Origin of the sequence: Streptomyces rhizoryzae (assembly GCF_023155275.1) — a bacterium.
Classification (GTDB): domain Bacteria; phylum Actinomycetota; class Actinomycetes; order Streptomycetales; family Streptomycetaceae; genus Streptomyces; species Streptomyces rhizoryzae.
On record NZ_JALMUV010000003.1, the window covers coordinates 112,378 to 169,167 of the forward strand.

General features: G+C 74.5%; 46 protein-coding genes and 5 pseudogenes (2 of these 51 cut by a window edge). 25 read left to right on the top strand and 26 right to left on the bottom strand.

What is annotated here, in order from left to right; genetic code table 11:
• Positions 1–1,032 carry the 5' portion of a beta-ketoacyl-[acyl-carrier-protein] synthase family protein gene (locus tag MUU72_RS03895; RefSeq protein WP_248011683.1) on the bottom strand. Its footprint begins 183 nt before the window's first position, so 1,032 of the gene's 1,215 nt are visible here — the first part of the coding sequence; it begins with the start codon at positions 1,030–1,032; the stop codon falls past the left edge of the window.
• A gap of 293 nt (positions 1,033–1,325) precedes the next feature.
• Here MUU72_RS03895 and MUU72_RS03900 point away from each other — a divergent pair, with 293 nt between their 5' ends.
• Together MUU72_RS03900 and MUU72_RS03905 are read left to right on the top strand one after the other, a co-directional pair.
• A complete protein-coding gene (locus tag MUU72_RS03900) occupies positions 1,326–1,919 on the top strand; it encodes a TetR/AcrR family transcriptional regulator (protein ID WP_248011684.1) in 594 nt (197 codons plus the stop codon).
• A complete protein-coding gene (locus MUU72_RS03905; RefSeq protein ID WP_248011685.1) occupies positions 1,916–2,752 on the top strand; it encodes an alpha/beta fold hydrolase in 837 nt (278 codons plus the stop codon). The genes MUU72_RS03900 and MUU72_RS03905 overlap by 4 nt, the downstream gene beginning before the upstream one ends.
• A 21-nt stretch (positions 2,753–2,773) precedes the next feature.
• On the opposite strand, the pseudogene MUU72_RS35830 reads toward MUU72_RS03905, so the two are convergent.
• Together MUU72_RS35830 and MUU72_RS03910 are read right to left on the bottom strand one after the other, a co-directional pair.
• Positions 2,774–2,869 (bottom strand): annotated as a pseudogene (locus tag MUU72_RS35830) (respiratory nitrate reductase subunit gamma); the annotation flags it as partial.
• Between the two features lie 13 nt (positions 2,870–2,882).
• A pseudogene (locus MUU72_RS03910) lies at positions 2,883–5,538 on the bottom strand (molybdopterin-dependent oxidoreductase); the annotation flags it as partial.
• Positions 5,539–5,857: 319 nt separating this feature from the next.
• On the opposite strand from MUU72_RS03910, the gene MUU72_RS03915 reads away from it, so the two are divergent.
• From MUU72_RS03915 to MUU72_RS03930, 4 genes and pseudogenes are all read left to right on the top strand, one after another.
• Entirely contained in the window at positions 5,858–6,400 is a 543-nt protein-coding gene (locus MUU72_RS03915) for a DUF488 domain-containing protein (RefSeq protein WP_248011686.1), read from the top strand.
• Between the two features lie 285 nt (positions 6,401–6,685).
• Complete coding sequence (locus tag MUU72_RS03920; RefSeq protein WP_248011687.1) at positions 6,686–7,015, top strand: chaplin; 330 nt, start codon at positions 6,686–6,688, stop codon at positions 7,013–7,015.
• Positions 7,016–7,133: 118 nt separating this feature from the next.
• Positions 7,134–7,211: pseudogene (locus MUU72_RS03925) on the top strand (FAD-dependent monooxygenase); the annotation flags it as partial.
• 13 nt (positions 7,212–7,224) lie between these two features.
• The gene (locus MUU72_RS03930) at positions 7,225–7,365 is read left to right on the top strand and encodes a hypothetical protein (protein ID WP_248011868.1); all 141 of its coding nucleotides are present in this window, start codon (positions 7,225–7,227) and stop codon (positions 7,363–7,365) included.
• A 35-nt stretch (positions 7,366–7,400) separates the two neighbouring features.
• Here the strand turns inward: MUU72_RS03930 and MUU72_RS03935 are convergent, their stop codons facing one another.
• From MUU72_RS03935 to MUU72_RS03950, 3 genes are all read right to left on the bottom strand, one after another.
• The gene (locus tag MUU72_RS03935) at positions 7,401–7,751 is read right to left on the bottom strand and encodes a hypothetical protein (protein ID WP_248011869.1); all 351 of its coding nucleotides are present in this window, start codon (positions 7,749–7,751) and stop codon (positions 7,401–7,403) included.
• On the bottom strand, positions 7,738–8,001 hold the full coding sequence (locus MUU72_RS03940; protein WP_248011688.1) for a hypothetical protein: 264 nt from the start codon (positions 7,999–8,001) through the stop codon (positions 7,738–7,740). The genes MUU72_RS03935 and MUU72_RS03940 overlap by 14 nt, the downstream gene beginning before the upstream one ends.
• A 656-nt stretch (positions 8,002–8,657) precedes the next feature.
• Entirely contained in the window at positions 8,658–10,712 is a 2,055-nt protein-coding gene (locus tag MUU72_RS03950) for a sugar-binding protein (protein WP_248011689.1), read from the bottom strand.
• 315 nt (positions 10,713–11,027) lie between these two features.
• Here MUU72_RS03950 and MUU72_RS03955 point away from each other — a divergent pair, with 315 nt between their 5' ends.
• On the top strand, positions 11,028–11,741 hold the full coding sequence (locus tag MUU72_RS03955) for an O-methyltransferase (protein ID WP_248011690.1): 714 nt from the start codon (positions 11,028–11,030) through the stop codon (positions 11,739–11,741).
• A gap of 24 nt (positions 11,742–11,765) precedes the next feature.
• Here the strand turns inward: MUU72_RS03955 and MUU72_RS03960 are convergent, their stop codons facing one another.
• Positions 11,766–12,431 (bottom strand): TetR/AcrR family transcriptional regulator, encoded by a 666-nt coding sequence (locus MUU72_RS03960; RefSeq protein WP_248011854.1) that lies wholly within the window; start codon positions 12,429–12,431, stop codon positions 11,766–11,768.
• A gap of 119 nt (positions 12,432–12,550) precedes the next feature.
• Between MUU72_RS03960 and MUU72_RS03965 the strand changes: the two genes are divergently transcribed.
• From MUU72_RS03965 to MUU72_RS03975, 3 genes are all read left to right on the top strand, one after another.
• On the top strand, positions 12,551–13,771 hold the full coding sequence (locus MUU72_RS03965; protein WP_248011691.1) for a cytochrome P450: 1,221 nt from the start codon (positions 12,551–12,553) through the stop codon (positions 13,769–13,771).
• Between the two features lie 255 nt (positions 13,772–14,026).
• The gene (locus tag MUU72_RS03970; RefSeq protein ID WP_248011855.1) at positions 14,027–14,227 is read left to right on the top strand and encodes a ferredoxin; all 201 of its coding nucleotides are present in this window, start codon (positions 14,027–14,029) and stop codon (positions 14,225–14,227) included.
• Positions 14,228–14,532: 305 nt separating this feature from the next.
• Complete coding sequence (locus MUU72_RS03975) at positions 14,533–16,602, top strand: DUF2264 domain-containing protein (protein ID WP_248011692.1); 2,070 nt, start codon at positions 14,533–14,535, stop codon at positions 16,600–16,602.
• Positions 16,603–16,757: 155 nt separating this feature from the next.
• Here the strand turns inward: MUU72_RS03975 and MUU72_RS03980 are convergent, their stop codons facing one another.
• A complete protein-coding gene (locus MUU72_RS03980; protein ID WP_248011693.1) occupies positions 16,758–17,714 on the bottom strand; it encodes an alcohol dehydrogenase catalytic domain-containing protein in 957 nt (318 codons plus the stop codon).
• 67 nt (positions 17,715–17,781) lie between these two features.
• The gene (locus tag MUU72_RS03985; RefSeq protein ID WP_248011694.1) at positions 17,782–18,318 is read right to left on the bottom strand and encodes a PadR family transcriptional regulator; all 537 of its coding nucleotides are present in this window, start codon (positions 18,316–18,318) and stop codon (positions 17,782–17,784) included.
• A gap of 93 nt (positions 18,319–18,411) precedes the next feature.
• Between MUU72_RS03985 and MUU72_RS03990 the strand changes: the two genes are divergently transcribed.
• Complete coding sequence (locus MUU72_RS03990) at positions 18,412–19,185, top strand: alpha/beta fold hydrolase (RefSeq protein ID WP_248011695.1); 774 nt, start codon at positions 18,412–18,414, stop codon at positions 19,183–19,185.
• A 41-nt stretch (positions 19,186–19,226) separates the two neighbouring features.
• Here MUU72_RS03990 and MUU72_RS03995 read toward each other — a convergent pair whose 3' ends face one another.
• Together MUU72_RS03995 and MUU72_RS04000 are read right to left on the bottom strand one after the other, a co-directional pair.
• Positions 19,227–20,300, bottom strand: coding sequence for a UbiA family prenyltransferase (locus tag MUU72_RS03995; protein ID WP_248011696.1), 1,074 nt, complete (start codon positions 20,298–20,300; stop codon positions 19,227–19,229).
• On the bottom strand, positions 20,297–20,461 hold the full coding sequence (locus MUU72_RS04000; protein WP_248011697.1) for a hypothetical protein: 165 nt from the start codon (positions 20,459–20,461) through the stop codon (positions 20,297–20,299). The genes MUU72_RS03995 and MUU72_RS04000 overlap by 4 nt, the downstream gene beginning before the upstream one ends.
• A 766-nt stretch (positions 20,462–21,227) precedes the next feature.
• Here MUU72_RS04000 and MUU72_RS04005 point away from each other — a divergent pair.
• The 3 genes from MUU72_RS04005 (at position 21,228) to MUU72_RS04015 (ending at position 23,227) form a co-directional block, all read left to right on the top strand.
• A complete protein-coding gene (locus MUU72_RS04005; protein WP_248011856.1) occupies positions 21,228–22,136 on the top strand; it encodes a hypothetical protein in 909 nt (302 codons plus the stop codon).
• A 139-nt stretch (positions 22,137–22,275) separates the two neighbouring features.
• Complete coding sequence (locus tag MUU72_RS04010) at positions 22,276–22,716, top strand: hypothetical protein (RefSeq protein WP_248011698.1); 441 nt, start codon at positions 22,276–22,278, stop codon at positions 22,714–22,716.
• Between the two features lie 109 nt (positions 22,717–22,825).
• Positions 22,826–23,227 (top strand): hypothetical protein, encoded by a 402-nt coding sequence (locus MUU72_RS04015; protein WP_248011699.1) that lies wholly within the window; start codon positions 22,826–22,828, stop codon positions 23,225–23,227.
• A 14-nt stretch (positions 23,228–23,241) separates the two neighbouring features.
• On the opposite strand, the gene MUU72_RS04020 is transcribed toward MUU72_RS04015, so the two are convergent.
• The 6 genes from MUU72_RS04020 to MUU72_RS04045 form a co-directional block, all read right to left on the bottom strand.
• Entirely contained in the window at positions 23,242–27,993 is a 4,752-nt protein-coding gene (locus tag MUU72_RS04020) for a peptidoglycan-binding domain-containing protein (protein WP_248011700.1), read from the bottom strand.
• Positions 27,983–31,225, bottom strand: coding sequence for a hypothetical protein (locus MUU72_RS04025; protein ID WP_248011701.1), 3,243 nt, complete (start codon positions 31,223–31,225; stop codon positions 27,983–27,985). Before MUU72_RS04025 ends, MUU72_RS04020 begins: the two co-directional genes overlap by 11 nt.
• Positions 31,226–31,241: 16 nt before the next feature.
• Positions 31,242–32,336, bottom strand: a complete 1,095-nt coding sequence (locus tag MUU72_RS04030; RefSeq protein WP_248011702.1) for a hypothetical protein — start codon at positions 32,334–32,336, stop codon at positions 31,242–31,244.
• Positions 32,337–32,366: 30 nt separating this feature from the next.
• On the bottom strand, positions 32,367–33,704 hold the full coding sequence (locus MUU72_RS04035; protein ID WP_248011703.1) for an alkaline phosphatase family protein: 1,338 nt from the start codon (positions 33,702–33,704) through the stop codon (positions 32,367–32,369).
• A gap of 76 nt (positions 33,705–33,780) precedes the next feature.
• A complete protein-coding gene (locus tag MUU72_RS04040) occupies positions 33,781–35,802 on the bottom strand; it encodes a S8 family serine peptidase (RefSeq protein WP_248011704.1) in 2,022 nt (673 codons plus the stop codon).
• Between the two features lie 203 nt (positions 35,803–36,005).
• A complete protein-coding gene (locus MUU72_RS04045) occupies positions 36,006–36,440 on the bottom strand; it encodes a DUF2000 domain-containing protein (RefSeq protein WP_248011705.1) in 435 nt (144 codons plus the stop codon).
• A gap of 49 nt (positions 36,441–36,489) precedes the next feature.
• Here MUU72_RS04045 and MUU72_RS04050 point away from each other — a divergent pair, with 49 nt between their 5' ends.
• On the top strand, positions 36,490–37,311 hold the full coding sequence (locus tag MUU72_RS04050) for a helix-turn-helix transcriptional regulator (protein ID WP_248011706.1): 822 nt from the start codon (positions 36,490–36,492) through the stop codon (positions 37,309–37,311).
• Between the two features lie 70 nt (positions 37,312–37,381).
• Here the strand turns inward: MUU72_RS04050 and MUU72_RS04055 are convergent, their stop codons facing one another.
• The 7 genes and pseudogenes from MUU72_RS04055 to MUU72_RS04085 form a co-directional block, all read right to left on the bottom strand.
• Complete coding sequence (locus tag MUU72_RS04055) at positions 37,382–38,119, bottom strand: trehalose-6-phosphate synthase (RefSeq protein ID WP_248011707.1); 738 nt, start codon at positions 38,117–38,119, stop codon at positions 37,382–37,384.
• A gap of 175 nt (positions 38,120–38,294) precedes the next feature.
• Positions 38,295–39,656, bottom strand: a pseudogene (locus MUU72_RS04060) (HAD family hydrolase); the annotation flags it as partial.
• A gap of 599 nt (positions 39,657–40,255) precedes the next feature.
• Complete coding sequence (locus MUU72_RS04065) at positions 40,256–40,624, bottom strand: VOC family protein (RefSeq protein ID WP_248011708.1); 369 nt, start codon at positions 40,622–40,624, stop codon at positions 40,256–40,258.
• 33 nt (positions 40,625–40,657) lie between these two features.
• A complete protein-coding gene (locus tag MUU72_RS04070) occupies positions 40,658–40,816 on the bottom strand; it encodes a hypothetical protein (RefSeq protein ID WP_248011709.1) in 159 nt (52 codons plus the stop codon).
• A gap of 199 nt (positions 40,817–41,015) precedes the next feature.
• The gene (locus MUU72_RS04075) at positions 41,016–42,209 is read right to left on the bottom strand and encodes an acyltransferase family protein (protein ID WP_248011710.1); all 1,194 of its coding nucleotides are present in this window, start codon (positions 42,207–42,209) and stop codon (positions 41,016–41,018) included.
• Between the two features lie 53 nt (positions 42,210–42,262).
• Entirely contained in the window at positions 42,263–42,991 is a 729-nt protein-coding gene (locus tag MUU72_RS04080; RefSeq protein WP_248011711.1) for a TetR/AcrR family transcriptional regulator, read from the bottom strand.
• Positions 42,992–43,228: 237 nt separating this feature from the next.
• A complete protein-coding gene (locus MUU72_RS04085; protein WP_372502975.1) occupies positions 43,229–44,086 on the bottom strand; it encodes a MerR family transcriptional regulator in 858 nt (285 codons plus the stop codon).
• A gap of 165 nt (positions 44,087–44,251) precedes the next feature.
• Between MUU72_RS04085 and MUU72_RS04090 the strand changes: the two genes are divergently transcribed.
• Positions 44,252–44,611 (top strand): helix-turn-helix domain-containing protein, encoded by a 360-nt coding sequence (locus tag MUU72_RS04090; RefSeq protein ID WP_282503658.1) that lies wholly within the window; start codon positions 44,252–44,254, stop codon positions 44,609–44,611.
• A 93-nt stretch (positions 44,612–44,704) separates the two neighbouring features.
• Positions 44,705–45,115: a VOC family protein gene (locus tag MUU72_RS04095; RefSeq protein ID WP_248011713.1), complete on the top strand. Its 411-nt coding sequence runs from the start codon at positions 44,705–44,707 to the stop codon at positions 45,113–45,115.
• A 63-nt stretch (positions 45,116–45,178) separates the two neighbouring features.
• Here the strand turns inward: MUU72_RS04095 and MUU72_RS04100 are convergent, their stop codons facing one another.
• Both MUU72_RS04100 and MUU72_RS04105 read right to left on the bottom strand, forming a co-directional pair.
• Complete coding sequence (locus tag MUU72_RS04100; RefSeq protein ID WP_248011714.1) at positions 45,179–45,604, bottom strand: NUDIX domain-containing protein; 426 nt, start codon at positions 45,602–45,604, stop codon at positions 45,179–45,181.
• 375 nt (positions 45,605–45,979) lie between these two features.
• Positions 45,980–47,530, bottom strand: coding sequence for an FAD-dependent monooxygenase (locus tag MUU72_RS04105; RefSeq protein ID WP_248011715.1), 1,551 nt, complete (start codon positions 47,528–47,530; stop codon positions 45,980–45,982).
• A 103-nt stretch (positions 47,531–47,633) separates the two neighbouring features.
• On the opposite strand from MUU72_RS04105, the gene MUU72_RS04110 reads away from it, so the two are divergent.
• From MUU72_RS04110 to MUU72_RS04145, 8 genes and pseudogenes are all read left to right on the top strand, one after another.
• Positions 47,634–48,413: a TetR/AcrR family transcriptional regulator gene (locus MUU72_RS04110; RefSeq protein WP_248011716.1), complete on the top strand. Its 780-nt coding sequence runs from the start codon at positions 47,634–47,636 to the stop codon at positions 48,411–48,413.
• A 263-nt stretch (positions 48,414–48,676) separates the two neighbouring features.
• Positions 48,677–50,254: an adenosine deaminase family protein gene (locus tag MUU72_RS04115; protein WP_248011858.1), complete on the top strand. Its 1,578-nt coding sequence runs from the start codon at positions 48,677–48,679 to the stop codon at positions 50,252–50,254.
• A 178-nt stretch (positions 50,255–50,432) separates the two neighbouring features.
• Positions 50,433–50,888: a winged helix-turn-helix domain-containing protein gene (locus MUU72_RS35835; RefSeq protein ID WP_372502976.1), complete on the top strand. Its 456-nt coding sequence runs from the start codon at positions 50,433–50,435 to the stop codon at positions 50,886–50,888.
• A 168-nt stretch (positions 50,889–51,056) separates the two neighbouring features.
• A pseudogene (locus tag MUU72_RS04125) lies at positions 51,057–51,551 on the top strand (hypothetical protein); the annotation flags it as partial.
• Complete coding sequence (locus MUU72_RS04130) at positions 51,525–53,054, top strand: hypothetical protein (protein ID WP_372502984.1); 1,530 nt, start codon at positions 51,525–51,527, stop codon at positions 53,052–53,054. The pseudogene MUU72_RS04125 and the gene MUU72_RS04130, both read left to right, overlap by 27 nt.
• Positions 53,051–54,496 carry a vWA domain-containing protein gene (locus tag MUU72_RS04135; RefSeq protein ID WP_248011717.1) on the top strand — a complete coding sequence of 482 codons (1,446 nt, stop codon included), beginning with the start codon at positions 53,051–53,053 and terminating at the stop codon, positions 54,494–54,496. Before MUU72_RS04130 ends, MUU72_RS04135 begins: the two co-directional genes overlap by 4 nt.
• 92 nt (positions 54,497–54,588) lie before the next feature.
• Positions 54,589–55,701, top strand: a complete 1,113-nt coding sequence (locus tag MUU72_RS04140; protein WP_248011718.1) for an ATP-binding protein — start codon at positions 54,589–54,591, stop codon at positions 55,699–55,701.
• Positions 55,698–56,790 carry the start of a DUF5682 family protein gene (locus MUU72_RS04145; protein ID WP_248011719.1) on the top strand. The gene runs 1,727 nt beyond the window's last position, so only the first 1,093 of its 2,820 coding nucleotides appear in the window; the start codon lies at positions 55,698–55,700; its stop codon lies beyond the right edge, outside the window. The genes MUU72_RS04140 and MUU72_RS04145 overlap by 4 nt, the downstream gene beginning before the upstream one ends.

Sequence of the window (56,790 nt, forward strand, 5' to 3'; positions counted from 1 at the left end):
CGCACCGACCGCCCCCGAGGCGCCGAGCATGTGGCCGGTCATGGACTTGGTCGCGGTGACCGGGGCGTGGTCGCCGACCGCCCGCGCGATGGCCTGCGCCTCGGCCAGGTCTCCCGATGCGGTGGACGTGGCGTGGGCGTGGACGTGGCCGATGTCGCGCGGGCCCAGCCCGGCGTCCCGCAGCGCGGCGCCGATCGCGCGGACCTGGCCGTCGACGTCGGAGGCGGTGATGTGGTCGGCGCTGGAGCTGATCCCGGCCCCGGCCAGGGCACCGTACGTCCGGGCGCCGCGGGCCCGGGCGAACTCGGCGCGCTCCAGCACCAGTACGCAGCCGCCCTCGCCCATCACGAAGCCGCTGCGGTCCACATCGAAGGGCCGGGACACCGCCCCGGGATCCGCCGACCGCGGCGAGAGGGCCTTCATCTGGGCGAACGCGGCCAGGGTGAAGGGGTGCAGGCTCGCCTCGACCCCGCCGGCCACCACCACGTCCACGCGTCCGGCGCGGAGCAGGTCCAGGCCCATCGCCAGCGCCTCGGCGCCCGAGGCGCACGCGCTCACCGGGGTGCGGGCGCCGCCCTTGGCCCCCAGGTCCATGCTCACCCAGGCGGCCGGCCCGTTGGCCATCAGCATGGGGACCGCGAACGGCGAGAGCCGCCGGGGCCCGGACGCCTCGAATATGTCGTCCTGCCCGAGCGTGGTGAGGATCCCGCCCGTTCCGGTCCCGATGACGACGGCGAACCGCACGGGGTCCACCTCCGGGGCCCCGGCGTCCCGCCACGCCTCGCGGGAGGCGGTCAGTGCGATCTGCTCGACCCGGTCCAGTTTGCGCGCCTCGGTCCGGGGCAGGCCGGCGGCCGGATCCCCGGCCAGCGCGGCCGCGACGTGCACCGGCAGCCCGTCGGCCCACTCCGCGTCCAGGGCGCGCACCCCGGAGTCGCCCGCCAGCAGGCCCGCCCACGTTGACGCCGCGTCAGCGCCGAGCGGGGTCATCGCCCCGGCGCCGGTCACCAGCACCGCACCGTTCTGTGCCATCCCGTCTCCTCCACACACTTGAGGCCCGCATCCCCGTGGGACGCCGTGCTGTGGGGTCCACACAAGGAATTTCTTGATCTTCCTGGATCATGCCAGCGATCATCTGGCGTATCAGGGTTGCCGTCCACCGATCCGGCGCCGCCGGATTGTGGGAAGTCCATAACGTGACGGCGGGTCAGGCGCGCTGGAATGCGCCTCGGCCCCGGCCTGCTGCGGGATTCCCTGTTGCTTTCCTAGGGCCCCTAGGGTGAAACTAGGGGCCCTAGGCAGAGGCCAGGATCCAGGGAGGGCGCATGGCACGGGCCGGGTTGACGGCGGAGCGGGTGACGGTGGCGGCGGCCGAGCTGGCCGACGAGACCGGGCTCGACCAGGTGACCATGGCGCAGGTCGCGCGGCGGCTGGGCGTGAAGGACGCCAGCCTCTACACGCACGTCCGCGGACTGGAAGACCTGCGGGGCCGGATCGCGCTGCTGGCGGCGGACGAGAAGACCCTCCGCATCGCCGAGGCGATGGCCGGGCGGGCGGGCAAGGACGCATTGGTCGCCTACGCGGACGCCTGGCGGGAGTACGCCCACGCACACCCCGGCCGCTACGCCGCGACGCAGGTCCGGATCCGGATCGACCCCGAACTGGCCGCCCGGGCCCCCGGGCCGCGGCGCGCGGTGCAGCTGACCTACGGCCTGCTGCGCGGTTACGGACTGGCCGAGCCCGACCTGACCGACGCGGTCCGGCTGCTGCGCAGCACGTTCCACGGGTTCGTCGCCCTGGAGGCCGCGGGCGGGTTCGCGCACGAGCGCGCGCCGCAGCGGTCCTGGCGGCGCGCCCTCGACGCCCTGCACACCCTCCTGGAGCACTGGCCCACCACCCGAGAAGGAGACTCCGCATGACCACCCCGACCACCGGCAGCCTGCGGGTACCCGGCGCGACCCTGCACTACGACGTGCGCGGCCGGGGACCGCTGCTCCTGCTGATACCCGGCGGCACGGGCGGCGCCGCCGCCTTCGACGGCCTGGTCGGCGACCTCGCCGCCGAGTACACCGTGGCGACCTACGACCCGCGCGGCATGGCGCGCAGCACCCTCGACGACCCCGGGGCCGAGCAGCGCGTGGCCGAGCACGCCGATGACGCGTTCCGGCTGCTGGAGGCGCTGTCGCCGGGCGAGCCCGCCCGGGTGTTCGGCAGCAGCTCGGGCGCCGTCGCCGCCCTCCACCTGCTCACCGCCCACCCCGAGCGCCTGACCCGGGTCGTGGCCCACGAGCCGCCGGTGGTGGAGGTGCTGCCGGACGCCGACCGGCACCGCGCGCTGCTCGCGCGGGTGCGGGAGGTGTTCCGCACCGAGGGGGTGTGGCCGGCGATGGCCGTGTTCGCCGCCGGGCTGCGCGGGGACGGGGCGGCCGCCGCGCCGGAGCCGGAGCTGAGGCTCCCGCCGCAGGCCGCGGCGCGGGCCGAGCAGACGATGGCCGGCCTGCCGTACTTCGTCGGGCGCATCGTGCCGGCCTTCATGTCCTACACCCCGGACACGGACCGGCTGGCCGCGCTCGCGGACCGGCTGGTGCTCGCCTGCGGCCAGGACTCGCGGGGTGAACTGCCCTCCCGCCCGGCCGCGTTCCTGGCCGAGCGCCTCGGTACGGAGCTGGTGCACTTCCCCGGCGGGCACACCGGGACCACCACGCACCCCGCCGCGTTCGCCGCCCGCCTCGCCGCGGTCCTCCGCGCCTGAGGAGCATCATCACGCCCCGCGTCAGGCCCCCGCGCCGCGGGCCCGGGAGCGGTAGACGAGGTAGGGGCGGAAGAGGTAGCCGACGGGGGCGGCGAAGGTGTGCACGAGGCGGCTGAACGGCCGGAGGGCGGAGGCCGGCCGGGTCCTCGCCGTCGTGGCCGCTGCGGGTCAGCGCGGCCACGACGGGGGAGAGCGGCGGCACGTACCAGACCATCGGGAGGGTGCGGTACTCCGGGTGCAGCGGCAGCGCGACCCGGTAGCGGGTGATCAGGTCGCGGACGGGGGAGCGGCGGGCGGCGGTGCTCCAGTCGTGCGGGATGCCCGACTCCTCGGCGGCGCGTGCGACGTCGGGGTCGTGCGGGTCGAGGAAGCTGTCGAGCTGGGCCTCGTAGAGGTCCTTCTCGTCGGGCACGGCCGCGGCCTCGCCGGCCCGGTCGGCGTCGTAGAGCATGACGCCGAGGTAGCGCAGCCGGCCGACGCAGGTCTCCGAGCACACGGTGGGCTCGCCCGCCTCGATGCGCGGGCAGCACGGGGTGCACTTCTCGGCCTTGCCGGTGGTGTGGTTGAAGTACACCTTCTTGTACGGGCAGCCGCTGACGCACATCCGCCAGCCGCGGCAGCGGCCCTGGCCGACCAGGACGATGCCGTCCTCGATGCGCTTGTAGAGGGCGCCGGAGGGGCAGACCGCGACGCAGGTCGGGTTCAGGCAGTGCTCGAACATGAACACCGTGCCCGGCGGCATCCGGTGCGAGACCACGGCCCGGGCGGTGACCACGCCGTTGGGGTTGACCGCCGCACCCCAGTCGTTGTCCGCCGCGCCGATGGCCTCGGCGTCGGCCACGCTCATCCAGATGACCGGCCCGCCGCGGGCCGGCGTCTGCATCAGCAGGTTCTCCTGGTACGCGGAGTGGATCGACCACTTGGAGTGCGGGGTGAGGTAGCGGACGGCCACCGAGCGCGCGCCGCCCCCGCCCGGGGCCGCTCCCGCCCCCGGGTCCCCGGGCCCGCCGAGGAATTCCGGGCTCAACGGCGGTCCGGTATACCGGTAGTTGCTCGCCCAGCTCGACCATCCAGTCGTGGTCGAGGTAGCAGTGCTGACGCCCGGTCAGGGTGTGCCAGGGCTTGCGGTGCTCGGTGTTGAGGGTGAACGGGGCGTAGCGCCGGTCCGGGGCCTCCTTGCCGGACCACTCGAAGCTGCTGCCGACCTGGACCGGCCGGGCCTGGGTGTCGGAGAACACCACCCGGCGCTCCCGGACCGCCTCGGCCAGCCCGGCGAAGCCGCTGCCCGGACCGCACCGCTCGGCGAGCTGCTCGAAGCCCTCGGCCGCCAGCCGCCCGTTGGTCGTCCTGGACAGCGCGAGGATCGCCTCGCACAGTTTGACGTCGGTGTCCAGCAGCGGACGGCCGCGGGCGGGGCCGGACGGGGCGGTACCGCACCGGTCGGCCAGCCGGCGCACCCGCGCGTTGTCGCTCGCCCCCAGCAGGTGGCGCAGGAAGAACTCGTTGCCCTTGGCCGAGGAGCCGGTCAGATGGGCCCGCCACACGGTGAGCACCCGCGGCCAGTTGGCGGCCGATGCCGCCCTTGGACCAGCGGTCCCCGAGTGTGCCGTTGGGGACGACCGGCCGGCCGGACACCGCGTCCACCAGCACCGGCTTCCAGCGCGCGGCCGCCCCCGCGTCGGCGTCCAGTCCCAGGTCGGCCGCGGTCAGGAACTTCCCCGGCGTCAGCCCGTCCGCGCCCTGCTCCAGTTCGACCAGGAACGGCAGGTCGGTGAACTGCCGGACGTACTCGGTGAAGTACGGCACCTGCCGCCGCACGAAGCACTCGGTGAGGATCACGTGCCCCATGGCCATCGCCAGCGCCCCGTCGGTACCGGGGTGCGGATGCAGCCACACGTCGGCGAACTTGGTCGCGTCCGCGTAGTCGGGGGAGACCACCACCACCTTCTGGCCCCGGTAGCGGGCCTCGGCCATCCAGTGGGCGTCCGGTGTGCGGGGCACCGGCACGTTGGAGCCCCACAGCATCAGATAGGCCGCGTCCCACCAGTCCCCGGACTCGGGGACGTCGGTCTGGTCGCCGAAGACCTGCGGTGAGGCGATGGGCAGGTCCGCGTACCAGTCGTAGAAGGAGATCATCGGCGCGCCGATCAGCGCCATGAAGCGCGCCCCCACCGCGTGCGAGGCCATCGACATGGCGGGGATCGGGGAGAACCCGGCGACCCGGTCCGGGCCGTACGCCCCGATGGTGTGCACGTGCGCGGCGGCGGCGATCTCCAGCGCCTCGTCCCAGCCGATCCGCACCAGACCGCCCTTGCCGCGCGCCGCCTGGTACCGGCGCCGCTTCTCCGGGTCGCCGGTGACCTCGGCCCAGGCCGCCACCGGATCGCCCAGCCGCTCCCGCGCCTCGCGGTACAGCTCCAGGAGCACCCCGCGGACGTGCGGGTGGCGCACCCGGGTCGGCGAGTACGTGTACCAGGGGAACGAGGCGCCCGGGGGCACCCGCGCGGCTCGTACTCGGGCCGGTCCGGGCCCACCGAGGGGTAGTCCGTCTCCTGGGTCTCCCAGGTGATCACGCCGTCCTTGACGTACACCTTCCACGAGCACGGGCCGGTGCAGTTCACCCCGTGCGTGGACCGCACGACCCGGTCGTGCGCCCATCGCTCGCGGTACGGCGCGTCGTTGACGCGCTGATCGGGCCGGTAGACGGCCCGGAGGTCCGGGCCGGCGGGGGTCCGCCGCAGCGTCGTCCCCACCTTCAGCAACTGCTCGGCGGCCAGCGCCGCCATGCGCTCGGCTTCCTTGCGGGCACCGCGTCGTACCACCACCGTCGCTCCTTTCACGGCACGCGGGCGGCACCGGCCACCCAAGTCCCCCGCACCGGACCGGTCGTGTTCCGCTCGCGGACCAGCTTCACGACGTGGCGCCCTCATCGGGGCGTCATCCCCGCAGAGTTGAGGAGAGTTATACGGAGTTTTTCTTGCGCTTCGCAATATTTGCCAACGGCATGCACTTGGGGCCGATGGCGGAGTTTGCGCTGTGCAATGCTTGGCTGCGGGGGGTGTCCCGGCGCGGGCCGGGACGACCGCCCTGTCGCGAGGAGCTCGCATGATGAGCGGTGAGGAACTGTCCGAGGGCGGGGCCCGGGCCGCGGGGGAGACCGCGCTCCGGGTGTGGACGGAATCGGTCTACGCGGTCGCGCGCCCCTGGCCCGGTACGCGGGTCCTGGTCGACCGGCGCCTGCCGCTCGGCCGCCTGCCGAAGAGCGCGGCACCGGACGTCTGGCTCGCCGCGGTCGCCCCGTCGGCCGCACTGTGGCGCTGGTACGGCACGCGCGAGGACCGGTACGAGGCGTTCGCCCGGCGCTACGAGCAGGAGCTGCGGGACGCGGTCCGGGCCGCCGGGCTGAGCCGGCTGCGGGCGCTGGCGGGCCAGGGCCCGGTGGTGCTCCGGACCGCCGTCGCACCGCTCCACCTCAGCCACGCCCGGGTCCTGACGCGGTGCCTGCTCACCGGCCGGGCGGCCGGCCGCCCGGCCGAGGGCGGTGACGCGGCCTGCTGGCTCGGCGCGGTGTGCTCCGCCTGCGGCCGGCCGGTGACGCCCGAGGGCGCGGCCCGCTGTCCCTCCTGCCACGCGTCAACCGCGCGCTGACCGCCGGGGCGGCGGCGCCCGGCGCAGGTTTAGCCGGCCCCCGGGGAGCGCGGAGCCGCTGCGCCGGACGGCGGTAAGGACGGCATCCCTGGTCATGGCACGGGCCCGGCGCCGCCACCGGCCCGGGGCGGCGGGCCCGGAGCGTCAACCTGCGTCCGGTCGGCGGTGTCCGGAGCGACGCGAAAGAGGGAATTGCGGGCCATTGCCCTCATGGTGACGGTGCGTATGCCGAAGGGAAGAGCAGAGAGCGGCGTTGGGTCGCTTGGATTGATCGAAAGGTTCGGAATGTCACGGATCACACGGATTACCGCTATGGCTGCTCTGGCGGCCGGGACCGCTCTGGGTGGAAGTTCGGCCGCTTTCGCCGACAGCGGTGCGGGCGGTGGCGCCGTCGGGTCGCCCGGCGTGCTGTCGGGCAACGTCATCCAGATCCCGGTGCACGTTCCGCTCAATGTGTGTGGCAACACCATCGACATCATCGGGCTGCTGAACCCGGCCTTCGGGAACACCTGCGCCAACGCCCACTTCGAGCGGCACGTGATCGTGCGCCACCACCACACGCACCACCACCACCATCACCACAAGGGCCACCACCACAAGGGCGGCCGCCGCTGAGCGCCTGACGGCGCGGCACCATCACACCGGCCCCGCCCCGTTCCTGCGTCCGTCACCTCGGGCAGGAACGGGGCGGGGCCCTTTGTGCGCGGCGGTGCCGCCCCGAAGGAGTACCGCCATGCGTACCAGTGTTGCCGTCATCGGAGCCGGACCGGCCGGGCTGCTGCTCGCCCACCTCCTGCACCGGCACGGCATCGACTCCGCCGTCCATGACCACCCTGCTGCACCCCGCCCCGGGCGAGGCGGCCTTCGGCCGCCGGCTGCGCCTGTCGCACCTGCGCTACCTGGTGGCCTCGCGGGCCGCCGCGGCCTCACTGGCGGAGAACTACGTGGGGCTGCCGGTGGTCTGACGGCCGGGCCCGGTGGCAGGGGCGCGCCGCGCACGTCACTCCACGTGGCCGCAGGCCGCGCACACGAACTGGCTCTCGCCCGTGGGGTTCCCCTCGTCGTCGGTCTCCACCGTCCGGTACATGGTGCCGCCGCATCTGCCGCAGCCCCGGGTCTGAATGAGCTGGCCCATCCGCAGGTCCTCCCTCGGGGTACGCCGGCGGCACCCGCCGCGCAGCGCCATCGCGTAGTCGAGCAGGACGAACGCCTCTTGCCGGATCCGCTCCCGGATGGTGATGTCGTCCGCGGTCTCACCCGTCGCCGCGACGCGCCCGCACCGGTAGCAGCAGTGCCGGTTACTCTGCGGGCCCGGCTCCAGCATCGGCAAGCCGCAGTCAGGACAGTCCACCGTCGGCCTCCTTGACGAAACCGCACCGGGCGCAGACGGAGATGGGGCGGCCGTCGCGGTCGCGCTGGCCCCACATGGTGTTCCGGCACTGCGGGCAGCCGCTGGTGTGGATGCCGCGCGGCCCGAGCGGCGGCGGCTCGGGCGTGGCCTCGACATAGGCGATGATCAGCGCCCGGTCCCGCTCGCTGTTCCCGGCCATCCGCAGCAGATTCGCCAGCCGCGAGCGCGCTTCGTCGGCGAAGGTCCCCATGGCGCGGAGGGTAGCGGGCGCGCGGTCCGCGGACGACGACCTCCTCCGGACTGCACCCGATCAGTTGAGGCGGCCGGTGCGGGGACCCGTCGCGCGCGCCGGGCGCGCCGGCGCCACCGGCCGTAACCACCGGTCCTCTTGGTGGTGCTGCGGCCGCGCGCAGGAGGCGCCGAGCGGACGGTCGGGTGCTGCTGGGTGGTGGACGCCACCGGGCGGGGCGCCGCGCTCGCGGTCCGGGCCGGCGCCCGCCGCGCCGCTGCCCTCCGGACAGCGCCTGGTCGCCTACTTCACCGACCCCGACCTGCCCCTCGCCCCCGACCGCGGCACCGAGGGGTTCCGCGCACGGCTGCTGGCCACCCGGCACGTCTCCCGCCGAGCCCGCCCGCACGGGCTCATCACCCGCACGCGCCCGCGCCGCGCCCCCGCGCACACCGCCCACCTGGACCGGGTGCACGGGGACGGCTGGCTGGACGGCCGCCGGAGACGCGGCCGCCGCCTTCGACCCGCTCAGCTCCCAGGGCATCCTTCCTCGTCGGCCGCCAGGGCTGGTGGAACCACACCAGCCTCGACAACTGACCGGGAGCGGCCGCCGCCGGTGAGCGGCGCGCACACGGTGCGGGGCGCCCCACCGACGGGTGCGGCGCCCCGCCTCGCCCTCAGTGCCGGTAGCGGGGCCCGACGGCCGGCGGGACACCGGTGCGGCGGGCCTGGGCACGCGCCGCGGGGGAGTCCTGGCTGCGGGCGGCCTCCAGCGGGATCCGGGGCGGGCTCACCGGCCGCACGACCGGGGTGTGGCCGGGCAGCCGCACCGCGCCCCACCCGTACGGGTCGGCCTGGGCGCTGCCGAACGGCGACCACGCCAGGCGGCTCTTGCCGGTCCTGTCCCGGGTGTCGGAGTCGTAGACCAGGATGTTGGCGGTGAGCCGGTCCGGATCGACGGCGGCCGGCAGCGCGGCGAACGGGATCTTCGCCTCGACCGTGTAGCCGGTGTACGGCCGGGTCACCACCGAGGCGACCCGCATACCGGGAGCGGTGGTCGCCGCCGGGCCCTGGCGGTTGTCGCCGTCCCGGCCCGCGCACGCACCCGCGCCGCGCGCCGTGAACGGCAGGATGCCCGCCTTGAACGTCGTGGAGGTGTCGTCGGAGGCGCCGCGCGGATCGAGGTCGATCTCGACGGAGTCGGTGCGCCAGTGGCGTTTGCAGTCGCCCTTCGCGTCCAGGGCCGCGCCCATGAGGTCGTCCCGGACCTGGACCAGGACGTACAGCGCCGAGGCGTGGCGGGAGATCCGGGCGGTCGCGGAGCAGTCCGCCGGGGCGCAGCGCTTGCCCTCCCAGTGCCGCAGGGTCAGCGCCGGGCCGGGATACTCACCGGGGCCGGCCCGGCCGTCCACGACGGGCGCCCGTTCCACCGCGGGCACCTTGGCCGAGGGGCTGGCGGGAGAGGCGGGCTGGGCGTCGTTCGCCAGCCACGGCAGACCGGTGCGGCGCGCCCAGGCACGGAACTCGGCGTACAGCGGGCGCAGTCGGGACCGGTCGCGCACCGGGGCCGGGACCGGATTGCCGTTGCGGGACAGTACCGTGAACCACTCGCACGGCAGCCTGCGGCGCGGGGTGGTGACCTTCCTGGGCAGCGAGCCGAACCCCTGGGTGACGTAGGTGCGCGCGGCGTTCCGCTCGACCTGCGCCCAGGTCTGTCCCGTGGGGGACCGCACCCCGGTCCAGAAGCCCTCGACCGGCAGCCCGGTGTGCGGGTCGGTGGCCCGGGTCCGGGCGCACCGGGGACCGACCGGGCCCGTGAACCCCCAGCTCTGGGTGCGCAGTTCGGACGCCTGCCAGGGCCGGTACCGCTCCCGGGTGAGCTGCCCGGGGAAGGCGGTGGGGTCCGCCGCCAGCCGGAACGCCTCGATCGCCAGGCGCGCGGACTCCTGGTGCGCACCGTGCTGGTTGAAGGGCCGCGGCTCCATCGTCACCACGGTCCTCGGGGTGGTCGCCCGGATCAGCCGGACGAGGCGCTCCAGGGTGTCGGTGGGCGGCTGCGGGCGGCGGTTCCAGACGCGTGCGGTCAGGGGAGCCGAGAGGGTGTACCAGAAGTCGGGCTTGTCGAGGTGGTAGACGTTGCGGATCCCCGCGAAGCCGACCGCCGTGCGCTCCTCGCGCTCGCGGATCAGGCCGAGCGCGGCCCCTTCCTGCGGCCCGCCGGCGTTGCCGCCGCCCTCGCCGCGGGTGACCGTGGCGACCCCGGTGGTCAGCCCCCGGCGCTGCCGCCACTGCCCGAAGGCCGCCAGCGACGGGAACTCGTCGTCCGGGTGCGCGCCGATGAACAGCACGCCGGCGCCCGCCTCCAGGTACCGGTGCGCGTCGGCGATCTCCGGCAGCCGGAAGGGCCGGTCCACGACCGGCCGGAACGCCTCCGTCCGCAGCCCCGAGGCGACGTACGCCGCGCCGCCCACCGCATCCAGTCCGTCGGGGCGGGGCACCACCGCGGCCGCGGGCACCAGCGCCCGTTCGGCGTAGACGCCGTGGTCGTTCGTCGAGAAGGCGGGCAGCACGCTGACCGGATGGCCCGGCGCGAAGCCCGTCACCCGCCGCCCGGCGGCCTCGACCACGCCCGCGGCCTCGGTGCCGAGCCGCGCCGGGAACTGCCGGGCCGCCTCGGTGTACCGGCCGCTGCGGAACAGCACCTCGGCGCGGTTGAGGCCGATCGCGTCCACCGGATCGCGAGTTCGCCGGGGCGGGGGGCGCCCACCGGCACCTCCTCCGGTTGCAGGACCTCCGCCCCGCCGTGCGCGTTAAACCGCACCGTTCCGGCCATCTCACGTCCCCCTTGCCGACTGTGGGGCGGGCATGGGGTCGGCCGGCCGGAGGGGGAATGCGCATCCCCTGGGCCGCGTTGGGTGGTTGGATGGGGCGGAGGGGCAGAGGTTGCCCGGTGGGGTGCGCGACCTCGCGCCCGCGGCCGCGCCCGGCCTCGCGGACGAGGGGCGCGCGGCCGTTGCCGGACACCGTCAAGGGGAGGACGAAACCGTATGAGTACGCCGCAGGCTCCGCAGGAGAGTCCGCAATCCGGGCCGCGGTCCAGCCGTCAGCGCTGGGCCGACGTGGACGGGTATCTCGCCGAGCTGTTCGCCCTGGAGGACGACGCGTTGGCGCAGGCCCGGCAGGCCAGTGACGCGGCGGGCCTGCCGCAGATCGCCGTCAGCGCCGCGCAGGGCAAGCTGCTGCACCTGCTCGCCCGGCTGCGGGGCGCCCGCCGCATCCTGGAGATCGGCACCCTCGGCGGCTACAGCACCATCTGGCTGGCCCGCGCACTGCCCCCGGAGGGCCGGCTGGTCACCCTGGAGGCCCGGGCGGAGCACGCGGAGGTGGCCCGCGCCAACCTCGTGCGGGCCGGTCTGGCCGACCGGGTCGAGGTCCGCGTCGGCGCGGCGCTGACCGCGCTGCCCGACCTCGCGGCCGAGGGCGGTGAGCCCTTCGACGTGATCTTCATCGACGCGGACAAGGGCAACAACGCCGCCTATCTGGAGTGGTCCCTCAAGCTGGGCCGGCCGGGCACCCTCGTCATCCTCGACAACGTGGTGGCCGACGGGGCCGTCATCGACCCCGAGGACACCGGCGCCCGCACCGAGGGCATCCGCCGCGGCCTCGCATTCCTCGCCGGTGAGCCGGGGTTGAGCGCCACGGCCGTGCAGACCGTGGGCGCCAAGGGCTACGACGGTTTCGCGCTCGCGCTGATCACCTGACGGGGCCGGACGGCACCGCCGCCCTCAGGCGGGCGCGCCGCCGCCCGCCCGGGGCGGTGCCGGACGGAGGATCAGCGGCAGGTACACATCGTCCACGATCTCGATGAGGACGGACTCCTCGACCGGCGCGCCGAACAGCAGGAACTCGTTGCGCAGCAGGTCGGTGGCGACCGAGGCCCGGCGCGAGGTGAGCATCGAGCGGTCGATCTCCCCGCGCTCCACGGCGCGTTCGAGGATGGTGTGCAGGGTCAGCGGTCCGACGGTGTGCACCCGCTCCCGGATCAGGGCGGCGAAGTCCGGGTCGCGGGTCATCTCGGCCAGTAGACCGCGCAGGATGCCGCCGAGCGGGCTGGCCATCTTCGCGGCGAGCTGGCGCATCAGCGCCAGTACGTCCGTCCGGAGCGCACCGGTGTCGGGCAGCCGCACATCGGACATGCCGGCCGACCGGACGGCGTCCATGACCAGTTCGGCGCGGTTGGCCCAGCGCCGGTAGAGGGCGGCCTTGCCGGTGCGGGCCCGGGCGGCCACCCGTTCCATCGTCAGCGCCGCGTAGCCGGTCTCGCTGAGTTCCTCCAGGGTCGCCGCCAGGATGGCGTGCTCCAGCTCCGCGCCGCGGCGGCGCGGCCCTTTGCGGTGGTCGGCGGCGGTCGCGGCGCAGGGGCCGGCGGCGGGGTCGGCGTTCGGTGACAGCGTGACTCCTGAAGATGTCCGGAGAGGTCGTTGCGTTCTCTATCACGCCAAGCCTATTCTGCCGATTAGAGAACTCACCGTTCCCTAGCGGTGGGTGAGGACGATGTCCGAGGGGACCGATGACCGAGACCGCCATGACGCCCCAGATAGCCGACGCCCCCGCATTCCCGAACGACCGCACCTGTCCGTACGCGTTACCCGAGGGCTACGCCAGGCTCCGGGACGCCGCCGGCGCACTGCACCGGGTCACCCTCTACGACGGCCGCCAGGCATGGGTGGTCACCCGGCACGAGACCGCCCGCAAGCTGCTCGCCGATCCCCGCCTGTCCTCCGACCGCACCCACCCCGGCTTCCCCGCCACCTCACCGCGGTTCGAGGCGGTGCGGGGGGTCCGCCCGGCCTTCATCGGCATGGACCCGCCCGAGCACGGCGCCAAACGGCGCATGACCATCAGCGAGTTCACCGTCAAGAAGATCAAGGGCATGCGCGCCGAGGTCGAGGAGATCGTGCACGGCTTCCTCGACGAGATGCTCGCCGCCGGCCCGCCGGCCGATCTGGTCAGCCAGTTCGCGCTGCCCGTACCGTCCATGGTCATCTGCCGGCTGCTCGGCGTCCCCTATGCCGACCACGACTTCTTCCAGGACGCCAGCCGGCGCCTCGTGCAGTCGACGGACGCCCAGCAGGCGGTCACCGCACGCCAGGACCTGTCCGACTACCTGGACGGGCTGATCACCGCCTTCCAGGCCGAGCCCGGCCCCGGCCTCGTCGGCAGCCTGGTCGCCGGGCAGCTGGCCAACGGCGAGATCGACCGCGAGGAGCTGATCGCCACCGCGATGCTGCTGCTCATCGCCGGCCACGAGACCACCGCGTCGATGACCTCGCTCAGCGTGATCGCGCTGCTCGAACACCCCGACCAGTACACCGCGTTGCGGGACGATCCCGGGCTCATCCCCGGCGCCGTCGAGGAACTGCTCCGCTACCTGGCGATCGCGGACATCGCCGGCGGCCGCGTCGCCACCGCCGACATCGAGATCGACGGCCGGCTCATCCGGGCCGGCGAGGGCGTGATCGTCACCAACTCCATCGCCAACCGCGACGGTTCGGTGTTCGAGGACCCCGACACCCTCGACATCCGGCGCTCCGCCCGCCACCATCTCTCCTTCGGCTTCGGGGTCCACCAGTGCCTGGGGCAGAACCTCGCCCGCCTGGAACTGGAGGTCATCCTCGCCGCCCTGCTCGACCGGGTGCCCACGTTGAAACTGGCCGTCCCCGTGGAGGAGCTGACCCTGCGGCCGGGCACCACCATCCAGGGCGTCAACGAACTCCCGGTCACGTGGTGAACGGCACGGCGGGCACGGCCGGTGGGACCGGAGCGGCGGGCGGGACCGGCGCGGCCGGTCGGGCCGGCGCGGTCGGCCCGGCCGGGAGGAGTGCGGTGGGCAGCGCCTCGGGAACTGCCGGGCCGGCCGGGGCGTTTGCCGGAAACAGACCGGGCACGGCAGCGAGCAGCGGGGGAGCGGCGACGTGAGCGGCAGGCCGAGCGGGAGAGGGGACGCACGATGAGCCAGGGTGAGGACGCGGCGCGCGAAGGCGGTGTGCGGGTGACCGCGGACCGGACGGTGTGCGTCGGCGCCGGTTTGTGCGCGCTGACCGCCCCCGCCGTCTTCGACCAGGACGACGACGGCATCGTCACGGTGCTGCGGTCCGCGGCGGACGGCGGCGACGGCGCCGCCGCGCGCGAGGCGGGGCTGCTCTGCCCGTCCGGCGCGGTCCGCGTCACGGACGCCGCGGGGTAGCCGGGCGGCGGGTGGCGGGCGGTCGTACGTGAGGGAGCGGGGCGCTCCGCCCCCCCGTGCGGCCGCACGGGCAGTTGTCCGGACTGCTGCTCGCTGCTCGGGGCGTCCCTCGGCCATCCTGGTGCGGGCGTTGTGCCGGCCCGGTGCGGGCGAACGGGCCGACGGGCGAGGGGCCGACCGGGGTGAGCGGCCGACTCGGCCGCACGGGCCGGCCGCGCCGCGCCGGAGCGCAGTGCCGGAGCGGTCGGCTGCCGCGTACCGCCACGCACCGCAGCGCCCAACCGCCCACCGACGGGAGGAGCCCGATGGCCACGGCGCAAGGGGGCGGGGCGCCGCTGCCGCCCGAGGACCGGGCGCTGTCGCCCTTCACGGGGTACGGCCGCGCGCACTGGGTGGCCCTCGCCGACCACCTGCTGGCCGACGCACGGCGGTTCGCCTCCCCGGCCGGCGCGCGGATCGTACTGCCGGGCCGCCCCTCGTCCTCCGGGCCCGACTCCGACCAACTCGAAGGCTTCGCCCGCACGTTCCTGCTGCTGGCGTTCCGCACCGCCGGCTGCGGCGGCGAGGCACCCGCCGGACTCGTCGAGGCGTACGCCGCGGGCCTTCGCGCCGGGACCGATCCACGGCACCCGGAAGCCTGGCCCGCGCTCGGCCAGGACTGCCCCCAGACCCTCGTCGAAGCGTGCTCCCTCGCCCTCGGCCTCCACCTGACCCGGCCGTGGCTGTGGGACCACCTGCCCAGCGTCGTGCGGGAACAGCTCACCGACTGGCTGCAAGGCGCCTTCGGACTGCGGATACCCGACAACAACTGGCACCTGTTCCGGGTGATCGTCGGGGAATTCCTGGCGGGTGTCGGGGCCGCCCACGACCGCGCCGAGATGGCCGCCGACCTGGCGCGGACCGAGGAGTTCTACGCCGGCGACGGCTGGTACCGCGACGGCGGCGACCCCCGCACCTCGGACCACTTCGACCACTACAACGGCTGGGCGCTGCACCTCTACCCCCTGCTGTGGGCCCGGATGGCCGGTGCCCGCGCCGCGGACCGCCTGCCGGAGTACACCGCGCGACTGCGGCGCTTCCTCGCGGACTTCGCGCTGTTCTTCGGCGCGGACGGGGCGCCGATGCACCAGGGGCGTTCGCTGATCTACCGCTTCGCGGCGGTGGCCGCCCCCTGGATGGGCGCCCTGGCGGACGCGACCCCGCTGAGCCCCGGCCAGACCAGGCGCCTGGCCAGTGGCGCGCTCCGGCACTTCACCGACCGCGGCTTCCGGGACCGGCACGGCATCGCCACCCTCGGCTGGTACCGGCCCTACCCGCCCATGGTGCAGGGCTACTCCGGCCCCGGCTCCCCGTACTGGCTCGCCAAAGCCTTCCTCGGCCTGCTGCTGCCCGCCACCCACCCGTGCTGGACCGAGCGGGAGGAGCCGCTGCCCGTCGAGCGCGGCGACCGCGTCCTGGCCCTGCCCGTCCCCGGCCTGCTGCTCTCCGCGACCCGCGCGGACGGCATCGTCCGCCTGCTCAACCACGGCAGCGACAACCACGAGGGCGACACCCGGGGGAGCGGCCGGGCCCAGGACGGCACGCCGGGCGCCCGGCCGCCGGAACGCGTGCCCGGCGACCCGCACTACGCCCGGCTCGCCTACTCCACGGCCACCGGCCCGTACCACGACACCGGCGCCTGGACGCCCCGGTGGCCGTTCCCTACCCCCGACAACCACATCGGGCTCCGCCACCCGCGGTTCGGCCTGTCGGGCCGCACCCGCATCCACCGCCTGCGGCTCCTGGACCGCTACGCCGCGTCCTGGCACCGCCCTGTCTGGCGCGGCCGCGCGCACCCGGAGGCCCGCATCGAGACCGCGGCGGTGTTCTGGGGAGCCTTCGAACTCCGTGCCCATCTGGTCGAGGCGCCCGCCGGACTGGACGCGTACGACAGCGGCTGGCAGGTCGCGGGGGAGCGGCCCCCGCGCGCCCGGACCGGCGACCGCTGGGCGCAGGCGGTCACCGGCGCCGACTTGACGAGCACGTTCGTCTCGCTGGCGGGACACAGTGCGGTGGCGGTCGCGGCCGTCGCGGACGGCAGCGCCTTCGGCCGCCACTCGGCCGTCCCGTACGCCACCGCCCGGCGGACCACCGCACGGAGCGTGCACGTCGCCCTGATCGCCCTCACCGGCCCCGGAGCGGACCCCACCCCGCCGGACGTCCACTGCACCATCGAGGGCACCACGGTCACCGCGGCCTTCCCCGACGGCACCTGGATCCTGGTCGCCCTCGGCGCCCGGCCGCCCCGGACGCCGGCACACCTGGGCGGAACCCCGCTCCCCGACCTGGTGCGCTACGCACGGGTGACCCCGGGAGAAGCCCCGGTGATCCACTGATCCGCCGGCCGATGGCTCCACGGGCCTACGGTTCTATGGGGCTACGGTTCTACGGGCTTACGGGGCCAGGGGCTTGCTGGGCGACCGGTCCACCGGCTCACCGGCGGGGCCCCGCCGGCCGAACCGCGCCGCCCCCGGCGCGCGGCAGTGCGCCCTCACGGCAGCATGACGACCTTCCCGAACTTCCCCGGGCCGGCCAGCCGGGCGTAGGCGTCGGCGTACCGGTCCAGGGGGAAGGCGGCGTCGAGGGGGACCCGCAGGCGGCCGTCGGCCAGGAGCGGGACGACGCCGGTGCGCACCGTGGCCGCGAGGAGCGCCTTCTCGGCGGGGGAGCGGCCGCGGATGGTGGTGCCGATCAGCTGGGCGCGCGCCAGCATCAGGTCGACCATGCGCAAGGGCGCCACCGCACCGCCCTGGACCCCCACCACGAGGATCTTCCCCCGCGTGCGCAGCAGTTCCACGCGGCGCAGGCAGTCCTCCCCGCCGACCAGTTCGACGATGAGGTCGTAGGGGGCCCGTTCGCCCTCCTGGCCGGGGGACACCACGTCCACGCCGCCGCCTGCGGGCGCGAGTTCCCGCACGCGGTTGTGGAGTGCGGTCCGGCGCACGCTGGCCACGACACGGGCGCCGGAGGCGGTGGCCACCTGCACCATGGCCGTACCGACCCCGCCCGCGGCCCCGGTCACCAGCACCCGGTCTCCCGCGCGCACCCCCGCCTGGACGACCAGCGCGTCCCAGGCGGTGCTGAACGCCTCCGGGAACCCCGCCGCCTCCCGCCAGGACAGCCCCACGGGTATCGGCAGCAGCAGCTCGGCGGGGACCGCGATCTTCTCGGCGTGGCCGCCGCCCCCCACCAGAGCCATGACCCGGTCGCCGGCCCGCACGTCCGTGACCCCCGCCCCGACCTCCTCGACCTCACCGGCGATTTCCAGCCCGGGGATGTCGGCCGGCCAGCCCGGCGGCGCCGGGTAGTCGCCCCGGGCCTGCTGGAGGTCGGCGGCGTTGAGTCCCGCGGCGTGCACCCGTACGGCCACCAGACCGGGCCCCACCGCCGGATCGGCTCGCTCCGCAAGCCGGAACGTGCCCCTGCCGTCGATCACCACTGCCCGCATGGTCCCGAATGTACTCGCCTGCCGCGGCACGCCGGTTCCGGAGCACGTCTGCCGTGGCCGGGCACCGTCAGCGCGGGCCCTGGGGGTCGAGCGCCTTGAGTGTCGCGTGCAACCAGCGCATCTCCGCCCGGCTCGTGGCCCGGGCGATCGTCAGGATGCCCTGCCGGAAGGGATCCTCGAACTCCTCGGCGGCCAGCGGGCGTTCACCCTCGTAGAAGAAGCTGCTCGGCTCCCGGAGGAAGTCCCGGCGGCGCCGCAGCACCGCGGCCTGCTGAGCCGGGTCGTCGAGCTGGCGCAGGAAGGCCAGCACGGTGAACCAGTGGTTCTCGTCGCTGATCTGCACGCCGCCGGCGTCCCGCAGCCGGCGCCGCAGCTCGTCCCGCCCGGCCTCCGTCAGGCTGAGGACGTGCCGGGGGGCCGCCCGGCTTCCGGGCTCGGTCCGGCGGCTCAGCCAACCCGCCTTCTCCAGCCGCTTGATCGCCGGATACAGCGTGCCGTCCGCGATCGGCCGGACGTGCCCCGTCAGGTGCGCGACGCGCCGCTTCAGCTCGTAGCCGTGCAGCGGCCGCTCGCCCAGGAAACCCAAGATCGCCAACTCCACCACGGCAGCATTGTGCCCCAGCTCCGCTATACCTCGCCTGCGAGGTATGGTCCCGGCGATGCACTGAGAGTGACGTGAGCCGGTCGAGGAGCAGACATGCGCGACGCCCAGGTGACACCGCAAGGGGACCGGATCCGCTGGGTGGAGATACCGGGAGACCCCCGGCGCCCCCGGGTCTACCTGCACGGACTCGGCGCCTCCGCCGCCCCCTACTTCGCGGCCGCCGCGGTCCACCCGGCCCTCACCGGCCCGCGCTCCCTCCTGGTCGACCTGCTCGGCTTCGGCCTCAGCGACCGCCCCACGCACGTCGACTACACCCTCGAAGACCACGCCGACACCCTCGCGACCGCCCTGCGGGCAGCCGATGTCCGGGCGGCCGACGTGGTCGCGCACAGCATGGGCGGCGCGGTCGCCCTCGTACTCGCCCACCGCCACCCCCACCTGGTCTCCCGCCTGGTCCTGGTCGACGCCAACCTCGACCCGATGACCCCCGCGCGCGGTCGGCCCGGCACGCGCGGCATCGCCGCCTACACGGAGGAGGAGTTCCTGGCCGGGGGCTGGCGGGACATCCGCGACGCCGTCGGACCGCACTGGTGGTCCACGATGCGCCTGGCCGGCCGGGAGGCCCTCCATCGCAGCGCGGTGCACCTGGCCCGCGGCACCGACCCCACCATGCGTGAACTGCTGCTCGGCCTGGCGGTCCCACGGACCTACCTGAGCCCGGAAAGCGACGGCCCGCTCCCCGGCGCCGCGCAGCTGACCGACGCCGGCGTCTGCCTCGTCGCCATCCCGCACTGCGGGCACAACATCATGCTGGACAACCCGGACGCGTTCTCCCGGGCGACCGCGCGGGCGCTGACGGACGGCTGACCGGGCGGCGCTCCGGTGCGGCCGCCGCCCGGGGCCGGACCTCAGCCGGCCGTCGCCCGCTCCTCCGGCCGGTACCGCGCGGGGACGTAGCGGCGGGGGCCGCCGGGGCCGTACCGGAGCATGGTCCAGGTCTGCCCGAGCACCAGCGCCAGCACGGCGGCGAGCACGGCGGCCTGTGCCGCCACGGACCAGTGCAGCGATCGCATGGAGAGCTGGGCGAGGGTCACCGCCATCACCCCGCGGCCGACGACGGCGGCGGCGCAGATCAGCAACTCCTCGCGGTGCGGGTGCCGCTCCTGCGCGAGGCGCCGCAACAGCCAGAGCGCCACGCCCAGTTGGGCCGCGACGGCCGCCGCGAACGCGGGCGGCGGCCCGCCGGGCGCCCCCGCCACCAGCAGCGCCGAGCCCAGCGTCCAGCACCCCGCGCTCAGCCGGCAGGTCCGTACGCGGCCGTGCCTGACCAGGAAGGTCCGCTTGCCGAACAGCGCGTCGCCCCGCACGTCGCGGAAGTCCTTGAGCAGGATCCGGCCGATGAAGCCGACGTAGAGCCCGGCCAGGAGCAGCAGCTCCCGGCCTCCGGGCCAACCGCCGGTCCCGGCCCACGCGCCCGTTCCGCCCCCCGCCGCCAGCCGGCCGACGAGGAACGGCACCGCGACGTAGCAGGCCGGCAGCGCCAGCGAGGCCAGGGCGCCCCGGTCGGCGATCCGCACCGGCCGCAGGGAGTACGCCGCGCTGAGGCCCAGCCCGACCGCGGTGACCGCCGCGGCCCACGGCGCCACCAGGAACGCGCTCGTCAGCGCCACCACCGCGCACACCACCGCGACGCTCCGCATCCCGTGGGGACCGATGTCACCGCTGACCAGCGGCCGGCGCCGGTCGCCCGGCAGGTTGACCCGGTCGATCCGCTCGTCCGCCAGGTCGTTGCAGGCCACCGAGAACATCAGGAACGCGGCGACCGGCAGCAGCGCCCGGCCGGTCGCCGGCAACGCGTCCCCGCCGCCGGCGTGCGCCCGGCTCCCGGCGGCCGCCCCCAGCGCGGTGTAGAGGGCCAGCAGCGCCAGCACCGGCGGCCTGGCCACCATGAACAGCACCCGTCCGCGCGTCGCCACCGTCACTTCGTGCTCCCCCACTGATTCAGCCCCACCACCATGAGGACGGCGAGTCCCACGGCGACCAGCCCGCACAGCGCCAGGACGACCGCGAGCACGATGCCGAACACCGCCCAGCCCGAACGCCGCGCCCGGCCCCCGCGTCCGGGCCGTGGATCCTCCGACATGTTCTCCTCCCCTCCCGGCCCCCACCCGCGCGGCGAAGGGCTTCCGCGCCCCCGCACACGAGCCGTGCCACGCCAGAGCATCACGTGATCCGTACCCACGTACCTGAGTACCCGTACTCAGATGGACGGTCCGGATGCGCGCCGCCCCACGGTGGGACACCGGGCGGCGATTCCGACGTGAAGGGGGGACCGTGGCCACCTGGGGGCTGATCCGAGAGGCAACCGAGCCGCGAACCGGGGCCGGAGGGATTCACCACGGAGATGTCCGTGCTCGCGTACGCGGAGGGGAGCCGCGGTCGCCGAACCGGTGGCGGACTCCCACCCGTCGGCGGATCCGGCGGCCACCCGCGAGTCCGTGTGGCAGCCGCCGGACCTCCCGTAAGGCCGCACGGCCCCGTCGGCTCCGCGGCCGCGGAGCCCGCCGAAGAGCGCTGTTCCGGCGGGTGCCGGTGACGCCGACGTGGTCGGCGGGCGGCCGGGAATGGGGGGTTTGTTGAACGAAGTGTGACCGGTTTGTGATCACGGACCGGCAAGCTGGGGGGCGGCGGCCGAGTGGGAGACGGGGGCCGGACGGGGATTGCGGTGGGGCCGTGACGGCTGTGGTCGTCGGCGTCGGTCCGCCTACGCAGTGTCTCGGAGTGCGGGCGGCCGTGTCCGCGGTTCGCCCTCGCCCTTACGATGCCCCAACTCCGTCCGTCCACCTCACCCGGAAGGCCACCGCGGAATGCCCGTCTTCAGACGCCGCAAAGGCAACCGTCCCCGCTTGGTGCCCGAACTCGACGACGCCGCGCTGGGGCGGGTCCGGCGGCGCGTCGAGACGTGCTGGGACCGTGGAGCACTCGATACGGCTGTCATGGCCCTGCTGAAGGAGGCGATCGACGAGGCCGGGGAGGACTGGGACCGCAAGGCCCACCGCCTGCGGGTGCTCGCCGGCGCCGCGGGGCGCGGGCTCCCCGGCATCTGGCGGCGGCACAACCCGGACGACCCGTCCGCCCTGCTGCTGCACGCCTGGTCGGACCTGGTCCAGGCCGGCCGGCAGGGCGCCGGCATCGACCTGGACGCCACCCGGGAGACCTGCCGGCGGGCGGCCGAGCTGCTCCCCGCCGACCCCACGCCCTGGACCCTCTACCTGGCCGTACTGCGCCTGGAGCGGCGGCCGTCCGGCGAACTCTCCGCGATCTGGCGGGAGATCAAGTCCCGCGACCCGTGGAACCGCGAGGCCCACCTCCAGGCCCTGGGCTACCTCTCCCCGGACGAGTGCGGCTCCAGCAGCCAGGTGCTGGACCTGCTCGACAGCGTCCGCTCCGCGATGCCGCCCAACGCCCCCGCCGCCGGGCTGGAACTGACCGCCCTGGTCCGCAGCCACCAGCGCGCCATGACGCCCGGCGGGGTGACGGCCCTCGGGGCGGGCGAGTTCTGGCGCCGCCCGGACGCGGTACCCGTACTCGATCACGCGGCGCACTACTGGACGAGCCCCGGCTTCCTCCACCACGCCCAGGCGCTCGCCGACCTCAACGTGCTGGCGTACGCACTGATCAAGGCCGCCCGGCCCGGCGACGCGGCGCAGGCGCTGCGCGCCACCGGCGGGGTGGCGACGCCCTGGCCGTGGAGTGCGGACGGTGAGCCGCTGGAGCGGTTCTCGCACCATTTCGCGCGGGCCGCGGCGTCCGCCTGAGCACAGGCGCAAGTGCGGTTAAGGGCATACATGCGAGCCATAGCCGGAACGAGTGGAATCATGTGCGGTTTCCGGTGTCTCCCGAATGCCCGGTTCTTCCGCAGGGAATCCCCTGCGGGAAGAGCGTTGGGAGACCCGCATGCGCCAGACCGTCAGCCCCGGCCGCGCGGCCGCGCCCGGCGGCCGTCGCACGCTGCTGCTCCTGACGCTGCTGGCCCTGCTGTTCACGGTGCTGACCGCCGCCTTCTCCGATGCGGCACCGGCCGCGGAGGGGAGGTGCCCGGCCGCGGCCGAGGCGCCGGTGGCCACCGGCACCACCGGCCGCCCCTGTGACGCGGCGGCGCACGTCCTGACGCCCTCCGGGGACGACCCGCGCCATCCGGGCAGCGGTTTCCGGCGGCTGTGCCACGCCACGGCCTGCCATCTGCGCCCGCACGCGCCGACCGGACCCGGCGGCAAGGCCGTCCGGGAAGCCGGCGGTCCGGCGTCCCCGGCCACACCGGGGCACGCTGCTTCCCGGGCCCTGCGGCCCGCTGCCCCCGCGGGATCCCTGCCCCAGGTGACCGTGCTGCGCTGCTGAGCGGGCCCGGCCGCGTTCCCGTCCTCCTGCCGTCCTGTGCGCGCAGCCGGTGGGCGGGCGCGGTCTGCCGCCCCTCGCGTCCGCACCCTTTCACCGCAGGAGTTCCGGCATGCCCGCCGACATCTTCGCGGCCCTCGGCGCGCTCGTCCGCGCCGAGGCCGTCCGCAACGCACCCCGTCCCGCACCCCGTTCCACGACCCCCACCGCTGCCGCGCAGCACCCCGAACCGGCGCCGGACCGGCCCCGGGCCGCCCCCGCGGTGCCCGGCCAACCGGCACTGCCCCGGCCCGAGGCGGATGCGGTTCCCGCTGCCGACCCCGGGCCGCCGGGCCCCGCGCAGGCGCGCGGTCCGGCGCCGGGCCCGGTCCCCGTACGGCCGGGCCGGCGCGGGCTGCGGAGGCTGTGGGAACTCGTCCTCGCCGCCCTGCGGCGGCCGCGCTCCGGTTCCCGCCGGGACGGTGGAGCAGCCGGGGGCGGGGGCGCCTCAGGGGCCCGGACCGCGGAGGAGTAGCCGGGGCTCGGACGTCAGCCTCCGCCGTGGAAGCCCGGCCCTCCGTGGTCGCCGTGGAAGCCCGGCCCGCCGTGGTCGTCATCGCCCTCGCCGTGGCCGTTCCCGTCCCGGCGGTGGTCGTGGTCGTGGTCGTCCCTGTCCCCGTCCCCATGGCCGTCGTCATGGCCGTTGTCGTGGCCGTCGCCGTCACCTGGGCCGTCGGGCAGCGGGGGGAGGGGGATGGCGTCGCAGTAGACCACCGGGCCGGGGGTGCCGGGGGGAGTGCCGGGGGCGGGGGGTGGGGCGTCGGGTGGGATGCCTTCGGTCTCGATGACCAGCAGGCGCAGCGGGGAGCCGCGCCCTACGGGCGGGACCGGGACCTGGCCGGTGTAGGACGGGGTCGCGGAGGACTCCGCGTCGATGGAGGTGAGCTCGGTGGTGGTGGCGTCGAGCGTCACCCAGCCGAGGTCCTCGTCGTCGACGAGGTGGTTGCGGCGCTGGAGCGCGGCGGTGATCCGCGGCCGTTGCGATCCGGTCGGGTCCCAGGACGGGCCGGTGACGCTGACCGACAGGGGGTCGCCCGGTCCGACCCGGAGTTCGCGGTCGGGGAGGGTCCGCACGAGGTCGGCGAGGACCACGTGTGAGATCTCGGCTCCTGTGATGGCGTCCGGCTGGTAGCGGACCAGGGCGAGCCGGACGAAGGGCAGGCAGGCGGTCCCGGTGTCCAGCTCCAGGTCGCAGAACCAGCGGCCGCCCGGCTCGTCCGCGTCGAACCGCGGGGTGAAGCCCACCACCGTGACGTCGAGCGTCCCGGACGGCGTGGGCAGGGACAGCGTCCCGGACGGCCGCTCCGCGTTGGTGAACGTGGCCGCGGTCGGGGCCACGACCGGCGCGGACCGGTGGAGGGGGTCGCGGCCCAGCAGGGTGACCCAGGCGTCCCGGAGGGAGGCCGGGTCGCCGCCCGGCGGTTCGCCGAGGACCACGCCGAGCAGTTCGCCGTCCCCGGAGGAGTACCAGGGCCGGTCCAGGTAGACCCGGATGCCGCCGCCGCGCCGGCGGTGGACGAGGGTGCCGGGCGGGCCGCCGAGGGGTTCGAAGGCGAGGGTGGGCACGCAGTACAGCAGCCGCGGCGCGGTGGGCGGGGCGCTGCTCCGCACCACGCGCTCCTGCGCGTCGCCCCGGACGGTCAGCGCGTCGAGGCCGGGTGCGGCGAACTCCGGGGGGAAGGAGTCGGCGAACGCGCTGCCGGCCACCGGGTGGTAGCGCACCGTGCGGTGTTTGGTGTCGCCGAACTCGTGCTTCGGGGGGACGGGCGGGACCGGGACCACCGTGGCGGGGGCGGGCCCGCCGTCGGGGTGGCCGGTACCGCCCGGGGTGCCGGGGCCGGCCCCGGGCTTTGCCTTGGCCTGTTCCCGGGCTTGTTCCTCCGTTGCCCTGGCCTTCGCCTCGGCCGCCTCGGTGTTGAAGTCCAGGCGGCCGTCGCGGAGGACGGCGGGTTCGGCGCCGGGGACGCCGGTGCGGGGCACCTGCCCCGTCAGCAGGCCGAACACCGGGACGGTCAGCTGCTGGGTCCGGCGGCCCGCGGGGCCGTCGTCGGTCACCTCGGTCCACTCGGCGACCAGGTCGATCCGGCCCGTGGTCGCCTCGTCGAGGGTGATGCCGCCGGCCAGGTGCTCGGCGGTGGCGTTGGGGTCACGGGCCGGGCCGGTGCGCGGCAGGTCCAACGCCGGTGCCCGGAGCGGCTGTTGGACGGCGTGCACCAGGGTGAGTTCCCGCCAGGGGGTGAACATCCAGTGCCGGCCCGCTGCCGCCAGCTCCAGCGCGTCGTGGGCCTGCTGCTCCGCCGCGGCCCGGGCGGCCGCCGCGTCGCCGTCCCCGTCGGCCGGTGTGCCGGAGGGGGCGGCCGGTGGCGGGGCGGGTGGCTGCCGGCACCACGAGGCCAGGCCCAGCACGTCCTCCTCGAAGGCGGTCCCGGAGATCCCGGAACACAGCCGGACGGTGGCCACCGCGCCCTTCGGCAGCGCCACGGTCAGCACCCGGGACGCCGCATCGAAGCGGGGCGGTCCGGTGCCCTCGACCAGCCGCAGCCGGAACGAGCGGGGGCGGTGCCAGACCTCGCCGTCCCAGGGGACCGGGAACGGCTCCCCGGGCGGCATGCCCGGCAGGTCCAGCAGCACCGCGCCGGTGGACAACGGGTCCGGGAGGTAGGGGAGTTCGATCTGCTCGCCGGTGTGCAGGGCGAGGTTCGCCGGGTTCCGGGGGTCGGCCGCCGGTGAGGGGACCGGCTCCAGGCGGACGTCCGGCTGCCCGGGGTCGTTGAGCGAGCCGCTTTCCCGGACGGCCAGTTGGTAGACGGAGTCCTGGACGCTCTGGTCGGTGGAGCCGATGGCCGCGTCCAGCAGTCCGTGCCACTCGACGCACCGCAGCGGCGCCTTCGGGGCCACGACGTGCCGTTCGTCGGCGCCCTGGTAGGGGGCGTGCCCGCCCTCGGTGACCAGCGGGGTGCGGTTGAACTCCGCGGCGTACTGCTCGGCCGTCCGCCCGGTGCCGGCGGCGTCGCCGAGACCGGTGGTGGCGGCGCCGTCGGCACCGGGGGCGGGGTCGGTGCGGCAGTCCACCGTGAAGCTGCTCCTGGCGCCGAGTGCGGTCAGCGAGGCGCAGCCGGGGATGCCGTCGGCGGCGTCGCCGGTGAAGCCCTGGTCGCGCTGCTCCTCGGCGTAGGCGGCCCTGGTCCGTTCGCCGAAGACGCCGTCCGCGCCGCCCGGCAGCGGGTGGCCGTGGTCGATGAGCGCCTGCTGGACGATCCGGACGTCCTCGTTGGTCGCGCCGAACCGGACGTGGGCGAGCAGCACCCGCACCGGCGCGGCGGGACCGGGCGTACCGGAACCGGGCGTACCGGGGGCAGGTGTGCCGGTGCCGGGCGTGCCGGGCGTGCCGGGGGCGGGCGCCGGGACCGGGGGCGGGCCCGCGCCGGGGCTGCTGCGGATCACCAACCGGTACGCCGAGGTGCCCTCCCCGAAGGGCAGCCGGGGCGCCACGGCGGGCGCCGGGACGGCCTCGAACCGCTGGAAGACCAGCGTCCCGTCGGCCGGGAGCGCCAGGTCCGGACGGTCCATCAGGGCATCGGCGTCGCTGCCGCGGGGGCCGTTGCCCGCCAGGTCGACGGTGCGCAGCCGCACCCGGTAGCGGTGACCGAACCGCAGTCTGGGCAGCGAGCCGGGGTGGGCGGTGGCCGTGATCTCCAGGGGCAGTGCGGTCTTCGCGTCGTTGGTGACCGGGACGGGCCTGTTGGGGGGCCGGTCCTCCGCCACCGAACCCTCGTCGATGTCCAGCACCAGGCCCGGGCGGTGCGCCGACAGCGACCAGCCGTCCCAGGAGGCCAGGGTCTCCGGCACGGCGACGCTCGGGTCGCCGGAGCCGGGCGGCGGTCCGATCAGGTTGTCCTGGAAGAAGCCCTCGTCGGAGGCGGCGAGCAGCAGCGGTCCGTGCTGCGGCTGCCGGTACTCCACGTCCCGCCGGTGCAGGGAGAGCCACCCCCGCTGGGCGTCGTCCCAGATGTCCATCCGGTGGCCGCGGATCACGTCCTCGGCGAACAGCTCGGGGCCCAGCCCGGGCTGGGCGTCGCCTGCGGCGGCGTCCGCGGGCGACGGGCCAGGGTCCTGGACGCGGGCGCCGCGCCGGGCCAGCTCCCGGGTGAAGGCGTGGTGGTGGTCCGCCGCCGTGGCGAAGTCCGCCCGGAGGCTGTCCAGGCGCCCGTTTTTGACCAGGGAGATCCCGTGGGTCCGCACCGGCGACAGCCCGGTGGCGTCCGGCGGCAGCGACAGCAGCTTGAGCGCGGCACCGTCGAGGTCGACCTGCTCGACGCGGAAGTCCTCCTCGGGCAGGGCCGCCACGCCGCGGGACGGTGCCGCCAGCGGGTCGTCGGCCGTGGCGTTCCGGGCCGTCGGGACGAAGGCCGCGCGGTCGGGGAGGAAGACGTAGCGGGTGCGGGCCGGGACGTCGTGCGAGTCCTTCCCCAGCGCGGACGTCCAGTGGGGGACGACGGCAAGGAACTGCTCGCCCGAGGAGACGGGGAGCCGGTCGGCCGGCAGCAGGAAGTCCAGGACCAGGCCGAGGTGCCGGAGCAGTGGGGGGTGGTCGCCGAGCAGGGTGAGCATGTGGTGGAAGTCGGGCTCCGGCAGATCGGGCGGCGCGGGCGGAGTGGTCTGGCCGTGGGCGAACTTGAGGCTGCCGGGGAGGCGGTGGAAGTCGCGCAGCTCGGCCAGCGCCCCCGGCATCTCGGCGCCGCCCGCGGCGGCCGCGGTCGCGGTGCCCGGCGCCAGGCCGCGCAGCGTGTGCAGCATCCCGCCCGTCGGGGGCGGCGCCTCGGGCGATTCCCTGGCCACCGTGGCGTAGGCGGTCCGGGTGGCGGTGCTGACGTCCTTGACCGAGTAGGTGCGGTGGGTCTGCTGCGCGGGGTCGTCGAAGACGTAGGGCGTCACCGGGGTCTTCGGGTGGAACAGGCTCGTCCACGACGCCGTGGCGGGGGGCGGGGCCTGCGCCGTCAGCGGGCCGGGGAAGGGGGAGGCCGCGGGGGTGGCGCCCCGGCCGGTCAGGAAGGTGAACGTGGCGTCCTTGATCCGGTCGGGCCAGGCCAGGAAGTCGGGGAACCGCTCCAGGACGGTGCCGCTCGACTCGCCGGGCGTCACCAGCCGGGGGGCGAGGAAGACCGCGACGTGGGCCTGGGTTCCGTCGGCGGTCAAACCGTTCGGCAGGGCGATCCAGTTCAGGTGCTGTTCAGGCGCCATGGCCGTCTCCCACGGGGGCCGGGGCCGGGGTCGGGGCGAACGTCGCGCAGTACGCGCGCCAGTGGTCCGGGTGCACGCACGCGGCGAAGGTCGGGTCGCCCGGAGCGCCGGAGAAGCTCCGCTCCAGGGTGAGGTCGACGGACTTGCTGAAGAAGGCGATCCGCACGCTGACCGTGAGGGTGCCCCGGCCGCGGATCACCGACTGGTGGTCGTGCTTCTCGTAGCTGAGCTCCAGGTAGAACTCCACGCACACCGTGACGATGCCCAGCACGGACAGGAAGCCGTTGCACCGCAGGTATCCGGACAGCGACACGTCGTCGTCGGCGTAGGTGAAGCGGACGCCCGCCATGATCGAGACCCCGCCGCTGGCGACCCCGAGGTTGAGCGCCACACTGCCGCCGAATTCGAGGGCGCCCTCGATCTCCTCGACCCCGTCGGCCCCGAGCTGGAGGGCGCAGTAGCCGCCGCCTCCGAGGGCGGAGACGGTGATGCCGAAGGGGTGCTCCCGCTCGGAGACGGAGAAGCGGAACGAGACCGGGCGGTTGTCGAACGGGATCGTCAGCGCGGCGTTCAGCGCCACGCCGGAGAGGGTGAACATGCCCAGTGGGAGCGCCGGGAGTTCGAGGCCGTAGCCCGCGCTGATCCCGGACGGCTGGACGTCCAGGAACGCGCCCTTGCCGAAGACGTCGGAGGGCAGGGCGCTGCGCAGGGTGTTGATGAACTCCAGCGCGCCGCTGAACTTCAGTTCCACACCGTCGGCGGTGACCTGCGGTTTGGTGCCCACGCCGGTGGTGAAGTGCAACTCCTTGAACTCCACGCGGGCGATCCCGGCGAAGTCCAGGGCGAAGGTGCTGAGCTTGCCCTCGACGGTGGTGCGGGCGGCGTCGGCGGAGCGGACCGTGCGGGCGTCCAGGACCAGCGAGGCGGCGGAGACGTCCAGGAAGTCGTGCGGGTCCTTCTTGCCGTCCGCCGTCGTCGGCTGGGCCAGCGCGGGCTTCCACACGTAGCGCAGTTCCTTGCCGTCCGGTACGTCGCGGATCCGCAGGACGGGGGCCGGCAGCACCCCGCCCGCGGGGCCCAGGAGGTCGCTGATCGCCTTGTCGTCGAGGTGCCGCAGGGAGTCGAGGCTTTCCTTGGTGAGGGGCTTGAGGAACCTTCCGAGGTCGATGAAGCCGAGCAGCTTCGCCCTGCTGAAGGCCGCCTGGAGGTCGCCCAGCCCGGCCGCGCCGGTGACCTCGCCGGTGGTGGGGTCCGTGGCGCAGACGTCGGGGGTGACGCCGGCCTGGCTGGTGATCGTGCGGACCGCGGCGTTGGGACTGGCGAGTCCGCCGGTCTGCTGCGCGGCGAAGGTGAGACCGACCGGGTCCACCAGGTCCAGGTAGCCGCCCGCCGGATGCTTGGCCATGGTCTGCTTGAGGTAGGTGGCGTTGAACACCACCGCCTGGTCCCCGCCGTGCGGGGTGAACTGTTCCAGGGCGGGCACGCGGACCGCCGCGGCCGCCACGTGCGGCAGGCCGACGGTGCGGCCGGCCCCGCCGTCGAGCGGGCCGAAACCGAAGGTCAGGGTGGTGACCGCATGACTGGTGCTGCCGGCGGCACCGGCCGGTGGCTCCGCCATGGCCATCACCTGGCCGCCCAGGGCGCGTTGGGTGCGCTGGACCAGCAGGGCCGCCTGCGCCGGATCGGGGGCGAGCGCGGCCGGCGGGTTGTAGAGGTCCCGCAGCTGCTGGTCCGGGTTCTCGGCGTCGTCGGGGAGGAAGACCTGCGGCATGGTGAAGCTGACCGTCCGGCCCTCGGCGTCCGTGCCGATGAAGGAGAACGCGAAGTCCGCCCCGGTGTCCAGGAGTTGCACCCAGAACGCCTTGGCCGGCGCGGCGTGGCCGTCCTTCGGCAGGTGCGGCTGGATCAGCGGCGTCACCCGGTCGGTGATGCGCAGCGAGCGGAACGGCATCTCCCGCCCGTCGTGGACGTATCCGCTGCCCGAGCCGTAGTCGACCACCGGCCGCTTGATCACCAGGTATTCCTGGGTCTGGAGGCAGGCGACGATCCCGTCGTCGGGGCGTGCGGCGAACACCCGCCGGGTCTCCAGGACGTCGAGGGACTCGTGGCCGGTGGCCAGGCGGCCGCGCCGGACGACCCGGATGTACTGGTCCCGGCCCAGGCCCGTGATGTGGTCGTACCCCGCCAGCGTCGGGAAGTGCCGGCCGGCCTGTTCGTACCGTTCCTTGTCGTCCCTCGGCGGCGCCTCCCACGCCCCGTGCAGATGGGCCGAGCAGCCCATCGGCGTGACGAGGAACTGCTCGGCGTGCAGGGGCGCGGTGGGGACGTCGAGCGGCAGGCTGCCGGGCGGGACGGGCACTTCGGTCCGGCTGGTGAGGGTGACCAGGTCCGCGAGGGTGTCGTCCTGGATCGGGCTGCGCGCGAACAGCGCGGGCCGGCCCCCGGCCGTGGCGATCGCCCGCAGCAGGAGGTCGCCGTCGCGCTGGCCGAGCAGCCGGGCGTGCCACAACGGCGCGCGGCCGCCGCCGGGTTGCGGGCCGGGCGCGGTCCGCCAGTGCACCGGCTCGTCGTAGGTGAGCAGCAGCCGCGCCGGGAACTCGATCACGGTGCGGGCGATGCCCTGGAAGACCGTCGTACCGGGGGTGTCCGGGGTCGCAAGGCCCACCGGGACGGTCATCGGGACCAGCCGCGCCCAGTCGAGCAGCGACGCGAGCGTCAGGTCCAGGCTGTCCAGGGCGGGCGGGACCGAGAAGGCCAGCAGGCTGGGGTCGGCGGCGAACGCCGCCAGGGGCGCGAGCGCGCCGGTGACGGTGTTCAGCGGCGGGGGGATGTCCTCGCGCACATGCTGCGGCGGCAGACCGATCAGGACCAGCGCGGGGGCGGCCGGGTCGCGCTTGACCAGGTGGCGGCCGTCGAGACGCAGGTTGACCAGGGTGATGTCGAGGAGGAGCAGGTCCGCGGGGCGCACCACCCGGAACGGGCCCTCGGCGGTGTCCTCCTCGTGCGGCCCGGTGTCCGGCGGCCCGTCGTCGCCGGGGCGGTGGCCCGGGTGCGGCCCGTGGGGCCCGTGGGGCCCGTGGGCCGGCCCGCCGAACCGCCCGCCGAACCCGCCCCCGAACCCGCCGCCGAAGTCGTCCCCCTGCTCACCCCCCTGTTCCCGCGGCGGCCCGGCGGCCGGTGCGGTGGCCCCGGTGCGGGGGCGGGCCGGGCTGCGGTCGGTGTGGAACGGCATGGCGCACGCCTTTCGATCACGGGATGCCGAGGAAGTTCAGCAGCGTCCGGCGCACCAGGAACGCCATCGCGTTGTGGCGGTCGTTGAGGTTGAGCAGGTTCTGCCAGCAGACCAGGAACTGCTGGCCGCTGGCGTCGTGCGAGAGGACGGTCGCCTCGGAGGCCACCGTGCTGCCGGCGGGGCTGTTGAGCGGCCCCAGACCGATCTTGGAATGGGTGAGGGTGAATCCCGCGCCGAGGCCGTCGATACCCTGCCGGGCGCCCGTCGTCAGGAAGGAGGCGTCGCCGACGGACTGGGCCTCGGCCAGCAGGTCCCGCATGTCCCCGGCGATCCCGTCCACGCTGCGCGCGTCCAGCGTCGCGCCCTCGATGAGCAGGGCGAGCAGGCGCGTCATATCGATCGTGGTGGTCGCCTGGGCCGAGGGGCCGTCGTTCACCGAGGGCACCCGTACCGCGGGGAACGCGCCGGTGAACGTCCCGGCCAGCCAGATGCCCTGGTTGGTGTTCGGATCGAACAGCCCGGCCCTGGCCAGCAGCCCGTTGATCCAGCTGTAGCCGAGTGCCTGGATGGTGGCGGATGCCTGGTTGTTGTCGCTGGGCACGATCATGCCCTGCATATGCGCCGTGAAGGCCGGGTTGAACGCCATCAGGCAGCCGCCGCTGGCCAGTGCCTGGGGTGTGTCGAAGATCGTCGGATACTTGGGCACCCGCATGGGCTGGGTGATCCCCGGTTCGGTCCGGAAGCGCGGCGCGGACGCGACGATGTCGGTGTCGAACGCGGATTGCAGACCGGTGAACACCACGCTTCCGGTGCAGTCGCCCGCGGAGGTCGCGAAGTCCGCGGCGCTCTGCCGCAGTTCGAAGCCCGCCAGCATGGCCGCCATCTTCAGCAGGCTGCCGGAGAAGTGCATCTCGGTGTCGCGGAAACCCGCGTAGGCGAAGGACGGTGAGGTGCCGGTCGGGTTCTGCACCGCCGCCACCGACAGCGGGCAGTTGACGTGCACGCCGGCCGCCGGGAACGCCGTCGCGGTCAGTGCCTGGGCGGCGGTGAGCGCCGCGGCCATCCCGGCGTCGCGGGTCAGCAGGTCCGGGAACGGATCCGGGAAGAGCATGCCGGTTACCTCCTCCGGCCGGCAGGTTTCTCAGGCTTGCGCCATCGCCTGGGCGGACAGCGCGTCGCAGACCGCGTCGAGGTGCGAGGTGGTGCCCTCCGCCGGGTTGGCGCCGCTGGAGGTGGGGGCGGTGACGCCCGCCAGCGGGTCGTCGGTGCGCGGTCGGTCCAGGGTGAGGACGTCCCCGAGGCCCGGGGCGGCCGCATCGCGCCGGGTGAGCGGGGCCAGGCCCCAGCGCTGCTCGACCGTCTTGAGCAGCGAGGTGTGGTCCAGCGGTGTGCCGCCCCCGGCCCGGAACACGGTCTGCGGCGCGATCAGCGGCGAGACCAGCACGGTCGGCACCCGGACCCCGAACCGGCCGAAGTCGAAGCCGAACTGGCCGGCCGCGTCGTCCGGCGGGACCGCACCGGACGGCGGCGGCACGTGGTCGTAGCAGCCCCCGTGCTCGTCGTAGGTGAGGACCAGCAGCGTGCTGTCCCAGTCGGGGCCGTTGCGCAGGGCGGTGTAGACCCGCAGCATCAGCTGCTCGCCGGCGGCGACGTCGTAGTTGGGGTGCTGACTGTTGCCGGACGGCGACCAGCTGGGCTCCAGGAAGATGAAGCCCTGCGGCAGGGTGCCGTGCGCGGCCGCGGCTGCGAAGTCGGCGAAGGTGCCGAAGTGGCGCGGGTCGGCCCGTACGGTGTCGGGGAAGTCGTTCCTGGTCAGCTGCTTGCCGTCGCTGTAGACCGCCCAGCCGACCGGGTCGGGGTCGTGCTGGTCCAGCAGTCCGAAGATGCTGGGGAAGTCGAACGGCGGGATGCCGTGCTGCTGGTGGTCGTCCATCCGGCCGCGGCTGGTGCCGGCGAGGGCGAACGCCCGGTTGGGCAGCGTCATGGTGGGCACCGAGCTGTACCAGTGGTCGCAGACCGCGAAGCCGCGGGCCAGTCCGGACAGCACCGGCAGCGTCTCCGGGGTGAAGCAGCCCATGATGTTCGCCGGCGCGGTACCGGGATAGATCGGCTCCTGCTTCTGCGCGTCGTACCGCAGGGCGTCGGCGAAGCTGCTGACGAAGCCGTCCATGGGCGGCTCCGCCGCGGGCGGGGGCGGGGACGGGTCGCCGAACAGCTGGCTGTTGGTCGGCAGGTACCCCTCCCGGGGGTTGGCGCCCGGCATGAAGTACGCGTCGGGGGTGTTCGGGTCGATGCGGAAGACCGTCACCGCACCGTCGCTCCCGGGTACGCTCTCCGTCCCCGTCAGCCCCTCGAAGGGCTGACCGGACGGCGTCCGCCGGCCCGGGTACAGGAACCCCAGCAGGTGGTCGAACGAGCGGTTCTCCTGCATCAGGACCACGAGGTGGGTGATCCGGTCCAGTTGTGTGGTGTCCGGCATGAGACACCTCCCGGCGGAATCCCTGGGACGAGGGCGTGCACGGCGAGGGCGGCGGGGCGGCCCCGCCGCCGGGCGCTCAGACCAGCCGCCAGGCGACGGCGTACGGCTGGGCGAACTGCGTGATCCGGTGCGCCCGGACCACCACCTGGACCTCCCCGCCGGGCACGCCCTCCCAGCGGACCTGCTCGACGTTGTTGACGCGGTCGAAGCCGCTGTCGGTGCCCATGTTCCCGTGGCGTTCCTGGCCCCCGGCCCGGACGATCAGGTCCAGGTCGTTCTGGAGGGCCGGGCCCGGCGGGTCGGACCACACCAGCGTGGCCTTCAGCCCGTGGCCGCCCTCCGGCACCGTGAGGGTGAACGTGCGTTCCGCGTCCTGCTCCAGGGCGTCCGCGTCGGTGCAGCCCGCGTGGTCGGTGCCGGGCAGGACGATGGCGTTCTCCAGGTTGACCAGGCCGAATCCCGAATTGTTGTTGGGGGAGGGGCCCGCCTCGGACGGGTCGTACTGGCCGGGCAGATCGTCCGCGCCGTTGATCAGCAACGCCTTCAGCAGCGCGGCACTGGGATCCGGGGTGCCGTTCTTCACCAGCGTCTCGCGCAGCACCGCCACACAGCCGGCGACCAGCGGCGTGGCCATGCTCGTACCGCTGTCGAAGAAGAACGCCGGGTCGTCGGAGACCCCGAAGACCGTGCTGAACTTCGCCGCCCGGGAGTGCGTCGAGAGGATCGACGTGCCCGGCGCGACGAGATCCGGCTTGGTCCGGCCCTCCTGGGTGGGGCCCCGGCTGCTGAACGCCGCCATCCCGGCCGGGTTGTCCGCCTGCCGGTCGTCGTGGATCGGGTTGACGGGGAACGAGGTCGCGCTCAACTGGCCGTAGGTCAGCGGGATCTCCGGACGTTCGCTCTCGCTCGCGCCCACCGTGATGCAGTTCTTCGCACAGGCCGGGCCGCTGACCGATGCCTGGCTGATCCGGCCGGCCTGGTCCTGGTCGCGGCCCGCGTTGCCGGCGGCGAAGCAGATCACCAGGTTCTTGTGGTCCCACACCATCTGATCGATCTCCGCCGACTGCTCGTTGTAGGGCACACCCGGCCGGATCGGCCCCCACGAGTTGGTGTGGACCCGCGCCCCGTCCTGGGTGTACGGCGGGCCGAACAAGTCCTGGAGATCCGCCGGGATGCCGCTGAGCGCACCGTTGTCGTCCAGCAGCGACTGGAGGACGAGGGTGGCCTTGGGCGCCGTACCGGCGACGGGGCCGCCCATGGTCTCGGAGTTCCCGTCACCGAGCACCGACCCCGAGACGTGCGTGCCGTGGCCGTCCGGGTCGTCGGCCCGGTCGGGCCCGGTGCGCCCCAGGGCGATCAGCCGTGCGACGCGGCCCCGGAACGCCGGGTGGACGTCCTCCGGCGAACCGAGGTCCAGCCCGGTGTCGGCGACCGCCACGACCTGGCCCGCCCCGGCGAACTCCGTGCCGTCGAGGGCGATCCGGGCGTGCAGCAGCTTCCCGGCGACCGCGTTGCAGAGCCCCATCTCGGGGACTTCCTCGATGTGCCGGATCTCGTCCAGGGAGGTCAGGGCCGGCAGCGCCTCCTCCGGGATCGTCATCCGGACCTTGCGCCGGCCGGCCTGGATGTCCCCGGTCCCCACCCCGCCGGCCTCGGCGACCCGCTCCTGCACCGCGCCGGCGCCCGGGTCCACGTCCTGATGCAGGACGACGTCCACCGTGCGGCTGCGCGGTTTGAGCACCTCCAGCGGGTCGGCCAGTACGGCGACCCCCGGCCGGAGCCGGCCCGACCGCAGGGAGGGAGCGAGCTTGAACCCCTTGAGGTACACGTCCGCCCAGGCGACGAAGTCGAGCGCGCGTACGGCCGCCAGGTCCGAGGGCCGGTAGCCGCACAGATAGGTACTTTCCGGTACGTACTCGTGGATGACCACCCCCAGTTCCGCCAGGCGCGCCTTCTCCTCGGCGGACGGCACATGGGTGGTCTGCACCAGCAGATAATTTGATGCCGAAGCATCCTCGGAGACCAGCGAGGCGCCGGCCAGCTCCTGGGACTGGACCAACGGGTCAACAGTCACGCCGTTGATGGTGATGCGAGCCACGCCCATCTCCCGAAGTCGCACAGATATCAGTGGCTGCCTTTTCTCACTATATAGGCCGAATGGGGGAAAGGCGCATCCGTGCCCTCGGCGTGTGCGGGCACCGTCCGCCGCGCCCGGCGGCGAACGGTTGAGGCGTCAACTGCCGGGAAGACAGGCCGGGTAGGGGCCGGGAGAGGGGGCGGGCACCCGTCGTCCGCGGCACGTCACGGGTGCATCCGGGCGCCCTTCGCCACCTTGTCCACCGCGTTCCGCGGCCCGTACACGGCCAGGCCCACGAGGTCCAGCCGGTCGCGCGGGACGGCCCGTACCGCCGCCCGGTTGTCCCGGTCGTTGCCCGTGGCGAACAGGTCGGAGGTGAACACCGACCGGGGGAGCGCCCGGGACAGGGCCCGGCCGTGCGCGGCGGTCAGCGTCTCCTTGCCCGCCTCGAAGACCAGCACGGGCTGCCGGAACATCGGCAGGTACGCGGTGTCGTCCGCGTCGGCGTACGGTGCGCCGATCACCTCGGGGAGCTCCGTCCCCAGCCCGCTCACCAGGAACGCGGTCACGTTCAGCCGCTGCCAGGGCGCCAGGTCGTCCCGCAGCAGCACGGCGATCTTGGTGTCGAAACGTACCGGGGTGTGCTCAGTCACTGTCATGGCACCAGGCTGCCGACCGGCCCGCCGCGGCGTCTTGTACGTTCTTTGCATGGTCGCCCGGCAGCAGGTCTCCGCATGGCGCCCGAGGGTCCCGGGCGTCGTGGAGGTCTTCCACGCCCACTTCACCGCACACGCCTACCCCCTGCACGTCCACGCCGTGTGGACCCTGCTGATCGTGGACGACGGCGCGGTCCGCTACGACCTGGACCGCCACGAGCGCGGCACCCCGCACGACACGGTCTCCCTGCTCCCGCCGCACGTACCGCACAACGGGTCCCCCGCCACCGCGCACGGCTTCCGCAAACGGGTCCTCTACCTGGACCGCTCGCAGCTGGACGAGAGCTACATCGGGCCCGCGGTGGACGGCCCCGACCTGGCCGACCCCCTGCTGCGCCGGCGCGTGGGGCAGCTGCACACCGCACTGGCCCACCCCGGCGACGAACTGGAGGCCGAGAGCCGGCTCGCGCTCATCGGCGAGCAGCTGCGCGCCCACCTGCGGCCCCGGCTCGCCCCCGGCCCCCGCCGGGCACCGCGCGGCCTGGCGCACGCCCTGCGGGAACTCCTCGACGCCCGGCTGCGGCAGGGCGTGACCCTGGACGAGGCGGCCGGCCTGCTGCACGCCCACCCCACGCATCTGGTACGGGCGTTCAGCGCCGCCTTCGGCATCGCCCCGCACCAGTACCTGACGGCCCGCCGGGTCGAGCGGGCGCGCGGCCTCCTGCTGGACGGCCGGCCGCCGACCGCGGTGGCGGCCGAGGCCGGCTTCTACGACCAGCCGCATCTGACCCGCCACTTCACACGCCTGGTGGGCGTCACCCCCGGCCGCTACGCCCGCACGGGAGCCGCCCGCGGCCGCGGGCCCGGGAGCTGACCCGCGCTCCACCCTCAACCCCCCACCCGGGCAACGGGGTTTGGGCACGAGCGCCGCACCCGCCGGTGCGCTACCGCTCCGGCCGGTGTCCGGCGGGCGGCGGCTCCGCCTCGCCGCGGATGTCGGCGAGGACGGCGCGGGCCCAGTCGGCGGGGGACCGGTCGCCGAGGAGGGCGGCCGCCCGCGCGCTGTGGGCCGCTCGCCGGTGGGGCGGCAGGGTCAGCGCCCGGTGGAGGGTGGCGACCAGGTCCTGCGGGGAGTGCGGGTCGGTGAGCAGGGCCGCGGCGCCGAGCTGTTCGGCCGCACCGGCGTGGCGGGACAGCACCAGCACGCCGGGCCGGCCGGTGGCGGCGCGGGCGGCGAGGTACTCCTTGGCGGTGAGGTTCATCCCGTCGGCCAGGGAGGTCACCCAGAACACCTCGGCGGCCAGGTAGTGGTCGACGACCCGGGCGAACGGCAGAGCCTGCGGCAGGTAGTCGATCGGCTCCCAACCACCCTTGCGCCAGCGGGAGTTGATGTCTCGCACGGCCGCTTCGAGCGCGTCGCGGGTGGCGTCGTGGGCCCGGATGCCCGGTTCCGGCGGCGGGCACACCAGGCGGAAGCGGAGCCGCCCGCGCAGCGCCGGTTCGCGGGCCAGCAGCGCGTCGACGGCGCGGACCTTGTGGACGGGCGCCTTGGCGTAGTCCAGCCGCTCCACGGACAGCACCAGCCGATACCCCTCGTCCGCGGTCCCCGGCCGGGCACGGGCCCCGGCCCGCGCGCGGGCCAGCGCGGCGACCGCCTCCCGGTCGATGCCCAGCGGATGCACGCCGGTGCGCGGGACGCGGGACGCACCGGCGAACAGGGCCCGGAAGTGGCCGGCGGAGGCCGCGGTGTGGAAACCCGCCCAGTCCAGCCGGGCCAGCGAACCGCACAGCTGCGCCGCGTCCGGGAGCCGGCGGGAAGACGTCCGGGGCGGGGAACGGGGTGTGGTGGAACAGCCCGACGCGCAGATCGGGCCGCCGCGCCTTGAGGAGGCCGGGGACGAGCCAGAGGTTGTAGTCGTGCAGCCAGACCGTCGCGCCCGGTGCGGCGTGGGCGCCGAGGTGTGCGGCGAAGGCGGCGTTGACGGCCTCGTAGTCCGCCCAGTGGTCCGCGGCACGCCGGATCAGCTGCGGATGGGACATCAGCGCCGGCCACAGCGTCTCCTTGCAGGCACCGTGGAAGTAACCGGCCCACCGCTCGGCCGGCAGGGGCAGCAGCGCCAGCGGCAGCCCCGTCGCGGCCGCCGCCCCCGCGGCCTGCCCGCCGTCCCCGACGAGCGCGGCCGCCCAGAGCGCGTCCGGGCCGCCCGCCCGGTCGCCGAGGACCGCGGTCAGCGTCGGCAGGATCCCGTTCGGACTGGCCGGCCGGCGCCAGCGCCCGTGCGACCACCGGACCGGCGGCCGGTGGTAGCCGATCACCACCGGCGCGGTGCGCCGCACCCACCCCAGGCGCTCCAGCGCGTCGAGGATCGCGTCGGCGCCGTCCAGCGCGGGCCGGTGCACCAGCGCAGAGTCCGGGACCCGGTCCAGGAGCGCGGGTTCGGCGTTGCCCATGATCACGCCGTGCGCGCCGAGGCGGAACAGCGACAGGTCGTTGAGGGAGTCGCCGGCCACCAGCAGACCGGTGAGCGGCCACTGGAGCTTGTCGGCCAGGAGCCGCACCGCCTGGCCCTTCCCGGCGTGCGGCGGCAGTACGTCGAAGTAGCGCCCGGCGGAATACGTCCAGGAGCAGCCCAGCCGCTCCACCGCCCCGGTCAGCTCCGGGGTCAGCTCGCCGGGGGCCAGGAAGAACGAACACCGGCCGTCCTGCACGACGCCGTCCTGGTGGACGAGGCCGGGAAAGCCGCGCAGCGCCGCCCGGACGCGGTCGGCCCCGGGCCAGCCGGCCCGCAGTTCCGCTTCGAGCGCGTCGACGTGCGCCATCCCGGCACCGTCGAGGACGCCGGCGCCGACATCCGCGATGATCCAGCGCGGTACGGGCAGCAACGGGTCCCGCGCCAACCGGGTCCGCACCGACGCCGCGCCGCGGCCGGTCGCGAAGACCACGGTGATCTCCGGATGCCGGTCCAGGGCCCGCCGCAACCGCCGCCGCGCCGCCTCGCCGCCGCCGAGCAGCGTCCCGTCCAGATCGGCGACCAGCACCCGCACGCCCCGGCCCGGCGGCTCCGCCGCCACGGCGCCGCCGGCTTCGGCGCGGCCCGCTGCGGGATCGTCAGCTCCGCCGGGGGCCGCCCGGCAGCCCTCCGCCCCGCAGTCAGCTGTCCCGGTACGGTGCTCCCCGCAGTGCTCCGCCTCGGTGTGGTGCTCCCCGGAGTGATCCACTCCGGTGTGGTCCGCCGCCCCATCGGACAAGCCAGCTCCCCTGCCGCCGGTGAAATGCCGTATCGAGCCGTACGCGGTGCGCCCGGCCCGGACCGGCGGACGGGCCGGCCGGCGCCGCGCCCGCGGCCGGTGGCGGCGGTCGTGCCGCCACTCCTGGCCGCCTGCCGGACGCGGCGCTCATGAGCCATGCGGGAACTGTAGGCGGACGCCCGGCGCGGTCCCCCGGCATTGCGGCGGCCTGGCCGAAACTCGCCGCCACCGTGGCGCACGCCTGCCGCCGGAACCGCCGGACCGCGCCCCGGCGGTCCCAACCGCCCCTGGCCGCCACGCAGTTCACCGCTCTCGTCAGGCAGGGTGAAGGTGAAGGGGAAGGGGAGCGGCGTGGCGGTACGCCGGCGGCACGCCCCCGCCGCGCGCTCAGACCTCGTCGCGCTGGGCCATCAACGTCCGCAGCAGCCCCGGGAAGGCGCCGTCGAACTCGCCCGTCACCCGCGCACCCGCCCGTCCCCCTGCCGTCGCCGGGCGGCGCCTTCCCGCCCTCGGACGACAGCCATCGAACTTCAGGTGCGGCGGTGACCCGGGGGCGGACCGCCCCCGGGTCACTCGCGCCCGGTATCGATCACGCAGAAGCGGTTGCCCTCGGGGTCGGCGAGCACGATGAAGTCCGCGTCGTCCGGATAGCGGTCCCAGGCGACCCGCCGGGCGCCCAGGGACACCAGGCGCTCGACCTCGGCCGCCTGGTCGGCGGCGTTCCCGGCGTACAGGTCCAGGTGGACCCGCGGGTATTCCTGGACGGGCGAGCGGCTGCGGCCGAGCGACACCTGAACTCCGGTGCCGTCCCTCGGCACCAGTACCACCCAGTCGTCCGCGCTCTCCTCGCGCGGGACGTAATCCAGCGCCGCCGTCCAGAACGCGGCCGCCCGGCGTACGTCCGCCACGCCCAGTACCACCGAACCGACACTCAGCATGCGCCGAGTCTGCCGCACCCCGCGGCGAGCCGGCTACCGGTTCTGCGCCCACCACACGGCGAGGCCGATGACACCGGTGCCGCAGGCGTAGGACGCGCCGCGCAAGAAGTTGGTGGCCACGAGCCGGCCGTAGCGGCGCCACGGTTTGCGGAAGCGACCGGATGTCGGCGGACGTCCCTCCACAGTCGTCATAGGAACCCCTCTCGTACACGCGAAGAACAGCGGTTCCACAGGGGGAGCCCCGACGGGCCGGGACCCGTCGGCCTGGCGGCTGGATCGGGCTCCCTTGCGTTGCCCACGAGTCTACGAGGTTGTGCGTTTGTGAAGGTGGAGGTGGCCCGGCGGGTCCTGACAAAATGTCATGTTCAGTAAGTCGGATGCAGGGACCCGGTCACAGCACCCGGTCGGCGCGGGGCAGGCGGCGGACGGCGTAGGCCACGGCCCAGCAGGCCGGCAGCGCGACCACCGCGACCAGGGCGAACTTCGCCGCGGCCGGGGCGTGCAGCCAGCGGAAGGCGTAGCCGAGCCCGACCAGCACCGGTGCGTGCAGCACATAGACCGCGAAGGCGTGCCGCGACAGGAACGCCGTCCGGCGGCCCTGGCGGTTGAGGCGTTCGCGGAACAGCACGGTCAGCGCGATGACCATGCTCACCGCGAAGGTCGACTCCCAGGCTGCGGCGGCCAGTGACTGCCAGGTGCCGTACCCGTCGAGCGCCCGGTCCGGCGCGGTCAGGACCACGGGGAGGTAGGCGAGCGTCGCGAGGCCCGCGACGGCGAACCCCAGGCGCCCGGCGCGGCGGGACAGGGTCTGCGCCCAGCCGCGGCGGTGGGCCAGGACGCCGACGGCGAAGAAGCTCGCGTACTGCATCAGGAAGCTGGGCGTCGGCAGCCCGAGGAAGGGCACGTAGGCGCCGTTCGGCACCACGAGGCGCCAGGCATACGTGGCGAGGACGAGCCCGGCCGTGAACAGGGCGATGGTGCGGGCGCGCAGCGGCCGGGGCGGCAGCGGGGCGGCGGTCCCGGTGGCGGGCCCGGTCAGGGCCCGGCGGGCCCGCAGGCGGCGCACCAGCACGTACAACAGGGCGAAGACCAGCAGGACTTCGACGAACCACAGCGGACCCGCGTCCCAGCTCAACAGGTAGTACAGCCAGTAGGGCAGCGCGTCGCCGCGCTCGGCGAACACGGCCTTGGTGTGGAGGTATCCGCCGATGCCCGCCAGCGGGCGGAGCAGCAGCAGGAAGAGCAGCAGCGGTACGCCGAGCCGCTTGAGGCGGTCGTGCAGGAAGGCGCCGGGGCCCTTGCGCTCGTACGAGGCCGGGGTGAAATACCCGGCGATCATGAAGAAGAACCCCATGAAGAACGCCTGGTTGGCCATCACGAAGAGGTCCAGGACCAGCCCGGATCCGTCCTTCGCGGGCTCGGTGTAGTACCAGACCGGGATGTTGCCGTAGGTGACGGCCGTGTGGTGCAGCACCACCAGGGCCGTCAGGGCGATCCGCAGGTTGTCGAGGTAGTGCAGGCGCGGGCGCGTGGTCGGCGCCGCGGTGCCGTGGGGCGCCGTGCCGCGCCCGAGGTGGTGTGCCACCGGTGTCTGTCCCCCGTTTCGTGTGGTGGTCCGTCGTCCCGCCGCGCTTGGCGTCAGGAAAGGGCCGGGTGGTGGTCGTCCGGGCCGCCGTCGGCCCGGTCGTCGTCCGGGTGCTGGGCCCGGGTCGCGTGCCAGAAGAGGTCGACGAGTTCGCGGGCGTGCGCCGCCAGGTCGTGTTCCGGGTGCGTGCTCCAGTACGCGAACATGTGGTCGATGGCGGCCTGGAGGCTCACCGCCATCACCCGGGCATCGAACGCCCGCAGTTCCCCGCTGCGCTGGCCCGCCCGGAACACGTCCTCGACGTGGGCGTAGAGCGGCTCGCTGGAGGCGATGCCGTAGCGCAGCTCGCCGTCATCGGTGCGGAAGTGCGTGAAGATCTCGCCCAGCGCGGCGAGTTGGGACCGGTGGTCGGCCATGTGCGCGGCGATCGAGCCGATGTAGACGCGCAGCCAGGCAGCCGCACCGGTCTGTCCCGCGAGCCGTGACTGGACGAAGCTGCCCAGCGCCTCGTAGACCTGCTCGACGGTCCGCTCGATCAGCTCGTTCTTCCCCGCGAAGTGATACGAGATCACTCCTTTGCTCACCCCGGCCCGTTGGGCGATCTGTGCCATCGACGCCTTCGCGAACCCCCGTTCCGCAATGACCTCGATGGCCGCTTCGATGATCTGGGCCCGGCGCACCTTCTCGATGAGTGAACGCTCCGGCTCGGGCGCCGCCTTGCCGCTGCCCGGGCCACCGGTTCCCTCGTCGGGCTGGCCGCCCGGACCATTTTCTGACCGCATGGCCAGAAATTTAGCCGACCGGCCAAACACTGTCCAGGCGGGTGTGAATGCGGGTGTGAATGCACAGGTGAATGCGGGGTTGCATGCCGGGTTGCATGCGGGTGGGAAAGCGGGTTGTGGGCGGGGAGTGGCCGCGTCAGCGGGTCGTCGCGAGGTTCCCGACGTCGCGACGGGCCGTCACGCGCAGCAGCGGAACGAGCGTCGCGACGGCGAACAGGCCGAAGAGGGTGAGGGCCGTCACTCCCAGACCGCGGTGGCCGGATCGACGCCGTGCGCCTCGGCGTTGGCGAAGAACACCGCGCGGAGCCAGACCGCCAGGCCCGGTGCCAGCGCGTCGTAGTACTCGGCGTACCCGGGATCGTCCACGAACAGCCGCCCCAGGCATGCCTGCATGGCGTGCGTGCAGTCGAAATACGTCGCCATCAGGGCGCGGTGGCGCTCCGCCAGGGCGTTGGCCTCCGCCGAGCCGGGGGCGACGCCCGCGCGGCAGGCGGCGGCGAGGTCGGAGTTGAGGGTGTGGGTGGTGGCGGCGACGTCCCTCCAGTCCTCGGGGGACAGGGCCGCGGCCCGCTCGGCGTACTGGGCCCACTGGGTGCTGCCGCCCCAGCGCTCCTCGGCCTCCGCCACCCGGGCGGGCTCCCAGTCGGCACCGAAGATCTCCACCTGTTCGCCGGGCGTCAGCCGGATCCCGGAGTTGGTCGCCGCCAGCATGCGGTCGACGGCGTCGACCATCTTCTCCATGCGGGTGATGCGCTCGACGAGTTGGGCGCGCTGCCGCCGCAGGTGGTCGCGGGCGTCGGCCTCCGGGTCGTCCAGCAGCCGGCCGATCTCGGCGAGCGGCAGCCCCAGCTCGCGGTAGACCAGCACCCGGTGGATCCGGGCGATGTCCTCGTCCGAGTACACCCGGTACCCGGCCCACGTCCGGCCGCCAGGGCGCACCAGCCCGATCGCGTCCCAGTGGTGCAGCGTCTTCACGCTGACCCCGACGAGCGTCGCCGTCCGGCCCACCGTCAGCCCCTCGGCCCCGCTCGGCCCGGCACCTTCCTCACCACCGCGCGGGAGCGCTTCCCGCGCGCCGTCACCCTCGTTCGTCACCGTGCCAGTCTCCCAGCACGCTCCCCTCGGCACGGCACGGCACGGCACGGCACGGCACAGCGGCGCAGCCGGGGACGGCGCTGCTCCGCTGCCGGGATCCGCGGCCGGCCCGCGCCATGGTGTGATGGGGCGGTGAACAGCGCAGTGGAAGAGACCAACCGCCGGATGCTGCGGGCCCGTGACGCGATGGACCGCGCCTACGCCCAGCCCCTGGACGTCCCGGCGCTGGCCCGGATCGCCCATGTGTCACCGGCGCACTTCACCCGCACCTTCCGGGCCACGTTCGGCGAGACCCCGCACCGCTATCTCCAGCGGCGGCGGGTCGAGCGGGCGATGTTCCTGCTGCGGGAGACCGACCGCAGCGTCACGGACATCTGCCTGGAGGTCGGCTTCGGCAGCCTGGGGACGTTCAGCCGCACGTTCCGCGAGATCGTCGGCCGGTCACCGCGGACGTACCGCAAGGAGGCGGTGTCCGCCGGAGTGCCGACCTGCTTCACGATGGCCTGGACGCGCCCGAGCGCCTGAACGGCGGCCCCCGCCCGGCCCTGGTGGCACGCCGGTGCACACCGAGCAGTTTTGGATAAGTTTTCGGCCGCCCAGCCCAGTAATGTCATCCCCATGTTCAACGCCATCACGCACTCGCAGATATACGTCCTCGACCAGGACGAGGCCCTCGACTTCTACGTCGGCAAGCTCGGCCTGGAGGTCGCCGCCGATGTCGACATGGGCTTCATGCGCTGGCTGGCCGTCAGCGTTCCCGGTCACCCCGAGCGCCAGATCCTGCTGGAGAAGCCGGGAGCCCCGGCGATGTCCGAGGAGACCGCGCGGCAGGTCCGCGAATTGGTCACCAAGGGCGCCATGGGCGGCTGGCTGATCCTGACCACGGAAGACTGCCGCAAGACCTACGAAACGCTGCTCGCGCAGGGCGTCGAGTTCACCGAGGAGCCCACCGAGCGCCCGTACGGCATCGACTGCGGACTGCGCGACCCCTTCGGCAACCGCCTCCGCTTCACCGAGCCGCGCGCCTGAGGCGGGGACGGGGCGCCGCCGGGCCGGCGCCCCTCCGCACCGGCGCCCGGCCCCGGCCGCAGCTCACCACCCCAGCTCCGTGTAGCGGCGCCCGGCCCGGACACCGTCGATCGCCGCCCGGGTGTAGGGAACGATCTGCCGGGGCAGCCGGCCGGGGTCCCACCAGCGCCAGGCCAGGCAGCGGTCCGGCTCCCGCAGCTCCGGCTGCCCCTCCCACCGCCGCACCCGGAAGACGCACTGCATACGGGGCGGTGGGCCTGGCCCGTCCAGCACGTGCACGACATGGACGAGTTCGGCGTCCTGCGGCCGGATCCGCAGCCCGGCCTCCTCGTCGGCTTCCCGGACCAGGCACTCCAGCGCACTCTCGCCCCGTTCGCAGTGCCCGGCCAGGAAGTGCCACAGCTCGCCCGCGTGGCGCGCGTCGGGACGGCGCAGTCCGAGCAGGAGCCGGCCCCGGGGGTCCTCCAGGTAGAGGTGGACTCCGGCCACCGTGAACGCGTGGGTGGCGGAGCGGTCCGGTTCCGGGGCGGGCCCGGGCCGGTGGGCCGTGCCCCGTTCGGCGTGGCGTCCGAGGGTTCCCGGCCGCCGCCCAGGAGCGACCAGCAGCCCGGCTCCCAGATGCCGGGAATGTCGTCCCGGAGGTGCAGGAGGTACTCGCCGGAACTGTTGAAGATCAGCGCCGAGGCGTGGTCCGGCTCGGCGGGTTCGGGCGGGTGGTGGGCGTGGGGTGCGGCAGGCACGGCGTCCTCCGGGGGAGGGGGCGAGGGGGCGCGGGCGCTCGGGGTGCGGCCTCCTCGCGGGGCCGGCGTGGACCCGGGCGAGGAGGAGCGTCAACTCCCCGACAGTACCCCCGCGTTGAGGGGGCTACGCTGCCTTCGCACCGATCCCCGTGATCGCGGCCAGGGCCTGTTCCAGCAGTGCCGGGTCGGCGGGGGTGCGGGAACGCCAGGCGATGAAGCCGTCGGGCCGTACGAGGAGCGCGTCGGTGGCCGCCAGTCGCAGGGCCGCGGCGCTGTCCGCGTCGAGGCGGACCGCGCGCAGGTCCGTGCCGCGGGCGGCGGCCACCTGCCGCGCTGCCGCGCACCAGGCGTCCCCGGCCGGGCCGGCCAGTACCGCGAAGCGCGAGGCGGCCAGGTCGAGGGTGGAGACGTCCGAGCCGTTCAGCCAGTGGTGGGGGAGGCGTGAGCCCGGGGATCCGTCCAGGCTCGCCGCCACGTCCTCGGTCGACGGGACCTCCGCGACCGGACCGACCACCGCCGAGGAGTCGTAGCGGTAGCCCATGGTGACCATCGGGGCGTACCAGGCACCCACCGCGCGGCGCTCCGCCACCGCCGCCGGGTCCCAGTGCAGCCGCGGGTTCTCCCAGCGCAGCAGTGCCTGGCGCGTCACCAGTTCCGCGACGGCGTGGCGCTCCTCGTGGTAGCTGTCCAGCAGCCGGTCCCCGGCCTGCCCGGAGAGCACCAGGGCCAGTTTCCACGCCAGGTTGTGGGCGTCGGCCAGCCCGGTGTTGAGGCCGAACGCGCCGAGCGGTGAGACGGCCCGGGCCGCGTCGCCCACCAGGAAGGCGCGGCCGGCGCGGAACCGGTCGGCCCGCCGTACGGTCGCCCGCCACGGCAGGACGCTGATGATCTCCACCGGTACGTCCGCGGCCCCGATCGCGGCGCGGACCGCTGCCAGGCACTCCGCCTCGGGGGGCGTGCCCTCGGAACGGGCCCGGGTGTGCAGCACCCAGCGCCGTTCCCCCACCGCCAGCAGGACTCCCCGCGCGTCGGGGTGGCCGATGTGCGTCATGGTGGGCATCGAGCCGAAGCGGCCGACCAGGTCGGCGGTGAAGAGGATGTTCAGGGTGACCTCGCCGATGACGCCCGGGCCCGTCGTGCCGATGCCCAGCATGCCCCGCACCGCGCTGTTGACCCCGTCGGCCCCCACCACGTAGTCGGCGCTGACGGTGCGTCCGTCGGAGAGCGCCACCCGCGCCCGGCCGGCGTCCTGTTCGACGGCGGTCACCTCGGTGCCGAAGACGACGGTGGCGCCGCGCTCGCGGGCGGCGGGGAGCAGGACGGAATCGATCCGGTCCTGCGGGTAGTGGCCGAGCGGGGTCTCCGGGGAGACGGGGGAGGGGGCGGCCGGGACCGGCGCGGCCGGGCCGCCGCTGCGGTCGATCTCGGCGGCGCTGCGGGCCTCGGCCCGCGGCCGGCTGACGGACCGTACGGCGACGCCGGCCAGCCGCTGACCGAGCCCCACCTCCCGGAAGAACTCCAGGGTGCGCGGGCTCAGGCCCAGCGCACGCGGGTGGACCGACGGCGCCGGACGGCGCTCGACGACCAGTGACGGTATCCCGTGGTGGCCCAGGAACACCGCGGTGGCCAGGCCGACGGTGCCTCCGCCGGCGATCACGACCGGAAAGTCGGGCATGACATCCCCCCTGCTGTCGCGGAGCGCGGGCGTGCTGCGCCGCGCTGGTGGGAACAGTGTTCCCGCAAGTGGGCACACTGTACGCCATGCGTACACTGTTCCGATGTCGTCTTCCCGGTCCCGGCCCCAGCCGCAGTCACCGTCGCCCTCGCCGTCGCGCGCCCCCTCGCGTACGGCGGCCCCGTCGGTCTGGATGCGGGACCGCCGGCCGGGCGGCCGGCCGGCGCTCAGTGAGGAGCGGATCGTCCGCTGCGCCGTCCGCCTCGCGGACGCCGAGGGGATCGACGCCCTCTCCATGCGGTGCATCGCGACCGAACTGGGCTCCGGGACGACCTCGCTCTACCGCCATATCGCGGGCAAGGACGAGCTGATCGAGCTGATGGTGGACGCGGTGTACGGGGAGGACGCCCCACCCGAGGCGGCGCCCGGGCCCGGAGGCGACTGGCGCACCGAGATGGCCGGTATCGCGCGGGGCCTGCGTGCCGCACTGCTGAGGCACCCGTGGCTGGCGCAGCAGGCGTCGCGGCGGCCCGCGCTCGGCCCCAACGTCCTGGCGCGGAGCGACCGGGCGCTGGCCGTGGCGGGCCGGGCGACCGGTGACGCGACCGCTGCCGCGATGACGGTCAGCGCGGTCATGACGTACGTGCTCGGCTCGGTCACCACGGAGCTGGCCGAAAGGGAGGCCCGGCGGACCACCGGGATGACCGAGGAGGAGTGGCAGGAGTCCGTCGGGGAGTACGTCCGGCAGGTGGTCGACTCGGGGCGGTACCCGCACTTCAACCGGCGCGTGCTGGAGGCGGAGGAGCGGGACGCAGGCGCCCGTTTCACGTTCGGTCTGGACTGCCTGCTGACCGGTCTCGCCGCGGCCCTCGGCAGCGGGTGAGCCCCGCACGCGGGCCCGCGTGCGCGTGCGTCCCCCCGGGTCCGCGCCCCTGTGGAGGCCCAACTCGCCTGCCAAACGGGAGATATGTCACGTGCCGGGGCCCAGGCAACCTGCCGGTACAGGTTTAAGCTCCACGTCCGGGTGAACCTCGTGGGAAGGCGCCGCGGCCGTTCCCGCCGGGTGGCGATCATGCGACCGTGAATCGTGATCGACGTGCCGTGCACCGGCGCCGGGCACTCCGGACCGGACTGGCCACCCTCAGCATGCTGTCGCTGGTGTCTGCGCTGCCCGCTGCCGCGCAGCCGACCAACACCCCCCAACCGCCGAAGAGTTCCGCGCGCCCGCTCGACCCGGCCGAGGCGCGCACCGCCGCGTACCTGGAGTCGATCCGGCACGACCCGGCCCGGCTGCGCGCGTTCTTCCTGCGCCTCCCCAAGGGCGGGGACCTCCACAACCACCTCTCCGGCGCCGTCCCCACCGAATACCTGATCAAGCTCGCCGCCGAGGACGGGCTGTGCATCGACGAGAAGACGATGACCGCCGTGGCACCGCCGTGCGGACCGGGCAAGCGCCCGGCGGCGGACGCCCGCACCGACCGGGCGTTCCGCGACGCGCTGCTGCGTGCCTGGTCCATGCAGGACTTCCCACCCGGCCAGTCGGGCCATGACCACTTCTTCGACGCGTTCGGGAAGTTCGGCGAGGTGACCTGGCGGCACCGCGGCAAGCTGCTGGCGAAGGTCGCCGACGGCATCGTCGGGCAGAACCAGTTCTCTCTGGAGACGCTGGTCACCCCCGCCTCCGAAGAGGCCAAGAAGGTGGCCGACGAGGTCGGTTGGCAGGCCGACTTCGACCGGATGCACCGGGCGCTGGTCGCCGGCGGCAAGCTCGACCGCCTGGTGGCCACCGCCCGCAAGGAGGCGGACGACGCGGACGCCGAGTTCCGTTCCGCTGCCCGCTGCGGCACCGCGCGGCCGGCCCCGGCCTGCCGCCTGACCGTCCGCTGGAACTCCCAGGTCTCCCGCGGCTCCAGTCCCGAGCGGGTCTTCACGCAGATGGAGCTCGGGATGCGGCTGGCCGAGCGGGACCCGCGGTTCGCCGCGGTCAACCTCGTCCAGCCCGAGGACTGGGACAGCTCCCTGGCCAACTACACCCTCCAGATGCGGATGCTCGCCTACCTGCACCGCACCTACCCGCGGGCCCACCTCACCCTGCACGCCGGGGAGTTGCGGCCGGGCCTGGTCAAGCCGGAAGACCTCACGTTCCACATCAACCAGGCGGTCGGCGTCGCGCACGCCGAACGCATCGGCCACGGCGTCGACCTCGTCCACGAGGACAACTGGCAGCAGCTGGCCCGGACCATGGCCGCCCGCGAGGTGGCCGTCGAGGTGCCGTTCACCAGCAACGCGCAGATCCTCGGGGTCAAGGGCGCCGAGCACCCGTTCACGGTCTACCGGGCGTACGGCGTGCCGATCGTGCTGGCCACCGACGACCCCGGTATCTCGCGTATCGACATCACCCACGAGTACCAGTACGCCGCCACGACGTACCGCCTCGGGTACGGCGACGTGAAGGACCTGGCCCGGGCCTCGCTGCACTACGCGTTCCTGCCCGGCCGCAGTCTGTGGCAGGGCAACCCGACGCGGGACGGCTACCGGCCGGTCGCCGCGTGCCGGGGGCAGCTCCCGGGCCGGGGGAGTCCGGGCGCCGCCTGCCGGAGCCTGCTCGCCGCCAACCGGAAGGCGGCCGTCGAGTGGCGGCAGGAGGTCGCGTTCGCCTCCTTCGAGCGCCGCTTCGCCGCCCGCGGTGCGACCGCCCCCACGGGCGAGGGCGGTCCGCGCTGACCGGTGCCCGCACCCGCGGTGGTCCCGGCGTAGCGGCACAGCACCGGTACGCCGGGACCGCCCCCGCTAGATGAAAATGATGTTCAACTGATGTAGGGTGGGTTGCGGTCCGCCGCGCACCGGCGTTCCGTGCGGTGCGCCGTCACCCGGTGACCGTCAATGAGCGATAAGGCGAGGCATGCTGGTCCGTTATCCCCGAGCGCAGTACACCCTGAGCCGGAACTGCCTGTACCGGCAGCCCTTCCGGAGCCGTCCGCACCCCGAGGAGCCGAAGCCCCGGCCGGCCGCGGCGGAGACCTCCCCGGCCGCACGGCAGGCCGGATCGGCCGGCCGGGCCGCACACGGCATCGTCATCGACCGGGAACGCCGCAGTGCGACGGTCGACGGGCGGCCCCTCGCCCTGACGTACCTGGAGTTCGAACTCCTCGCCCACCTCGTGGCGCACCCCCGCCGCGTCCACACCCGCGCCCAGCTCACCCATGACCTGTGGGACCAGCCGGCGGTCGGCAACACCCGCACCGTGGACGTCCACATAGCCAGGCTCCGCAGGAAACTCGGTCCGGTGCACCGGGTGGCCATCGTGACGGTGCACCGGGTGGGCTACACCTTCGATCCGGCACGCATCGAGCGGTAGGGGGAGGGGCCGGGGCCGCGCACCCGGTGCCGCACGGGCCGCCGCCCGGCGCCGACAGGGGCCGCCGGGCGGCGCCCCGGCGGCGTTGTCAGTGGTCGCCACTATCTTCAGCCGTGTTCCCGCCGAGTGCGGCGTGGACGTCCTTCGGGCTGCTGAGGAGATGGTGCGTTGTCTGACTGGGAGAGGTCGAGCACGGCGCGGGTGATCCCGCCGGCGAGACCCCGCAAACTCGCCAAGGTCCCGTTCGTCGAACTGGCCGACGGGCGACTGCAGGGTGTGGTGTCCAGCGGATCGGACATCGGGCGGGTCTATGTCTCGTCGGTGGCCGCCGGCAGCTACGCCTACGCGTGCAGCACCAACAACAACCGCCCCTGCGGCGGCGCCCGGGGCGGATTCTGCAACCACATCCGGGCACTGGTCGGCGAGGCGGTGCTCCAGTACGGCGCCGAGCGCGTCGCCCGGTACCTCAAGGCCGAGGCCGCGGAGGCGGCGCCGACCGTCCAGTCGCTCCTCGCGGAGATGACGGGCGCCCGGCCGCCGAAGGGGGACGGCCAGGCCGCCGCGGCCGTCTTCAGCCGCTTCCTCCGCCACCTCGCCTACCTCGAACTGGCCCCGGACACCGCCCCGTTGCCGGAGATGCAGTGGTTCCCGCCGACCCGGGCGGAGACGGCCGGGGCGCCCGCGGACGAGCCCGGCACGGACGGCGGCGCCGACGGAGGGACCGCGGGCCCGGACGGGCCGGCCGCGGCCCTGGCCGCCGTGGACGCCTTCGACCGGGCCCTGGTCACCGGACTGCTCCGCCCCCAGCCGGACGGGGCCGCCGGACTGACCGCGTGCGCGCACGCCGTGGCCGGCACCCCGCTGGCCGCCACGGTCGCCGAGGCCGCGGAGAAAGCCGCGGCCGGTGCCGCCGGCGAGGACCACTTCCTCGCCCTCGCCGCCGCCCGCACCGCACTGCTCGGCGCCGTCCACGACGCCCTGCTGACGGACGCCCAGGAGATGACCGGGCGGTCCGGCGACGCGGAGCGCGCAGTGGAGTCCGGCGCGCGGCCGGCCGCGGACGGGGCGGCCGGCCAGGCGGGGAATCTGCTGGCCGCGGCCCGCTCCTGGCTGTCCGACCTGGCCCGTGCGGGCTGGCAGGGCCTCGACCACGAGACGGTCGCCGGCGCTTCGCGGATCGTCTCCGCACTGCTCCCGCACCCCGGCCTGCGCCGCCTGGCGACGCTCCTCGACGGCTTCGCCGCCGAACTCGCCGCCTCCTGTCCCGGCGCCTCCCTGGACCGCATCCCGGCCCGCCGGTGGGCCGATCTGTGGTCGCGGGCGATGCTCCTGACGGTGCCCGGTGCCGCCGACGTGCCCCCGGCCGGTGCGGTCACCGGCCGTCTGCTGCCCCTCGGCGCCGACGTCCAGGAGCACCCGACCGCCGTACAGGTCCAGATCCACGCGGTGTTCGAGCCCGCGGACGGCAGCGCACCGCGGCTGCTGCGGGCCGGGGCGGCGGCGCCCAAGCCCGACACCGTCGTCGGGGCCGGGCTCTGGCAGCTGCTCCGGCCGCACTGCTCGCTGCTGGAAGCCGTCAGCGCGGGCCGGTCGGTGCAGCTCACCGACATGCCGGTCACCGCCGGGGGCGACCTGATCTGGAACGACGAGCACGCCCGCCCGGGCGAGCTTGCCGACCCGTTCGCCACCGCCCGCGTCGTCCTGCCCACCGCGGCCGAGACGGTGACCGCACCGCTGGACCGGCATCCGGCGGCCCTCGCCGTCCCCGTCTTCCTGGAGGGCTACGCCGTCCAGCAGGACACCGCCGCCCCGGAGGACACGTCCGCGCAGGTCGGTGCGGCGCAGCGGGGCGGCGCGGCGCTGACGTTCCTCGTCGCCGGGCGGCCGCTAGCCGTCGACACCGACCGCATACCGACCGCCGGACCGCTCACCCCCGAAGCCGTCGCCGCCTCCGGGGCCTGCATCGGACTGCTCCGCTGGGACGCCGGGACGTTCCGCGTCCAGCCGCTGGCCGTGGAGACGACCGTCCGGAAGAAGACCGTCGCCCGGCACGCCGGGGGGTGGGCCGGCGGTACGGCCGACAAGGCCGGCCTGAAGGCGGAGAAGGCGGCCACCGACGCCGTGGCCGTCCTGCGCGAGCGGGCGGGGAGGCTGCTGCGGAAATGACCGAACCGACCACCCGCCCCGGGGCGGACGCCCACGAGAACCGCCGCCAGGTCCTGTACTGGCGGCTGCTCGCCCGCCTCTTCGACCCCGAGGAGCAGGCGGGCCTGGAAGCGGCGAGCCTCGCCGTCGTCAAGGACCTCGGCCTGCCGTCCGCGGTGCTGGACCCCGCGGCATCCCTCGACTCCCTCGTCCAGCGCCACCCCCGGCTCGCCGCCGAGCTCGACGGCCTGATGGCGCCCGAGCCCGATCCGGACGGCAGCCGCGACCGGGCCGCCGAGGTACGGCGCGCCGCGCTGGCGTCGAAGGTGCTGCTCAACGTCTTCGCCACCGGCTCCGGTGCGGTCACCGCCGGTCAGTTGGCCCGCTGGCAGTCCGACGCGGGCTGGCTGGAACGCGCTCTCGGCTGCGCGCCCGGCGCACTCCGCGGCGGCCGGACCGGCGGCGGTGGTGCGGGCCACGGCGGCGGTACCGGCGCGTCCGCGGGCGGGCCGGGCACCGGCCCGACCGGCACCGGCGGCCGCGGCACCACCCCCGACCTCGCCCGGCTGATCCCGGAGATCGGTCCCGAGCTGGGCGCCCTGGAGGCCGACCTGGTGAGGCGGATGCGGCTGCGCGAGGTGCTCGCCGACCCGCAGCTGGCCGCGCAGCTCACCCCCAGCATGTCGCTGATCGAGCAGCTCCTCAGGGACAAGAACAACCTCTCCGGAGTCGCCCTGGCCAACGCCAAGGCCCTGATCCGCCGGTTCGTCGACGAGGTCGGCGACGTACTGCGCACCCAGGTGGAGAAGGCCACGGCCGGCACCCTGGACCGCTCGGTCCCGCCCAAGCGGGTGTTCCGCAACCTCGACCTCGACCGCACGATCTGGAAGAACCTCACCAACTGGAGCCCGGAGGAGGAGCGGCTCTACGTCGACCGCCTCTACTACCGGCACACCGCCCGCAAGACCACCCCCCAGCGGCTGATCGTCGTCGTGGACCAGTCCGGCTCCATGGTCGACTCGATGGTGAACTGCACCATCCTGGCGTCCATCTTCGCCGGACTGCCGAAGGTGGACGTCCACCTGATCGCCTACGACACCCAGGCACTGGACCTCACTCCCTGGGTCCACGACCCGTTCGAGACCCTGCTGCGCACCAACCTCGGCGGCGGCACGGACGGCACGGTCGCCATGGCCCTGGCCCAGCCGAAGATCGCCGAGCCGCGCAACACCGTCGTGGTGTGGATCTCCGACTTCTACGAATGGCAGACCGAGCCGCTGTTCGCCGCCATGGCCGCGATCCACCGCTCCGGCGCGAAGTTCATCCCCGTCGGCTCGGTGACCAGCTCGGGACGCGGCAGCGTCAACCCGTGGTTCCGGGAGCGCTTCAAGGACCTCGGGACGCCGGTGATATCCGGCCACATCCGCAAACTCGTCCACGAACTCAAGACGTTCCTGGCCTGACGCCGCGGGACCACCCGGGCCCGCCGCGCCCCCTCCCACGTGCCACCCCCTTCGCCCCTTGCCCTGCTGCCCCCTCTCCGAAAGGCCCCGAGATGTCCGACCTGTTGCGCGCCCCCGCCGAGATCAAGTACGCCGAGGAACTGGACTGGCTGGAGTCCGTCGACGACAACCCCAAGCCCTTCTCCTGGCGCCTGTCCCCGAAGATGGTCCGCCTGTTCATCCTGGGCTCCGAACGCGCCGACGGCCTGGACCGCGAGATCGCGCAGAAGTGGTTCGGCGACCGCAGCTTCGTCGAGCGCGCCATCGTCACCCTCGCCTCCGACCGCGGCCTGCTGCTCATCGGCGACCCCGGCACCGGCAAGAGCTGGCTGGCCGAGCTGCTGTCCGCCGCGATCTGCCGCAACTCCACCCTGGTCGTCCAGGGCACCGCCGGCACCACCGAGGACCACATCAAGTACTCCTGGAACGTCTCCATGGTCATCGCCAAGGGCCAGTCCCGGGAGTCGATGATCCCCTCGCCGGTCATGACCGCCATGGAGACCGGCGCGATCGGCCGCTTCGAGGAGCTGACCCGCGCCACCAGCGACGTCCAGGACGCCCTGATATCCATCCTGTCCGAGAAGTACGTCTCGGTCCCCGAACTCGACAGCGACAACATCGTCTTCGCCAAGCCCGGCTTCTCCGTCATCGCCACCGCCAACAGCCGCGACCGCGGCGTCAACGACCTCTCCTCGGCGCTCAAGCGCCGCTTCAACTTCGTCCGCATCCCGGTGGTCACCAACAAGAAGAGCGAAGCCGAGATCGTCCGCTTCCGCACCGAGGAACTGCTGCGCCGCCACCGGATCGAACTCGACGTACCGCCCACGCTGCTCGACGTGCTGCTCCAGAGCTTCGCCGACCTGCGCGCCTCGGCGGCCGCCGCCGGCAGCGACGACGAGAAACTGGAGTCCGCGCTGTCCACCGCCGAGCAGATCGGCGTCCTGGAGGACGCCATCCTGCACAGCAACTTCTTCGGCGAGCGCGCCCTGACCGCCCACACCCTGGCCTCCTCGCTCGTCGGCTCGCTGGCCCGCCGCGAGCCCGAGGACCTGGCCATCCTCAACAAGTACCTGCACGGCGTCGTCGAACCGCGCAGCAGGGAAGAGGGCGGATCCTGGCCGGAGTTCCTGGCGGGCGGCCGCGACGCGATCGCGACCCTGTCGTGACGGCCGCCCCGGAAGGGGCCTTCACGGCCCTGCGCAGCCAGCTCCAGGAGGCCGCCGCGGCCTTCGCCGGCGGCCCCGACGCCCTCGCGGACATCCTGCTCGGCCTCGTCGACGACGTGGACCGCGCGCTCGGCGAGCCCCTGGAGATCTTCCCCGTCTGCCACCACTCGCCCGCCTCCGCGCTGGCCATGGCCCGCCGGCTGCGGCAGAAGCAGCCCAAGGTCGTCTACCTGGAGCTGTGCGAGGACCTGGCGCCGCTCCTGACCGAACTGCGGAACTGCAAACTCCCCGTCGCCCTCCAGGCGTTCGCCACCGACACCGACGGCTTCCCGGCCGACTGGGCCCCGCTGTCGGTGGTCGCGCCGATCACCGAGGCGTCCGCCGAATACCAGGCGATCGCCTACGCCCTGGACACCCCCGGCGTCGAACTGGTCCTCGTCGACCGCTCCGCCGACCACGTCTTCCAATGGGACGCGCGCCGCCCGCGGCCCGCCGCCCCGGCCGACCCGGACGCCCCGCCCGCCGAGGCCGAAGCGGCCCTGCACGGCGACGCGGTCGGCGTGGAGATCGGCGACCTGCGCCCGCGCTTCGCCGAACTGGAGGAGCACCTGCTGCGCCACGGCAAGGTGCGGCACTGGTCGGAGTGGTGGCACCAGTACGTCGAAGTGCCGCTCGGCGACGGCGACCACGCCACCTACCGCCAGGTCATGCTGCTGATCGGCAGCCTCTTCCGGCGCCTGGCCCCCGGCGATCCGCACCGCGTCCGGGTGGACGAGGACCGCGAGCGCCACATGTGGACGCGGATGCGCGCCCACCTGGCCGCGACCGGCACCGACCCCGCCGACTGCCTGTACGTCTGCGGGGCCTTCCACGCCGCCAGCCGCGTCGCGGAGTTCGGCGTCCACGGCACCGACACCTTCGACGCGGGCCCGCGGACCGCGACCACGTGGCAGTACGGCCTGATCCCGTCCAGCCACGCGGCGATCGAGGCGCAGTTCGGCCTGGCCCCCGGCTCGGTGTCGATCGCCGCCACGGTCTGGGCGAAGAACGTCAAACGCACCCGCACCCGGCCGTACCGCCTGACCGGCC

Coding starts and splice junctions, on each gene's coding strand:
- MUU72_RS04015 (WP_248011699.1), top strand. CDS start 22,826: ATGCCCGCCGACATCTTCGCGGCCCTCGGCGCGCTCGTCCGCGCCGAG.
- MUU72_RS04050 (WP_248011706.1), top strand. CDS start 36,490: ATGGTCGCCCGGCAGCAGGTCTCCGCATGGCGCCCGAGGGTCCCGGGC.
- MUU72_RS03955 (WP_248011690.1), top strand. CDS start 11,028: ATGAGTACGCCGCAGGCTCCGCAGGAGAGTCCGCAATCCGGGCCGCGG.
- MUU72_RS04065 (WP_248011708.1), bottom strand. CDS start 40,624: ATGCTGAGTGTCGGTTCGGTGGTACTGGGCGTGGCGGACGTACGCCGG.
- MUU72_RS04135 (WP_248011717.1), top strand. CDS start 53,051: ATGACCGAACCGACCACCCGCCCCGGGGCGGACGCCCACGAGAACCGC.
- MUU72_RS04020 (WP_248011700.1), bottom strand. CDS start 27,993: ATGGCGCCTGAACAGCACCTGAACTGGATCGCCCTGCCGAACGGTTTG.
- MUU72_RS03900 (WP_248011684.1), top strand. CDS start 1,326: ATGGCACGGGCCGGGTTGACGGCGGAGCGGGTGACGGTGGCGGCGGCC.
- MUU72_RS04010 (WP_248011698.1), top strand. CDS start 22,276: ATGCGCCAGACCGTCAGCCCCGGCCGCGCGGCCGCGCCCGGCGGCCGT.
- MUU72_RS04070 (WP_248011709.1), bottom strand. CDS start 40,816: ATGACGACTGTGGAGGGACGTCCGCCGACATCCGGTCGCTTCCGCAAA.
- MUU72_RS35835 (WP_372502976.1), top strand. CDS start 50,433: ATGCTGGTCCGTTATCCCCGAGCGCAGTACACCCTGAGCCGGAACTGC.
- MUU72_RS03965 (WP_248011691.1), top strand. CDS start 12,551: ATGACCGAGACCGCCATGACGCCCCAGATAGCCGACGCCCCCGCATTC.
- MUU72_RS03940 (WP_248011688.1), bottom strand. CDS start 8,001: ATGGGGACCTTCGCCGACGAAGCGCGCTCGCGGCTGGCGAATCTGCTG.
- MUU72_RS03920 (WP_248011687.1), top strand. CDS start 6,686: ATGTCACGGATCACACGGATTACCGCTATGGCTGCTCTGGCGGCCGGG.
- MUU72_RS03980 (WP_248011693.1), bottom strand. CDS start 17,714: ATGCGGGCAGTGGTGATCGACGGCAGGGGCACGTTCCGGCTTGCGGAG.
- MUU72_RS03930 (WP_248011868.1), top strand. CDS start 7,225: ATGACCACCCTGCTGCACCCCGCCCCGGGCGAGGCGGCCTTCGGCCGC.
- MUU72_RS03990 (WP_248011695.1), top strand. CDS start 18,412: ATGCGCGACGCCCAGGTGACACCGCAAGGGGACCGGATCCGCTGGGTG.
- MUU72_RS03905 (WP_248011685.1), top strand. CDS start 1,916: ATGACCACCCCGACCACCGGCAGCCTGCGGGTACCCGGCGCGACCCTG.
- MUU72_RS04090 (WP_282503658.1), top strand. CDS start 44,252: ATGCTGCGGGCCCGTGACGCGATGGACCGCGCCTACGCCCAGCCCCTG.
- MUU72_RS04115 (WP_248011858.1), top strand. CDS start 48,677: ATGCTGTCGCTGGTGTCTGCGCTGCCCGCTGCCGCGCAGCCGACCAAC.
- MUU72_RS04095 (WP_248011713.1), top strand. CDS start 44,705: ATGTTCAACGCCATCACGCACTCGCAGATATACGTCCTCGACCAGGAC.
- MUU72_RS04035 (WP_248011703.1), bottom strand. CDS start 33,704: ATGCCGGACACCACACAACTGGACCGGATCACCCACCTCGTGGTCCTG.
- MUU72_RS03975 (WP_248011692.1), top strand. CDS start 14,533: ATGGCCACGGCGCAAGGGGGCGGGGCGCCGCTGCCGCCCGAGGACCGG.
- MUU72_RS04030 (WP_248011702.1), bottom strand. CDS start 32,336: ATGCTCTTCCCGGATCCGTTCCCGGACCTGCTGACCCGCGACGCCGGG.
- MUU72_RS04000 (WP_248011697.1), bottom strand. CDS start 20,461: ATGTCGGAGGATCCACGGCCCGGACGCGGGGGCCGGGCGCGGCGTTCG.
- MUU72_RS04025 (WP_248011701.1), bottom strand. CDS start 31,225: ATGCCGTTCCACACCGACCGCAGCCCGGCCCGCCCCCGCACCGGGGCC.
- MUU72_RS03915 (WP_248011686.1), top strand. CDS start 5,858: ATGATGAGCGGTGAGGAACTGTCCGAGGGCGGGGCCCGGGCCGCGGGG.
- MUU72_RS04105 (WP_248011715.1), bottom strand. CDS start 47,530: ATGCCCGACTTTCCGGTCGTGATCGCCGGCGGAGGCACCGTCGGCCTG.
- MUU72_RS04130 (WP_372502984.1), top strand. CDS start 51,525: ATGCAGTGGTTCCCGCCGACCCGGGCGGAGACGGCCGGGGCGCCCGCG.
- MUU72_RS04140 (WP_248011718.1), top strand. CDS start 54,589: ATGTCCGACCTGTTGCGCGCCCCCGCCGAGATCAAGTACGCCGAGGAA.
- MUU72_RS04045 (WP_248011705.1), bottom strand. CDS start 36,440: ATGACAGTGACTGAGCACACCCCGGTACGTTTCGACACCAAGATCGCC.
- MUU72_RS04110 (WP_248011716.1), top strand. CDS start 47,634: ATGTCGTCTTCCCGGTCCCGGCCCCAGCCGCAGTCACCGTCGCCCTCG.
- MUU72_RS04080 (WP_248011711.1), bottom strand. CDS start 42,991: ATGCGGTCAGAAAATGGTCCGGGCGGCCAGCCCGACGAGGGAACCGGT.